Annotated in this window: 54 protein-coding genes and 1 tRNA gene; 44 read left to right on the top strand and 11 right to left on the bottom strand. The window is 43.8% G+C overall.

Going from position 1 to position 57,244, the window contains the following annotated elements; genetic code table 11:
* Window positions 1–269: 269 nt before the first annotated feature.
* Genes ABIL00_02960 through ABIL00_02945 form a run of 4 tightly spaced genes read right to left on the bottom strand, consistent with a single transcriptional unit; the run spans window position 270 to window position 4,114 of the window.
* Window positions 270–1,244, bottom strand: coding sequence for an ArsA family ATPase (locus ABIL00_02960; GenBank protein MEO0109729.1), 975 nt, complete (start codon window positions 1,242–1,244; stop codon window positions 270–272).
* Window positions 1,237–2,166, bottom strand: a complete 930-nt coding sequence (locus ABIL00_02955) for a TRC40/GET3/ArsA family transport-energizing ATPase (protein MEO0109728.1) — start codon at window positions 2,164–2,166, stop codon at window positions 1,237–1,239. The genes ABIL00_02960 and ABIL00_02955 overlap by 8 nt, the downstream gene beginning before the upstream one ends.
* Window positions 2,167–2,214: 48 nt before the next feature.
* Complete coding sequence (locus ABIL00_02950; protein ID MEO0109727.1) at window positions 2,215–2,475, bottom strand: hypothetical protein; 261 nt, start codon at window positions 2,473–2,475, stop codon at window positions 2,215–2,217.
* Window positions 2,450–4,114, bottom strand: a complete 1,665-nt coding sequence (locus ABIL00_02945) for a carbon starvation CstA family protein (protein MEO0109726.1) — start codon at window positions 4,112–4,114, stop codon at window positions 2,450–2,452. Before ABIL00_02945 ends, ABIL00_02950 begins: the two co-directional genes overlap by 26 nt.
* A 221-nt stretch (window positions 4,115–4,335) precedes the next feature.
* Between ABIL00_02945 and ABIL00_02940 the strand changes: the two genes are divergently transcribed.
* The 11 genes from ABIL00_02940 to ABIL00_02890 all read left to right on the top strand — a co-directional run bounded on the left by ABIL00_02940 (window position 4,336) and on the right by ABIL00_02890 (window position 14,956).
* Complete coding sequence (locus tag ABIL00_02940) at window positions 4,336–4,752, top strand: hypothetical protein (GenBank protein MEO0109725.1); 417 nt, start codon at window positions 4,336–4,338, stop codon at window positions 4,750–4,752.
* 246 nt (window positions 4,753–4,998) lie between these two features.
* On the top strand, window positions 4,999–5,625 hold the full coding sequence (locus ABIL00_02935) for a hypothetical protein (protein MEO0109724.1): 627 nt from the start codon (window positions 4,999–5,001) through the stop codon (window positions 5,623–5,625).
* Window positions 5,626–6,299: 674 nt separating this feature from the next.
* Window positions 6,300–6,375 (top strand) — tRNA-Asp (locus ABIL00_02930).
* Window positions 6,376–6,423: 48 nt separating this feature from the next.
* Entirely contained in the window at window positions 6,424–7,719 is a 1,296-nt protein-coding gene (locus ABIL00_02925) for a folylpolyglutamate synthase/dihydrofolate synthase family protein (protein MEO0109723.1), read from the top strand.
* A gap of 1 nt (window position 7,720) precedes the next feature.
* Window positions 7,721–8,404 (top strand): 16S rRNA (cytidine(1402)-2'-O)-methyltransferase, encoded by a 684-nt coding sequence (rsmI, locus tag ABIL00_02920; protein MEO0109722.1) that lies wholly within the window; start codon window positions 7,721–7,723, stop codon window positions 8,402–8,404.
* Entirely contained in the window at window positions 8,401–8,973 is a 573-nt protein-coding gene (locus tag ABIL00_02915) for a CDP-alcohol phosphatidyltransferase family protein (protein ID MEO0109721.1), read from the top strand. The genes rsmI and ABIL00_02915 overlap by 4 nt, the downstream gene beginning before the upstream one ends.
* Window position 8,974: 1 nt before the next feature.
* Window positions 8,975–10,252: a GTPase HflX gene (gene hflX / locus ABIL00_02910; GenBank protein ID MEO0109720.1), complete on the top strand. Its 1,278-nt coding sequence runs from the start codon at window positions 8,975–8,977 to the stop codon at window positions 10,250–10,252.
* Window positions 10,253–10,288: 36 nt separating this feature from the next.
* Complete coding sequence (locus tag ABIL00_02905; protein ID MEO0109719.1) at window positions 10,289–11,071, top strand: DUF4412 domain-containing protein; 783 nt, start codon at window positions 10,289–10,291, stop codon at window positions 11,069–11,071.
* Between the two features lie 64 nt (window positions 11,072–11,135).
* Window positions 11,136–11,933 carry a peptidylprolyl isomerase gene (locus ABIL00_02900; protein ID MEO0109718.1) on the top strand — a complete coding sequence of 266 codons (798 nt, stop codon included), beginning with the start codon at window positions 11,136–11,138 and terminating at the stop codon, window positions 11,931–11,933.
* On the top strand, window positions 11,930–13,225 hold the full coding sequence (locus ABIL00_02895) for a peptidylprolyl isomerase (protein MEO0109717.1): 1,296 nt from the start codon (window positions 11,930–11,932) through the stop codon (window positions 13,223–13,225). Before ABIL00_02900 ends, ABIL00_02895 begins: the two co-directional genes overlap by 4 nt.
* A 375-nt stretch (window positions 13,226–13,600) precedes the next feature.
* A complete protein-coding gene (locus ABIL00_02890) occupies window positions 13,601–14,956 on the top strand; it encodes a kelch repeat-containing protein (GenBank protein MEO0109716.1) in 1,356 nt (451 codons plus the stop codon).
* A gap of 10 nt (window positions 14,957–14,966) precedes the next feature.
* Here ABIL00_02890 and ABIL00_02885 read toward each other — a convergent pair whose 3' ends face one another.
* Window positions 14,967–15,824, bottom strand: coding sequence for a hypothetical protein (locus ABIL00_02885; protein ID MEO0109715.1), 858 nt, complete (start codon window positions 15,822–15,824; stop codon window positions 14,967–14,969).
* Between the two features lie 37 nt (window positions 15,825–15,861).
* Entirely contained in the window at window positions 15,862–16,965 is a 1,104-nt protein-coding gene (locus ABIL00_02880; GenBank protein ID MEO0109714.1) for an aminopeptidase, read from the bottom strand.
* Window positions 16,966–17,062: 97 nt separating this feature from the next.
* On the opposite strand from ABIL00_02880, the gene ABIL00_02875 reads away from it, so the two are divergent.
* The 6 genes from ABIL00_02875 to ABIL00_02850 are packed head-to-tail and all read left to right on the top strand — an operon-like array spanning window position 17,063 to window position 22,468.
* Window positions 17,063–18,832 (top strand): FG-GAP-like repeat-containing protein, encoded by a 1,770-nt coding sequence (locus ABIL00_02875; GenBank protein MEO0109713.1) that lies wholly within the window; start codon window positions 17,063–17,065, stop codon window positions 18,830–18,832.
* A 7-nt stretch (window positions 18,833–18,839) separates the two neighbouring features.
* Window positions 18,840–19,181, top strand: coding sequence for a hypothetical protein (locus ABIL00_02870; protein MEO0109712.1), 342 nt, complete (start codon window positions 18,840–18,842; stop codon window positions 19,179–19,181).
* On the top strand, window positions 19,174–19,962 hold the full coding sequence (locus ABIL00_02865; GenBank protein ID MEO0109711.1) for a tRNA (adenine-N1)-methyltransferase: 789 nt from the start codon (window positions 19,174–19,176) through the stop codon (window positions 19,960–19,962). The genes ABIL00_02870 and ABIL00_02865 overlap by 8 nt, the downstream gene beginning before the upstream one ends.
* A complete protein-coding gene (locus ABIL00_02860; GenBank protein MEO0109710.1) occupies window positions 19,949–20,770 on the top strand; it encodes a helical backbone metal receptor in 822 nt (273 codons plus the stop codon). The genes ABIL00_02865 and ABIL00_02860 overlap by 14 nt, the downstream gene beginning before the upstream one ends.
* 7 nt (window positions 20,771–20,777) lie before the next feature.
* Complete coding sequence (locus tag ABIL00_02855) at window positions 20,778–21,692, top strand: iron ABC transporter permease (protein MEO0109709.1); 915 nt, start codon at window positions 20,778–20,780, stop codon at window positions 21,690–21,692.
* Window positions 21,689–22,468, top strand: coding sequence for an ABC transporter ATP-binding protein (locus ABIL00_02850; GenBank protein MEO0109708.1), 780 nt, complete (start codon window positions 21,689–21,691; stop codon window positions 22,466–22,468). Before ABIL00_02855 ends, ABIL00_02850 begins: the two co-directional genes overlap by 4 nt.
* 9 nt (window positions 22,469–22,477) lie before the next feature.
* On the opposite strand, the gene ABIL00_02845 is transcribed toward ABIL00_02850, so the two are convergent.
* Window positions 22,478–23,797 (bottom strand): kelch repeat-containing protein, encoded by a 1,320-nt coding sequence (locus tag ABIL00_02845; GenBank protein ID MEO0109707.1) that lies wholly within the window; start codon window positions 23,795–23,797, stop codon window positions 22,478–22,480.
* Window positions 23,798–23,899: 102 nt separating this feature from the next.
* Here ABIL00_02845 and ABIL00_02840 point away from each other — a divergent pair, with 102 nt between their 5' ends.
* The 16 genes from ABIL00_02840 (at window position 23,900) to ABIL00_02765 (ending at window position 43,159) form a co-directional block, all read left to right on the top strand.
* Entirely contained in the window at window positions 23,900–25,063 is a 1,164-nt protein-coding gene (locus ABIL00_02840; GenBank protein ID MEO0109706.1) for a glycosyltransferase family 4 protein, read from the top strand.
* 25 nt (window positions 25,064–25,088) lie between these two features.
* Window positions 25,089–25,991, top strand: coding sequence for a lysylphosphatidylglycerol synthase domain-containing protein (locus ABIL00_02835; GenBank protein MEO0109705.1), 903 nt, complete (start codon window positions 25,089–25,091; stop codon window positions 25,989–25,991).
* Complete coding sequence (locus ABIL00_02830) at window positions 25,960–28,383, top strand: YfhO family protein (protein MEO0109704.1); 2,424 nt, start codon at window positions 25,960–25,962, stop codon at window positions 28,381–28,383. Before ABIL00_02835 ends, ABIL00_02830 begins: the two co-directional genes overlap by 32 nt.
* Window positions 28,383–29,903 (top strand): AAA family ATPase, encoded by a 1,521-nt coding sequence (locus ABIL00_02825; protein ID MEO0109703.1) that lies wholly within the window; start codon window positions 28,383–28,385, stop codon window positions 29,901–29,903. Before ABIL00_02830 ends, ABIL00_02825 begins: the two co-directional genes overlap by 1 nt.
* The gene (locus ABIL00_02820; GenBank protein ID MEO0109702.1) at window positions 29,896–30,603 is read left to right on the top strand and encodes a UDP-2,3-diacylglucosamine diphosphatase; all 708 of its coding nucleotides are present in this window, start codon (window positions 29,896–29,898) and stop codon (window positions 30,601–30,603) included. Before ABIL00_02825 ends, ABIL00_02820 begins: the two co-directional genes overlap by 8 nt.
* A 242-nt stretch (window positions 30,604–30,845) precedes the next feature.
* Window positions 30,846–30,992 carry a hypothetical protein gene (locus tag ABIL00_02815; protein MEO0109701.1) on the top strand — a complete coding sequence of 49 codons (147 nt, stop codon included), beginning with the start codon at window positions 30,846–30,848 and terminating at the stop codon, window positions 30,990–30,992.
* Between the two features lie 13 nt (window positions 30,993–31,005).
* Entirely contained in the window at window positions 31,006–32,796 is a 1,791-nt protein-coding gene (locus tag ABIL00_02810) for an ABC transporter ATP-binding protein (GenBank protein ID MEO0109700.1), read from the top strand.
* Window positions 32,793–34,526 carry an ABC transporter ATP-binding protein gene (locus ABIL00_02805; protein ID MEO0109699.1) on the top strand — a complete coding sequence of 578 codons (1,734 nt, stop codon included), beginning with the start codon at window positions 32,793–32,795 and terminating at the stop codon, window positions 34,524–34,526. The genes ABIL00_02810 and ABIL00_02805 overlap by 4 nt, the downstream gene beginning before the upstream one ends.
* Entirely contained in the window at window positions 34,513–35,196 is a 684-nt protein-coding gene (locus tag ABIL00_02800) for a coenzyme F420-0:L-glutamate ligase (GenBank protein ID MEO0109698.1), read from the top strand. The genes ABIL00_02805 and ABIL00_02800 overlap by 14 nt, the downstream gene beginning before the upstream one ends.
* Window positions 35,180–35,536 carry a MazG nucleotide pyrophosphohydrolase domain-containing protein gene (locus tag ABIL00_02795; GenBank protein MEO0109697.1) on the top strand — a complete coding sequence of 119 codons (357 nt, stop codon included), beginning with the start codon at window positions 35,180–35,182 and terminating at the stop codon, window positions 35,534–35,536. Before ABIL00_02800 ends, ABIL00_02795 begins: the two co-directional genes overlap by 17 nt.
* Before the next feature lie 56 nt (window positions 35,537–35,592).
* Entirely contained in the window at window positions 35,593–37,737 is a 2,145-nt protein-coding gene (locus tag ABIL00_02790) for a hypothetical protein (protein MEO0109696.1), read from the top strand.
* Window positions 37,730–38,239, top strand: a complete 510-nt coding sequence (locus ABIL00_02785; protein ID MEO0109695.1) for a T9SS type A sorting domain-containing protein — start codon at window positions 37,730–37,732, stop codon at window positions 38,237–38,239. The genes ABIL00_02790 and ABIL00_02785 overlap by 8 nt, the downstream gene beginning before the upstream one ends.
* 125 nt (window positions 38,240–38,364) lie before the next feature.
* Complete coding sequence (locus ABIL00_02780; protein MEO0109694.1) at window positions 38,365–39,555, top strand: hypothetical protein; 1,191 nt, start codon at window positions 38,365–38,367, stop codon at window positions 39,553–39,555.
* A complete protein-coding gene (locus tag ABIL00_02775; protein ID MEO0109693.1) occupies window positions 39,548–40,153 on the top strand; it encodes a site-2 protease family protein in 606 nt (201 codons plus the stop codon). Before ABIL00_02780 ends, ABIL00_02775 begins: the two co-directional genes overlap by 8 nt.
* A gap of 7 nt (window positions 40,154–40,160) precedes the next feature.
* Window positions 40,161–42,512: a DNA translocase FtsK 4TM domain-containing protein gene (locus tag ABIL00_02770; GenBank protein ID MEO0109692.1), complete on the top strand. Its 2,352-nt coding sequence runs from the start codon at window positions 40,161–40,163 to the stop codon at window positions 42,510–42,512.
* Entirely contained in the window at window positions 42,509–43,159 is a 651-nt protein-coding gene (locus tag ABIL00_02765; GenBank protein MEO0109691.1) for a GNAT family N-acetyltransferase, read from the top strand. Before ABIL00_02770 ends, ABIL00_02765 begins: the two co-directional genes overlap by 4 nt.
* Before the next feature lie 57 nt (window positions 43,160–43,216).
* Here ABIL00_02765 and ABIL00_02760 read toward each other — a convergent pair whose 3' ends face one another.
* Window positions 43,217–45,121 carry an OmpA family protein gene (locus tag ABIL00_02760; GenBank protein MEO0109690.1) on the bottom strand — a complete coding sequence of 635 codons (1,905 nt, stop codon included), beginning with the start codon at window positions 45,119–45,121 and terminating at the stop codon, window positions 43,217–43,219.
* Window positions 45,122–45,243: 122 nt separating this feature from the next.
* On the opposite strand from ABIL00_02760, the gene ABIL00_02755 reads away from it, so the two are divergent.
* The 4 genes from ABIL00_02755 to ABIL00_02740 are packed head-to-tail and all read left to right on the top strand — an operon-like array spanning window position 45,244 to window position 48,876.
* The gene (locus ABIL00_02755; GenBank protein ID MEO0109689.1) at window positions 45,244–46,236 is read left to right on the top strand and encodes a sugar phosphate nucleotidyltransferase; all 993 of its coding nucleotides are present in this window, start codon (window positions 45,244–45,246) and stop codon (window positions 46,234–46,236) included.
* The gene (gene tgt, locus ABIL00_02750; protein MEO0109688.1) at window positions 46,227–47,330 is read left to right on the top strand and encodes a tRNA guanosine(34) transglycosylase Tgt; all 1,104 of its coding nucleotides are present in this window, start codon (window positions 46,227–46,229) and stop codon (window positions 47,328–47,330) included. Before ABIL00_02755 ends, tgt begins: the two co-directional genes overlap by 10 nt.
* On the top strand, window positions 47,327–47,773 hold the full coding sequence (locus ABIL00_02745; GenBank protein MEO0109687.1) for a PEGA domain-containing protein: 447 nt from the start codon (window positions 47,327–47,329) through the stop codon (window positions 47,771–47,773). Before tgt ends, ABIL00_02745 begins: the two co-directional genes overlap by 4 nt.
* 20 nt (window positions 47,774–47,793) lie before the next feature.
* Entirely contained in the window at window positions 47,794–48,876 is a 1,083-nt protein-coding gene (locus tag ABIL00_02740; GenBank protein MEO0109686.1) for a hypothetical protein, read from the top strand.
* On the opposite strand, the gene ABIL00_02735 is transcribed toward ABIL00_02740, so the two are convergent.
* Window positions 48,848–49,801, bottom strand: coding sequence for a hypothetical protein (locus ABIL00_02735; protein MEO0109685.1), 954 nt, complete (start codon window positions 49,799–49,801; stop codon window positions 48,848–48,850). The two genes, ABIL00_02740 and ABIL00_02735, sit on opposite strands and share 29 nt — an antisense overlap.
* 166 nt (window positions 49,802–49,967) lie before the next feature.
* Between ABIL00_02735 and ABIL00_02730 the strand changes: the two genes are divergently transcribed.
* The 6 genes from ABIL00_02730 to ABIL00_02705 all read left to right on the top strand — a co-directional run bounded on the left by ABIL00_02730 (window position 49,968) and on the right by ABIL00_02705 (window position 54,598).
* Entirely contained in the window at window positions 49,968–50,117 is a 150-nt protein-coding gene (locus tag ABIL00_02730) for a hypothetical protein (protein ID MEO0109684.1), read from the top strand.
* A gap of 96 nt (window positions 50,118–50,213) precedes the next feature.
* Entirely contained in the window at window positions 50,214–51,341 is a 1,128-nt protein-coding gene (locus ABIL00_02725; GenBank protein ID MEO0109683.1) for an ABC transporter substrate-binding protein, read from the top strand.
* Window positions 51,341–52,225: a branched-chain amino acid ABC transporter permease gene (locus tag ABIL00_02720; GenBank protein ID MEO0109682.1), complete on the top strand. Its 885-nt coding sequence runs from the start codon at window positions 51,341–51,343 to the stop codon at window positions 52,223–52,225. Before ABIL00_02725 ends, ABIL00_02720 begins: the two co-directional genes overlap by 1 nt.
* Window positions 52,222–53,139, top strand: coding sequence for a branched-chain amino acid ABC transporter permease (locus tag ABIL00_02715; protein ID MEO0109681.1), 918 nt, complete (start codon window positions 52,222–52,224; stop codon window positions 53,137–53,139). Before ABIL00_02720 ends, ABIL00_02715 begins: the two co-directional genes overlap by 4 nt.
* Complete coding sequence (locus ABIL00_02710) at window positions 53,136–53,897, top strand: ABC transporter ATP-binding protein (protein ID MEO0109680.1); 762 nt, start codon at window positions 53,136–53,138, stop codon at window positions 53,895–53,897. The genes ABIL00_02715 and ABIL00_02710 overlap by 4 nt, the downstream gene beginning before the upstream one ends.
* Window positions 53,897–54,598 (top strand): ABC transporter ATP-binding protein, encoded by a 702-nt coding sequence (locus tag ABIL00_02705; GenBank protein ID MEO0109679.1) that lies wholly within the window; start codon window positions 53,897–53,899, stop codon window positions 54,596–54,598. Before ABIL00_02710 ends, ABIL00_02705 begins: the two co-directional genes overlap by 1 nt.
* A 527-nt stretch (window positions 54,599–55,125) precedes the next feature.
* Here ABIL00_02705 and ABIL00_02700 read toward each other — a convergent pair.
* Both ABIL00_02700 and ABIL00_02695 read right to left on the bottom strand, forming a co-directional pair.
* On the bottom strand, window positions 55,126–55,899 hold the full coding sequence (locus ABIL00_02700; GenBank protein MEO0109678.1) for a hypothetical protein: 774 nt from the start codon (window positions 55,897–55,899) through the stop codon (window positions 55,126–55,128).
* Entirely contained in the window at window positions 55,892–56,833 is a 942-nt protein-coding gene (locus ABIL00_02695; GenBank protein ID MEO0109677.1) for a DNA adenine methylase, read from the bottom strand. The genes ABIL00_02700 and ABIL00_02695 overlap by 8 nt, the downstream gene beginning before the upstream one ends.
* A gap of 218 nt (window positions 56,834–57,051) precedes the next feature.
* On the opposite strand from ABIL00_02695, the gene ABIL00_02690 reads away from it, so the two are divergent.
* On the top strand, window positions 57,052–57,244 hold a 193-nt coding region (locus ABIL00_02690), incomplete at its 3' end, for a hypothetical protein (protein ID MEO0109676.1).

Below are 57,244 nucleotides of genomic sequence, written 5' to 3'. Positions count from 1 at the left end.
TATCATTTCTGCCACCTGAGACATTTCCGAGAAGGGCAAAAATGACTGTATCATAACCCGGTTTGAAACCTTTCGTAAGCGCACCACCTTCATTCACCGGATGAGGAGAATTTGCTTTTTGGACCCAGCCCATTTGCCCAAGGGCTATCGTGCTAATTAAAAGAAAGATATATAGATAGATAGATAGATACCCTTTTATTAAACCACATAACCCCTCCTTTAGGGTTTTCACCCTATTACATAGTAGTATACATTAAAAAAATAATTTGTCAATGGGAAAAGAGATAAGTCATCGCCTCCTTTAACTTATCAACCCCCCGAATCTCATTTGCCATCTCTGGTAAAATACCTAAGACATTTTCAAAGGAAGAGTTTATCTCATTAAGGTATCTCTCTTGCATTGTTATCCGGTTCAAGACAAATTCCGGTGCATCCTCTTTAACTTGCTTCTTATCAATCACCCGATTGACAATCACCCCCCCAACCGGAATGCCAAAATCCTTAAACCAACCGATAAAACGCCTAATCACGGCAATCGGTAATGCCTCAGGTAGAGTGACAAAGAAGAAGGCGGTGAGAGAAGGATTGGTTAAAAGTTGGTGGACCCGTTCGATCCGCTCCTTAAAGGAAAGGAGATAGGTCAAAAGTGGGTCTTTCTCTTCCTTTTTGGTAAATGTCAATTTCTTTCGCAACTCCTCCGCTTCCTTTCGACTTGCCAGCATCTTCTCCACCCATAAGGTATAGACCTTTGACATCCCAAGTAGTCTTCTCGCATTAGCGGTCGGTGCGGTATCAAAGACATAGATTTCGTATTTATCCTCAAACATCAAATCAACCATCTTCTCAAACATCGCGGACTCTTCAAATGCCGGATTCATCGTTGCCGATTCAATAAAATCTTCAGTCTTCTGCCCGGTGATATCGGCAAAGCGCAAAAACCATTCAATCTTCTCCTTGATCTCATTCTTCTTTTTCAAGATCACATCCTTGGTGTCAATCTCTAAGGCAAAGAGGTTGGTCTGCGAAACCTTTTTCTCCCGGCCGAAGACATCTTCGTTTAAAAGACCCGAGAGGCTATGAACCGGATTGGTGGAAACCAAAAGGACCCTCTTCCCCTTTTCCGAGAGGTAAAGGGCGGTAATTCCTGCCAGGACTGTTTTCCCAACACCCCCTTTTCCACCAAAAAAGAGGTATTTCAAATTGGGATTTTGATTAAAGAAATCACTCAGACCTTTTTTAATCATCGCCAAACATTATTCTTGCCATCCTTTCAATCATCTCTAAGCCGGTAATGTCCCGCTCCAATTCTGGAATCCAACCCAAGACCTCTTTCCCGAATTTCTCTCTTATTTTCGCTAAAGGTCTCTCTTGGGCAATAATGCGGTTTTTCAAATATTCTGGAATATTACCTTTTTTTAATTCCTGTGGTAAGACCCGATTGACGATAAAACCGGTTATCGGCACGCCGTAACGGGAGAATAAATTGGCTGCTTTTTCCGTATCAATAATACTCATCTCCTCCGGGGTGAGAACAAAGAAGAAGGCGGTCTTCTCTTTATCGGTAAAGATCTTGGAGGCGAGATTGATTCGTCTCTTAATGTATTCTAACTCCTGTAAAATCTCATCTTCTTCCTTCACCTCTTCGCTTTTCATCTTCGCAATAACCTTCTCGTATCTTTGCATCTCCTCCCTTAAAGAGGTAATCTTATTTATCCATTGGTCATAGATAGAACTCATCGCCAGATAATATAGGGCATGACCTAAGGGAACTAAATCGTAGATGTAGTAATCAAAATCGGTGGTGTTAACGATATCCACCACCGCATCAAAGATGGCACTCTCCTCCATCGCCGGTTCCGCGGATGCCGCCTGAATATAACTTTCAATCTCTTCGGGAATTTCCTCCAAACCGTACTTCTCCCGAATCTTATTCCTTATCTCATCTTGATACTCCTTAATCCTTCTATCGGCATCAATCTCCTGGGCAAAGAGATTGGGGATAATCTCTTGGGCATCCTTACCAAAGATATCCCTTTGGAAGATATCGGAAAGGGATGCCTGGGGATCAACCGAAAAGATTAAGACCTTAAAACCCCTCTTTGCCAACCAGAAGGCAGTCGCCGCGGAGAAGGTTGTCTTACCCAAACCGCCCTTACCCCCAAACATAATATACTTGCGATTCGGATTATTTAGAAAAGACTCCTTTAAGGTCATTTAAGCCAAGGTATCGGTGAAATCCTTTTCCCGAAGCATCCTTCGTTTCCAAGTGGCAATCTGGGGGATGCAATAGGGAAGAAGCCTTAAAGAATAATAAGGAGGTAAAATCGGAACGCCCAGCATATCCCCCATCGTGATTAAGATAAAGAGATGCTCCATACTGCCTCTGGTCTTTAAGGCAAAACGGGCGGTATCGTGAGCCGCCATCCCATAAATAAACTCCTTTAAGGACTTAAAAATTCCCTTCTTCTTTTCCATTTCCCCTCCCATATCTTATATAAGCCTTTAAGCCATCATAAGCCAAAATGAGGGCGGCAAAAAATAAGATTAAACCGATAAGGCCAGCAAAATAGTTGCCAATCACTGAACTTGTGGGCAGTGGTTTACCGGTTAAATCCAAGCCGGTTATCGCCTGCCTCAGAACCGAAATGCTCGTATAGATTAAAGCGCTCATCGTCGTCAGATACATAAAGACCATTGGATAAAATGTGAAAGCGGTTGGTTTTCTTTGGGAGACAAGCCAGACCGAAGCGATTAAAAGGGCTAAACTGGCCATCAACTGATTGGCAGAACCGAATAAAACCCAGATGTAATTGAAACTACCGGTATAAACTAAGACGAAAGAGAAGATGATGGCAATCACTGTTCCTAAGACTGGGTCTTTAAGAGCAGGAATTTTCTTACCCAAAAGTTCATTGGTGGCAATCCGCATAAAGCGAATTACCAAATGGAGAATGGTGATGGCTAAGATAACAATCATCACCGGTCCGTAAGATTTCCCCCAACCCTTCGGCAATCCGAGATAAGAGAAGACCAAATCTAACCCCTCACCGAATAAGGAATCCCAACTCCCCCGGGCCTTAGTAATACTGACGATAATCAAGGCGATTAAAGCCAAAATCATCTCTAAAAACATCGCCCCAGCGGTCACGGCTCGGGTATCGGTCTCCTTTTCCAATTGCCTTGATGTTCCGGTGGAGGAGACATTGGAGTGCCAACCAGAAATGGCACCGCAGGCGATGGTGACAAAAAGCATAGGCCAGAGGGGTAAACCTTCTGCCTGAAAATTGGTAAAGGGTGGAGCAGAAAAATTGGGACGACCGATAAAAATCCCCAAAACCGCTCCCACCATCCCAAAGAGGATGATATAAAAACTTAAATAATTGATTGGTTGGACAAAGACCCAAATGGGTAAGACCGAACCGAAAAAAGAAAAGATTAAGGCAAAGGCTAACCAGAGCATCTTATTGGCAAAGGGGTTATTTAAAGCCAAGGGGATTTTTGCTCCCAGAAAAAGCGAAAGGTAAAAGATGAAAAGGCCAACAATTGTCACAAGAATCAGGTTTAACCGACCATAATAGATGAGAAAGCCAACTAAAATACCCGCGAAAGCCAAAAAGATAATTGACAAAGGGATATTCGGATTCTTAGAAAGAAAGACCGCAACGACATTGGTGAAGGCACTGGCGATAAGCAAAAGATAGAAGTAGATAAAAGATAGTAAAATCACCCTTGCCCGGGAAGAGATCAAAGAATAAGAGATACCGCCAAAGGTCATCCCATCGGAGCGCATTGAGACAATCGCTGAGGTGTAATCCTGAATCCAACCGATAAAGAATGTACCCAAAAGAATCCATAAAAGAGCAGGCAGCCAACCCCACTTGATAGCGATGATTGGACCTAAAACTGGTGCCGCGCCGGCGATTGACTTAAACTGATAGCCAAAGAGGATATTTCTGGATGTTGGTAAAAAGTCAACCCCGTCCGCATAGAGCCGGGCGGGAGTTGCCCTTTTCGGGTCGGTCTTGATTACCTTTTGGTCGTAGAATTTGGCATAGATTTGAACTCCCAGATAATAAACAATTATCCCCAAAATTATCACGAATACCGAGTTCATCTTTTTATGATAATAATAAGGTAAACAATTGTCAATATAAAATAAGTCCTTAAAAAAATTTAATGTCCATTTTTGGCATAATCTTACCGGAGGAGATATGAGAAAAAAATCGGGTGAAAAATTGGAGGTCTAATTAAAAGTGAAATCTTAAAGAAAAGACTGGGCCTCGCCCTCCCCCTATTGAAGACTTGACATTCCCCTTTTTTCCTTTAATATGAATGATGGTTATCTTAATTATTCAACTTATCCTTTTGATCAGTGCGGCGGTGATTGGTATCTATAACGCCTGGCTCGGAATGAGCCGGGCCGGGATGTGGACCTTTCCCCGCAAAAGGCATCAGATCCTCGGCATCATCTTCTTCTCCCTCATCTTAGTCGTCTTCTTAATCGGCCTCTTATCTTTCCCCTCCCTCCGGCGCCTCCGGATAAAAATTCCCGGCTATTTGGGTCTCTCCTGGTTAATCTTTTTACTCTCTTTAATCGGTGCGGTCTTGGGAATAATAAGAAGTCAAAAGAAGACAATTATCTCCCGCTACAAGAGGGTTGAATCCACTACCGCCACCCTCCATCCCTGGCCTATAATTTTAGCGATTGGCCTCTCCTTCACCCAAATTTTTAACCTATTAGGTCGGTTTTAGGAGAAGAAAATTCCCTCTTTATCCCGAAACGCTCAGCGCCTTTCATCAAAATAGAATCTTATCCGCTGCCCGCAAAATCCGACTAAAATTTCATATTCCTCTTCGGTATCATACCGCCGATAACCAACATAAGACCGAACCATTGTCCAATGTGACTTTCCACATAAGGGGCATTAAACAAAAGCATTATTAATAAACTCACCGCTATTATCAACATCCCGGATGAAAACCGTAGGGTTGACATAGGTGATATTAGTATGCCGTTTGGCAAAGGAAAATGGTTTAATACAAAGAAGGGTTTTGGTTTACTTCTCTCTCACCTTTGCCAGTATGTTTGCTGACTCGCTAAACTGCCGGGAGATTGGTTCCCGGCCCTTTGGCTCTTCTTATGCGGTGGCACTTGACCCGAACCGGAATTTAGCATTTTTGGGTTCTGGTTGTGGGACCTATCTCATCAATCTCTCCAATCCATCTCAACCGAGAAAAAGATCTGTGGCGATTCACACTCGGGGATTTGTCCAGGGTATCTGGTATCAATCCAACAGGCTCTTCATCGCCGCGGGACAGGCAGGTCTTGAAATCCGGGATGCTGGAAACCCTGCAACACTAGCCTTTCTGAGTCGCTACAATACCCCAGGTTATGCTTTTGGTGTGGCGGTTGTTGGAAAATATGCCTATGTCGCAAACTACGATGCTCGTCTGCGAGTGATTGAGTTCTATGGGGGATTGAGGAAGGCGCAACGCCAAACACCTTCAGCCACGATTTTCCGCAACATCCTGTTCCTGCCCGCGGTTAGCGGCAAGGTGTCAGGGACCAGTATTTGCCTCCTTTCTCTCTGCTTTTCTTCCATTCTTTATTGGGCTCCCATTTAGACTTCGGATTAAACCCTTAATTAGGCTTGGGATTATACCCTAATTTAGGCTTCTATTTATCCCTCTCTTTATACCATCTTTTAGACTATTTATTAAATTTTTAATTAAACCCTTTATTAAATCTCCGATTAAATCCAAAATTAAGCCTTTTCTTAGAACTTCTATTATCTCTTCTGTTAAATCCCCGATACCATCCCCTGTATGCTACACCCCTTTTTATAAAGATAAACCCCTCCTTTCTGATAAAGATCTCACGCTTAATGCCATTTTCGTTAAGGACTAATTACCCGATAACACCTCCTCAATCTCTCTTCTGATAATTATAAATCCGCCCCAGGCGGATAACTCTGAAAAGGCAAAATCTTTAATTAACTTCTTCATAGCCCTCTATAATAAATACGGAAATATCCTTCAAAATTGGACACTAAATTTCTCCCCTTTTTATAAGCCCTTGATTTATAATAACTTATTTATTTTAGGAGGGTTTGGTCCCATCTTTTAGACTAATTCATTAAGGATTTCTGTTTTCTCTTTTTGATGCGGAATGATAATTTTGGGTATTAACTTTAATTATTGACCGTTTAATTTTCATCTTGTATACTTCTTTTGGCATTGTTATAACCGAGTGAACGCTAAGTTGACTTTTTTAATTTAATTGGTAAAATAGAAGAATCGGGCCCGTAGTGTAGCCTGGTTTAACACGTCGCCCTGTCACGGCGAAGAGCGCCGGTTCAAATCCGGTCGGGCCCGTATTTTATAGAGGAAAGGCGAAAATTAGAGAGAAAATGCCTGTGGGAAATGAACTACCGTGAGGCGGAACGCCTTCTCTATTCCTTAATCAGTTATGAAAGGGATAAGGCGAAATATCAAGATTTTAAGTTGGAGAGGTTTAAGAGTTTCCTAAGGGAAATCTCTTCTCCCCAAGAGAAATTAAGTAATGTGGTCTTAATCGCCGGCACCAAAGGCAAAGGTTCCACCGCCACGATGCTCGCCAGTGCTTTGAGTGCCTGCGGGATAAAGACCGGTCTCTTCACTTCTCCCCATCTCCTCTCCTGGCGGGAACGGATCCGAATTTCGGGTCAGATGATTTCCAAGAAGGATTTCTGTCAAATCCTCTCTTCCCTCCTCCCGAAGGTGAAAAAATATCGCCTCACCTTTTTTGAGACATTAACCGCTATCGCCTTTTTGTATTTTTTAAGAGAAAAGGTAGAATGGACAGTCTTGGAGGTGGGCTTGGGTGGCCGGTTAGATGCGACGAATGTCGTCTCCCCCCGTCTCGCCATCATCACCCGGATTGGTTTTGACCACACCGAACTCTTAGGAGAAGATCTCCTCTCCATTGCCAAAGAGAAGGCAGGCATCATCCATCCCAATTCCTTAGTTATCACCTTCCAGCAAAAACCGGAGGTCTTGGCGGTGATAAAAAAAACCGCTCGGGAAAAGGAGAGTGAGGTGATAACGGAAAATTTGATAAGTCTAAAAAGTTTACGCCTCACCAAAGCGGGGAGTCAATTTAAGATAAAAAAGAACCCCCATCCCTTCTTTTTACCCCTTTTGGGCAGGCACCAGGTTGAAAATTTAGAATTGGTCTTATCGGCATTGGCGCGGATAAAAGTTGGTGATGAGAGAATAACCTGGGAAAAGATTGGGGATGGTCTGGCTAATGTCTATGTGCCAGCGCGTTGCGAGTTAATCTCCCAACACCCAGAGATTATGGTTGATTGTGCCCATAATCCCGACTCCTGTTTGGCTTTAAGGGATGTGCTTAAAGATATCTTTAAGAAGAAGGCGATTTTCGTCTTCGGTGTCGCCCGGGATAAAAAAGTGGAGGAGATGTTAAAAATCCTTTCCGATGTCGGCTCCTCTTTTGTGTTTACCCAGGCAAGGCATCCCCGGGCATTAAACCGGGAGATCCTTGCCTCCTATGGGGAGAAACTCAATATCAAATTCACCACCGAGAAGAGTGTGGGGCAAGCAATTAAAACCGCCCTCGCCCAACAGAAAAGAGAGATTGTTGTTATCACAGGTTCTTTCTATGTGGTGGGAGAAGGGATGAATTCATTAGGCTATCGCCCCGCCGGTATCTTATCTTAGAATGGAACCCGGTCTTTATATCGTCGCCACCCCGATTGGTAACCTTTCCGACATCACCCTGAGGGCATTGGCGGTACTAAAAGAATCGGACCTTATCGTCTGTGAAGATACCCGAAGGACCTTAATTCTTCTTAACCACTACCAGATTAAAAATAAGAGACTCTTATCCTATCACGATCACAATAAAAGGGAGAGGACACCAGAGATCGTCTCCTTCTTAAAAAGAGGGAAGAAGGTGAGTCTCGTTTCCGATTCCGGTACCCCTGGTATTTCTGATCCCGGATTCTATCTAATTCGGGAGTGTGTGCGGGAGGGGATTAGAGTGATCCCCCTTCCCGGACCTTCCGCCATCATCACCGCGCTCGTTGTCTCCGGTTTGCCCTGCGACCGATTTGTTTATGAAGGCTTCCTCTCCCATCGGGAGGGGAAAAAGAGAAAGAGATTGCTGGCTTTAAAGGATGAGGAGCGAACTATGGTCTTCTATGAGGCACCGACCCGCCTCTTGAAGACCTTAAAGGCGATGGCGGAGATATTTGGGGAGAGGGAATGTGTGATCGCCCGGGAACTGACTAAAAAGTTTGAAGAAATCCTCCGGGGTAAAATCTCGGAAATAATTCAAGTTTTAGAGAGTCGAGAAAAAATTAAGGGAGAAATTGTGATCGTCCTGGCGGGGAAGAAGGAATGAGGGAGGAGACAAAGAGAAAATTAAAAAGACCCCTCACTCCCTTGGTAAAAATTCTTGTCCTCCTCTCCGTCCCTCCCAACCTTCTCACCTTTCTTTCGCTCCTTTTTGCGGCCCCTGCTTTATTCTTTTTTGCCCGGGGTAATTTCCTCCTTGGGGGCATCTCCCTCATCATAATTAGTCTCCTTGACACCTTAGATGGGGAAGTGGCAAGAGAGAGACATCTCGTCTCTTCTCGGGGAGCCTTTTTGGATTCGGTGGTTGACCGCTTCAGTGAATTCTTAATCTTTTTTGGCCTCTTTCTCCACTACCAAGAAGATTATCTGAAAGGTCTTGTTTTCCTCACCCTCTCTCTCTCTTTCTTTGTCAGTTACATCCGAGCCCGAGCCGAAGGAATTGGGAAAAGTTGTCGGATTGGTTTATTTGAGAGACCAGTCCGCTTTTTCTTCCTCATCATCGGCTCCTTATTTTTCCCCCGTTATTTCCCCTACTTTCTCTTCTTCCTCTCCTTAGGCTCTTTTTTCACCATCTTGGAGAGGATAATCTATATCTGGAAAGATAAAGTCAAATAATATGGAAAGGGTCATTCTGGTCGGTTTAGCCAAAAGTCCAAGGGAGCGCTGGCGGAAGATTGATTCCCTTTCTGAATTGGAGGCTTTAACCAAAACCGCGGGCGGGGAGGTGGTGGGGAAATTTCTCCAGATAAGGGAAAAACCTTCTCCCCGAACCTTACTGGGTAAAGGGAAGATTGAGGAGTTGAAACAATTATGCCAGCAGTACCAGTGTCACCTCTTAATTTTTGATGAGGAGTTGACCCCATCCCAAATGAGAAATATCCGTCAGGAGACGGGAGTGGATGTGATTGACCGGCGGGCATTAATTCTTGACATCTTTGCCCTCCACGCCCGAAGCGCCGAGTCCGCTTTACAAGTGGAGATGGCGCAACTCCAATATCGTTTATCCCACCTCACCGGAAAGGGAGTTGCCCTCTCCCGCCTCGGTGGGGGAATTGGCACCAGAGGACCGGGGGAGAAGAAATTGGAGGAGGATAAAAGAAGGATAAAGGCGCGCATCGCCATCTTAAAAAAGTCCTTAAAAGAGATTGATAAAGAGAGACATATTCAAAGGGAGAGTCGGGAAAAATTCTTTCGCATCGCCCTCTGCGGCTACACCAATGCCGGAAAGTCAACCTTACTTAACAGATTAACCAACGCCGGGGTAAAAGTTTCTCCGGAACTCTTCTCCACCCTTGACCCCAAGACGAAGACCTTAGAGATTGAGAAAAGGATTAAGGTCTTAATTACCGATACCATCGGCTTCATTCGTGATTTACCCCCGCAACTTTTAGCCTCCTTCAAGGCAACCTTGGACGAAATTAGAGAGGCGGACTTAATTTTGCACATCATTGATGCCACAAACGAGGATTTGGTCGAGAAGATTCAGGTGGTGGAGAAGACCTTAGAAGAGATTGGTGCCTGGAGCCCATCTTCGGGAGGGGCAGGCAAATCGGAGAGGCACCTCGTTCGGGTATTCAATAAGATTGACATCCTCTTTGAGCGCTATTTATTAGAACGGCTGAAGAAGAATTATCCAGAGGCGGTCTTCATCTCCGCCCTCACGGGGGAAGGGATGGAAGAGCTATTTGATAAAATTAAAGAGAAGATGAAGCCCTTCTTGAAAGTTCAGCAATTCACCATCCCCATCGCTCGGGGCGATCTCCTCTCTAAAATTTATGAGTCCGGGAATGTGTTGGAGATGAAGGAACTTAACGGCAAATACCGGGTAAGGGTGAAAGGCTATCTTCACTTCCTAAATCACCTCCGGAAAGAGATTAAATCTTCCCTTGACTAAATCTTTTAGCCCCTTATAATCAAATTGAGGTGTTAAATGAAAAAGATAGAAGGTTTAATTTTGATACTTTTTCTTACCTTTCTTACGGTTGAGGCTGGCGTGCGGATGGTAGTGGAATATGAAGATGCGGAAGGGAAGGAGAGGATCACTCATACCACTTACATTGAGAAAGACCGAATGCGCGCGGATGTGAAGGGTAAAGAGGAGGAGATGACTTTTATCTTCCGGAGTGATAAAGAGGTGTTCTGGTCAATTGACCAGAAAAAGAAATCCTATTTTGAGATTACCAAAGGGGATCGGGCACAGATGAAAAGGCGGATGGAAGAGGTAATGAAGATGATGGAAGAAAATTTAAAGAATTTACCCCCAGAAGAAAGAAAAAGGGTTGAAGAGATGTGGAAAGGGAAGAGCGCACCTGAGGGACCAAAGAGGCTTTATAAAAAAGTGAAAAGCGGCGAGAAGGTAAACCAATGGCTCTGCGATAAATACGAAGTCTACGAGGGGAATAAGAAGGTAGAAGAGGTCTGGGCGACTGACGGCAAAAAGATTGGATTGAAACCAGAAGAGTTGAAGGTGATGGAAGACATGGGAGATTTCTTTTCGGAGATAGCAAAAGATTTCTCTTCCCGTTTCTATCAAGTGAGAAGAGAAGAGAAGGAGGGATTTTCCGGTATTCCGGTAAAGATAATTGGCTACGAGAAGGGAAAAAGGACATTTGCTATGGAATTAAAAGAAGTGAAAAGGGAAGAGATGAAGGCAAACCTTTTTGAATTGCCGAAAGGTTATAAAAAAGAGAAGTTTGAGATTGAGGAGGAATAGTAATCCCAAGGGAAAGGCAATTCTTGTGTTAATCGGGTTAAAAATTAAGAAGAGAGGAGAAAAAATGAAAAAGATCATCCTTTTGGTCCTTTTTGCCTTTTTAATTTTATTCTGCGAAAAAGGGGATTATATCGCCCGGGTTGGTAACTCCTATCTCACAAAGAAGGCACTTGATGCCCAACTCCCCAGCGGAGTGGAATTGCCAAAAGAGAACCTGTCCCAGGTCTTAGAAAAATGGGTCTCCGCCGAACTCTTATATCAGGAGGCAAAGAGAAAAGGACTGGATAAGAGAGAGGATATTAAATACCGATTGGAGCAATTAGTTAAGGACTATCTGGTGAACGAATTTGTGGAAGAAGAAGTTGGAAAAATCACCGTCAGCCCGGCGGAAGCCCTTGACTATTTTAATAAACATAAGGAAGAGTTTCTCTATGAGGTAAAAATTTCTCGGATTGTGGTTGCCGATGAGAATTTAGCCAATTCTTTACTGGCGGCGATTAAATCGGGTAAGGACTTTAAGGCATTGGCCCAAGAGTTCTCCCAGGATTTAGTCCTAAAAGGAGGAGAGGAGTCGCTCTACATTCCCCGGGGAAGTTTAAATGACCCAACCTTAGAGGAGATAATCTTCTCCTTGGCACCAAATTCCATCTCCGAGGTGATTAAGACCCAAGAGGGTTATCAGATCATTAAACTTATTGATAAGAAGAAAGTAAAGAAGGATATTTCTTTTAAGGATGTTTCGGAATATATCAATAATGTCCTAAAATACCGAAAGAGTCGGGAGCATCTTGATAACCTTCTTGCCGCCCTTCGCTCCAAAACCAAAGTGGAAATCCGACCGGAGGCTTATTTTCAGAAGTGAAAAGCAAAAGCGGTATTCTAAAACTATTCCTATCCTTTGCTTTCCTCAATTCCCTCCTTGCCTCTTCTTTGGTAGAGAGAATAGTGGCGGTGGTGGGGGAAGAGATCGTTCTCCAATCGGAATTATTAACGGCGATAGAGTTTTTGAAGGCGTTGGGCACAGATCTTCCAGATAGTATTTTAAGGAAGGAAGCACTCTCCCGGATGATTCAAGGAAAACTCATTCTCCTGGAGGCGGAAAGGGAAACGATCCAAGTCTCCCGAGCGGAAATAGAAAAAGAACTGGAAAAGGTCTGGGAAAATATCCGCGCCCGCTTTCCCAGTGAGGAGGCTTTCCAAAAGGCGTTGCAGGAGGAAGGTCTGACCGAAAGGGAGGTGAAGATTCGTTACGGAGAAGAGATTCGGAAAAAAATCTTGGGGCAAAAATTATTGCAGAAGAAAGGACTCTTCCAGGTCTTTGTCTCCCCCTTGGAAGTGAAGAAATTTTACGAAGAGAATAAAGATTCTCTGGCCAAAAGACCGGGGATAGTCTCCTTAGCCCATATCTTCCGTCTCATCACCCCCGGGGAGGAGAACGAAAAGAAGGCGCAAAAGAAAATTCTTGAGGTCTATAATATCCTTTTGTGGGGTGGCGATTTTGAAGAAGTGGCAAAGTCCTTTTCCGAAGACGAGAAGACAAAGGAATCGGGTGGTTATTTAGGTTGGGTAAGGAAAGGGACCCTCGCCCCGGAGATTGAGGAGCGCCTCTTCTCTCTGAAAGAAGGAGAAGTTTCCGAACCCTTTCGCTCTTCCCTCGGCTACCAAATTTTACGATGCGAAAAGAGAAGCGACAATAAAGTTGCCGCGCGCCATATCTTAGTGAAAGTTATTCCAACCCGGGAGGATACGCTCAGGGAGAAAAATTTCCTCCTCCGGCTCCGGCAGAGGATTTTAGCCGGTGAGAGTTTTGATTCCTTAGCCCAGGAATACTCGCAGGATCTCCAAACAAAAGATAAAGGCGGTTATTTGGGTGAGACCTACATCGCCCTACTTCCCCCAGCCTTCCAAGAGATAGTGAATAAGTTAAAGGAAGGGGAAATCTCCGAACCCTTCTTTTGGGTGAATGAGACCGCAGAAGGAACTCTTGGTGGTTTCCATCTCTTGAAAGTCTTAAAAAAGGAAGAGGAGCGGATCATTCCCTTTGAGGAGTTGCAAGATGAGATTAGGAACTACCTCTGGGAGAAGAAGATTAGTGAAAAATCTGAGGAATACTTAAAGAAGGTGGCGGAGAGGACCTACATCAAAGAGTATTAAAAACCGTCGCTTTTCCTATCCCTAATAATGCCCCTCCTTATAAATTCGGTTAAGCTGAGATTTAGGCTTTCGGTTAAATTAACAATTTTTGGTTAGTTCCACAATTAGACCTTCTATTAGATTTATTCCTCCTTTCAGACCCTCAATTAGAATTGCAAGTAGACCCAATTTTAGACCGGTTATTAAGCCACTATTTAGGTTTTCTATCAGACCCCTGATCCCCTCCCCTGTATGGGACACCCCTTTTTATTTTTTATTTCTTCATAACTTATTTTTAGGTTAAAGCCTTCTTAAACTTGAATGAATCCCTAAATAAACCCTTGACAAAGATTATCTTTTTCTTATCATTAATTATGAAAGCCAACGGAGGTGTTTATGAAGGGTAAGTATCTTCTCTTTTTAACCCTATCTTTATCCCTTCTTGCAGCCCAGACCTGGCAGTATGGACCACCGACGACTGGTTTCCGCTTCACTCGGTTTGATGGCGAATACTTCCCAAAGACCGGCAAGGTCTATTTCTTAGGCGGTAGGTTGAGCGACAATTCAACGAGTGGCGCAGTCTGGTGCTTCATTCCGGATTCCGGAATCTATCGCAGTATGGGGGTGTCAATGCCGATTCCGGTCTCTAACTATAACATCTGCATCTTAAAAGATAACTATTCCGAGATTGATACCTATGGTCTCTACATTGTGGGTGGCCGAACCGCTGGTGGACCAAAGACGGCGGCAGTTCAAGTTTATTATCCAATGAGCAATACCGTACGGACGATTGATACCGATCCTCTACCGATGCGAATTGGTGGTGTCCGGATTCCCATTCCGGGTGCCAATGTCGTTTACAATAATAAGATGTATGTCTTCGGCGGCTTTAATGAGTCCCTCTCCCCTTATGTTTCTAGTGAGACCTGGGTCTTTGACCCATTGGCACCGGCCGGTTCCCGGTGGTCAAGGATTACCGAAGCCAATTTGAATCTTGCCCGGACTTATATCACAACCGCCGTAGTTAATAATAAGATATATGCTATCGGGGGAGACATCTTTAACGGCACCTACCTTTATGCCCAAAAGATTGTTGAGGTCTTTGACCCAGAAAATCCTTCCGCGGGTTGGGTAAGAGTTGCGGATTTGCCCGATTCTTCTGGTGAGACCCGCGCCTTCGGCTTTGATTCCACATCTCCCTATGGTTTCGCCAATAAAATCATCGTTGCTGGTAATGGCAAATGGCCCAACGAAACTAACCAGTGTTTCATCTATGATGTGACAAATAACACCTGGTCAACATTCACCTATCTCAATCAGGCGAGGAGAAATCATGCGGGTGTCTTTATCCCCGGTGACCGCAATACTGGTGGCATCCCGGGAATTTGGGTCTTTGGCGGTCGGGCGACAGCGGATACCCATGTCCTCTCCTCCGTGGAGTACTACCAATTAAATGTTGTCGGAATGAAAGAGGGAAAAGAGAAGAAGATGGAGGAAGAGATTTTAAGGGTTTCGCCCAATATCTTCTCCCATACGGCGACGGTCAATTATTTCCTAAAAGAAGCCGCTGCGGTGGACCTTGCCCTTTATTCGGTTGACGGGAAACTCCTTAAAGTTTTGGCAAACAAACACTCCCTCCCGGGTAATTACCAAGTTTCCTTAGACGGTGAGAGACTCACACCCGGGGTTTATTTTCTCCGCCTGCGGACGGAAAAGTTGAATCTCGTCCGGAGGGTGACAAAAGTGAAATAAGAATAATTACTTAAACTAAGGCAAGGAGTTGCTCCTCAATCTTTTGAAACTTTTCTCTTAATTTTTCATCCTTCATTAATCTTTCGCGCATCCGGTAGCGGAGATGGCTGACGGCGGAATAGCCGATGCCACCCAAAAGTTGACCAATCTCATTCTGGGTCAATTGGGAGAATTTGAGGAGAAATTCCGCAGCGATACCCCTTATCTTCCCCTTCATATGGGTGAGGAGTAATTCTTCTTTCTTTAAGCCGAAGGCTTGGGCAACAATTCTCATCACGATTTCCGGCTTGATCCTTTTCCCTTCCCCCTTTTTAGGAACCGCCGGTTTCATCCGGTGAAAGAGTTGGTCAAGTGCCTCTTGGGGATTTATCTTTTTTGCTAAAATCTTCAACTTTCTCTCGTAGCCCTTTCGCCCACCAGCCGCTTTCAGGATTGTTTCGTAGGTAATAAACTTTATTGCCTTTCTCTCATTCAGATAACCGGGAAGCGAAGACCAGGGATAGACGAGAGGGGAATTAGGATTTTGAGCAAGGTGGAGGAGGTGGAGATATTGGGAAACCGGCAGGAGATAATTTTTATTAGTAAAGGGATAGGCGGTATACCTTCCGGAGAAGAGTGGTCCTTGATGATTGCGTTGTAATTTTAAGACCATAGCGAAGGAAACATTGAGATGCTGCATAAATCTGTCAATCTTTGGCTCGCGGCTTTCTAAGAGGAGGTGGAAACGGGGAGGCAGAAAAGAGAAGGCATAGAGGGTAGCGTTATTAACATAGAGGGATTCTTCCAGTTTGGCTAAAAATATCTTAAAATCTTCCTCTTGAAAGTTTCTCCGTTGTTTCGCGGAGGCGATATAGTAGTAGTTACTCATAGAGAAGTATAACTGAGATTTTGGTCAATGTCAAGATTTAAATGAGGAACTTGCCATTTTTGTAAATGAGTTCCCCATCGGCATAGACTTCGCCTTCTTTTCGCAGGTCGCAAATCATATCCCAGTGGAGCCCGGATTTATTAACGCCACCGGTTTCCGGGTAAGAAGAACCGAGCGCCAGATGGATTGTCCCCCCAATCTTTTCGTCAAAGAGGATATTCTTGATGAATTTCTTTATACCGTAGTTAGTACCGAAGGAAAATTCACCAACCCTTTTTGCGCCCGGGTCCATATTAATCATCGCCTTTAAGTATTCTTCACCTTTTTCCGCTTTCGCTTCCTTCACCTCACCATTTTTGAAGACAAGTTTAACACCCGCTACTTCCTTGCCGGCATAGACCGCCGGGAAAGAGTAGGTTATCTCACCTTGAATTGAGTCTTCGACCGGGGCGGTAAAGATTTCACCATCCGGGAAGTTTTCCTTACCGTCGCAATTTATCCATCTCCGCCCTTTAACCGAAAGTTTTAGGTCGGTTCCGGGTGCCTTAATCGTGATTGTCTCTTTTCTTTGAAGAATTTTAATTGTCTGTTTTTGGCTTTCGGAGAACTTTCGCCATTTTTTAATCGGGTCGGGGTTATTGAGCCAACCGGCGTTAAAGATAAACTCGGCAAACTCTTCTAAGGACATCTCGGCATCCTGCGCTTGGGCATAATCCGGATAGGCGGTAAGACACCACCGAAGTTCTCCTTTCGCCGCTCGGGTTAAAAAACGCTCAAAGATTGGGCTTCGCGCCTTCCGTGCCAAAGCCAATCTTTTCGGATCAATATTGGTTAAGGATTTTCTATTCCATTCGGCAATGATTCTTAAAGAGGCATCAATCTTTTCCACTTCCAACTTCTCCATCGGCGAGATGTATTTAAGTTGCTCTTCGTTTGCCTCTTGGTAGAAGATTTCCGTTGTTCCTTCGCCGGTCAGTTTCACATAGGGAAAGGCTCTTCTTTTCAGAGCTTGACGATAGACCTCATTGATTAAGGGCATGGCTAAGGGTGTTCCCTGGATAAGGAAGAGTTGTTTTGGTTCTATCCCTAAGGAGTAGTCTAATAAAAGGGAAGCCCATCTTTCAATCCTCTTGTCTTTCATATTTTCTCCTTAATACCTTACCTATCTTATAACTATTAACCATTTTTCTTAAAAAGTCAACTCTTGATTTTTTACCCATTTTCCCTATAATCCAATTATGAAGAGAGAATTAATCTTTCTTAATTTACTTTTTTTCACTATTGCTTACCCTCTTCAATATATTGAATCATCTTCGGGTCTAATCCCGCCGACTTTGGAAGGGGGAAGAACCGAGTTGGAAATGGTGGACATCAATAATGATGGCAAATTGGATTTACTCTCCATTGGCGACCACGGTTCTCCTTATGTCAATACCGATGAGCACGGGATAATGGTCTGGTTTGGTGATGGACGAGGTAACTGGTCGGTTTATATGAATGGTGATTTTGGTTACGGAGGCATAGCAATTGGCGATGTCAATAATGATGGTTATTTGGATTGTGGTTACGGGATGCATCACAACTACTCCGGTAATGATTTTGGGGATCAGGTGATGGAGGTCGCTTTGGGGGATGGCACCGGAAGGAACTGGATTCCCTGGGATGATAGTTTGGGAACTCACGGTCAGGATTGGGGGATGTTTGGCACCGATTTTGCTGACATTGATAACGATGGTTACTTAGATGTGGGAGCGGTCTCCTTCGGGGCTGATGATGGGATTCATATCTATCTCAACCTAAGGAATGGGACCTGGCGAAGAAGTTTTGGTTTCTTGGGTGGGAATTCTTATGACGAATTCTCCTTCGGCGATGTCAATCGGGATGGTAAGGTTGACTTTTGCGCGACGCACCAATCCGGCAGTGTCTACTTTGGGGATGGCCAAGGAAACTTTATCTTGGCCCATCGGAATCTACCCTCCCCAGGTTCTATTGCTTACCGGAGTGTTGCCTTTGGTGATGTTGATAATGATGGCGGAAAGGATTTAGGTTTTATCAATCCGCAGGGTGGGGTTATGGTCTTTAAGTTTAATGTTGTAGGTGATACTTGGGTAAACCTTTCGGGAAATTTACCGGCAACCGGCAATTTCTATCGGATTGACCTTTTTGATATGAATGTTGACGGTTTCTGCGATATTGTGGCGCAGGGAAATTGCACCTTAAAAATCTGGTTGGGCACGGGTGGTGGTACTTGGCAGGAGACGGTTCGGATTATTACCCCACCTGAGGGCTATGGTCAGGCATTGAGAGTTGGCGGTGATTGTGATAATAATGGCTATCCGGATATCGCCTTAGTTTTGAGGGAAGGTTCTTGGCCTAACGCACGCAACCGGTTCCGTTTTTTTAAGGAGACATCGGAACCGAGCCAACTGGTGATTAACCCAATCTTTCCCAAGGGGGGCGAAAGGTTTTATGCTGGTTCGGCAAACTTCATCCGCTGGCTCAGTGCCGTGCCCAATTACCAAAATTCTACGGTAAAGATTGAGTTCTCTTCTACGGGTCGGAATGGCCCCTGGCTCACAATTTTTGATAACCTGCCCAATAATGGCTTTAAGCAATGGCAAATTCCCAACTTTCCTTCGGAGAGTTGTTATCTCCGTTTCTGGGTCTTCACCTCTTCGGAGACCGTCTCCGTCATCACTCCCCGACCTTTTACCATTCTCGGTTCGGTTGGTATCTTGACATCGCCCTTATCTCGGTTATTAAGAGAAACCCCGCCTGTAATTTTCCTTCGGAAAAAAGAGAACCTCCGAATTTCCCTCCCCCAATTTTTCTCGGGCAAGGTGAAGGTGGAAATCTATACCAGAGAGGGTCGGATGATTTCTTCTGAGGAAAAGAAAATAGAAGGAAAAGAATTCGTTTTGAATGATCGCCTCGGGGCTGGGTTATATTTCTTCTCCCTTTCTTCGCCTTCCTTACAGAGAAAAGGGAAGATAATAATTACTCCTTAATATCTTTATGATTCTATTTTTGTCCTTCTTTTTTCTCTATTCGGATACCATCTGCCCGCCGGACTCTCTTTCCCAAATTACCCTTCAAGACAAATGGTTTGGTGAAGATAAGTTCTGGCATTTTGGTATGAGCCTTGCCTTAGTTGGTTCTTCTTATCATCTCCTTAAATGTCGGTTAAAGGAAGAAAAGAGCATCGCCACTTCTTTTTCTCTCGGTGGTACCTTCTCCTTGGGGATTCTTAAAGAGTTATGGGATAGAAAAAAACCGAAGGGGTATTTTAGTTATCGGGATCTGCTCTATAACCTCTTAGGGATTGGCATCGGCTACTTCCTATTCATTTATGATTGAAGAAGGGGAACTTATCCTTTTATACCATTCGGAGAATACCCAATACCTAATCACTTTACCGAAGGAAGGGAGTTTTTCCACTCATAAGGGGATGATTTCTCTTTCTGAGATAAAGAATAAAAATTTTGGGGATAAAATCCTATCCCATACCCAATACCCATTTTACATTTTAAGACCGACCCTAAAAGATTTAGCGATGAAGGCGAAGAGGAAGACGACGATAATCTATCCGAAGGATGCCGGTTTTATGCTCTTACATTCAATAATTTTTCCCGGGGCAAAGGTCTTAGAAGTGGGCACTGGTTCTGGTGCCTTCACCATTATCCTTGCCAATTTCGTCCGACCAATGGGAAGGGTCTATTCTTATGAGATAAGGGAAGAGTTTATAGAATTGGCGAAAGAAAACCTTAAACGCGCCCACCTTATAGAATTTGTCCAGTTTATTCAGCGCGATGTGGCAAAGGATGGCTTTTCGGAAAAGGATGCGGATTGTCTTTTCATTGATGTCGCGGAACCCTGGCAACTGGTTAGGGCTTCTCATTCTGCCCTTAAGGGTGGGGGGACATTTGCCTCTATTTCTCCAAATATGGAGCAGGTACAAAAGACTGTAAGAAGTTTGGAACTGGAAGGTTTTGTCCGGATAAAGGTCTTTGAGATTTTAGAAAGGGAGATTATGGTGCGCCTCACCGGAACAAGACCGAAGGAAAGGGGGATTACCCATACCGCTTATTTGGTCTTCGCCCAGAAGGTGAATCGGGAAACCGAGAATGAGAGGGATTAGGGTAATTAAAATATTTTGCCTTTTATCTTTTCTCTGCTCTTGTGCCCGGGCACCGAAGAAAAGAGAAACTTTGCGGGTCATCTCTTTAGTGCCGAGTATCACCGAGATTATTTATGCCTTGGGGAAAGAATCTTACTTGGTGGGTAACACGGTCTATTGCGACTATCCCGAAGCGGCAAAGAAGGTTTATAAGGTTGGGGATTTTGCTAACCCTTCCTTAGAAAAGATTTATGCCCTAAAACCGGACTTGGTCTTCTTAACCTTACCAACCCAAAAGATTATTCAAGATAAATTGACAGGGTTGGGGATTAAGACCTTTGCCTCTTGCCCGAAGGATTTACTTTCCTTCCTAAAAGAGATAAAAGAGATCGGGAAGTTCTTAGGGGCGGAGAAAGAAGCCGATTCCTTAAGCCAATATCTAAAATCGGGAATAGAAAGAATTCACTTTCCACCATTAAAAATCTATGTTGAGATTTCGCCCCAACCATTAATCACCATTGGCAAAGATTCTTTTCTTTCCGACCTCTTAACCCACTGCGGATTGGAGAATATCTTTTCTGATTTAATTGAGGAATACCCAATGGTGAAGATAGAAGATGTGATAAAAAGAGATCCGGATGTTATCCTTATCCTCCATCCCTTAGCCGAAAAGGAAGATATGGCAAAGAGAATCGGTTTTGACAAGATAAAGGCGGTAAAAGAAGGGAAGATAATTTCTTCCTTCAATCCTGACCTTTTGCTCCGTCCGGGTCCGAGAATTGTTATCGGCTTGGATAGCCTAAAGAAAATCCTTGCGGCTAATCCCTAAGGGCTAAATGAAATACGGCATATTTATTCTCTTAATTTTCATTTCCTTCCTTTCCTTAATTGTTGGTCCGGGAGGGATGGATAAAGAGATAATAGTGAAAATCCGCTTGCCGCGAGTCCTTTTGGGCATTTTTGCCGGTGGGGTGCTCTCTTTTGTGGGCGGTTTCTTACAAGGCTTATTACAGAATCCCCTTTGCGATCCTTATATTTTGGGAATCTCTTCGGGTGCTGGATTCGGTGTTGCCCTGGCATTTCTCTTGGGAAAGGTTTCCTATTTTACCCTTCCTTTTTTCGCCTTTCTCTTTTCTCTGCTCTCTCTTTTCTTCGTCTATCTTATCGCCCAAATCTCCGGTCGGATTCAGAAATTATCCCTCCTTCTATCTGGGGTTTTAGTAAGTTTTCTCTTCTCCTCCCTCACCATTTTGGTGATGGTTCTTAATAGGAAACCCCTCTCTTCTATAATTTATTTAATTATGGGCAACCTTTCGGTCATCTTTACCCCTCTCACCTTAAAGATATTCGCCATCATCTTAGGAATTAGCCTCTTTCTCCTCTTTTTCCTCTTCTCCTATGCCCGCGAGTTAGATATCCTCACCACGGGTGAGGAACCGGCAAAGAGTCTGGGGGTTAACACGGAAAAGATGATGAAACTGACCTTTATCACCTCTTCCTTTTTGGTCGCTTTTGTTGTCTCTTATGTGGGCAGTATCAGTTTTGTCGGTTTGGTTGTCCCCCATCTCGCCCGCTCTTTATTCGGATTTCATCATAAGCGTCTCCTTCCTACTTCCTTCCTTTTGGGTGGTTCTCTTCTTTTAATTTCTGACCTTTTTGCCCGGACCATTGCCCCAGTGGAATTACCACTTTCGGTCGTCACCGCTATTTTTGGGGTCCCGTTTTTCTTATATCTCCTGCGAAAGGTATGAATGCCCTTTGCCTGAAAGATATCAAATTTGGATATGAAGATAATGAAGAGATATTCTCTGGGTTTTCTCTTGAAATCTCTGAAGGGGACTTTTTGGCAATCATCGGACCGAATGGCAGTGGCAAGACGACTTTATTGAAACTTGCCGCGGGCTTATTAAAACCTCTCTCGGGAAAGATAGAAGTCTTTGACCAGAACCTCTTTTCTTTAAGGCCAAAGGAGAGGGGGAAACTGATTGGCTATATGCCCCAGGAGAGCCATTTTCTTTATAACTTCCAGGTCAAAGAGATTGTCTTAATGGGTAGATATCCTTACCAGAAGCGGTGGGAAAAAGAAAAGAGAGAAGACATCTCAATTGCCGAGATGGCGATGAAAATGACCAATACCTACCAATTTCGGGAGAAAGGGATAGAGGAACTTTCCAGTGGCGAGAGACAGAGGGTGGTTTTGGCTAGGGTTTTGGCGCAGAAGCCAAGGATTTTACTACTAGACGAAGTGACCTCCCATCTTGACATTGGACAAACGATGGAAATTTTAAGGATACTTTTAGATTTGAATAGGAGAGAAAAAATTACCTTTCTCTTGGCAGTCCATGATATCAACATCGCTCTTTTGGTCGCCCAAAGAATTTTGGTTTTGCATAAGGGAAAGATTGTGATTTGTGATACACCGGAGAAAGCAATCTCTCCGGAGTTATTGAAAGAAATTTATGGCTATAAGCCCACACTCGGCATTCATCCGGAATTGAAAATCCCTTGGGTCTTCTTTAACCTATAAGATATTTAACTAAGGCAAAAAGATAAATCTCTTCCTTAAAATCTCGGTTTCCGTTTCTAACTCGCAGAAATAGGAACCAGAACCAACCTTTTTATTCCTTTTATCCGTCCCATCCCAGAATAAGCATTCGCTTAGAGATTTCCCGGAATAGATTTCCTTAATCAAGCGTCCGGTCAAATCAAGAATTCTTATCTTCACTCCTTCTAAGTTGGGCAAGAGAAAACGGATTTGGCAAGATTTATTTGCCGGCGATTGAACCGAAAGGTAGGGAGTAGATAAATTTGATGTCATTTTCCATTCCCCGATTCCAGAAGGAAGTTGGAGGTAGTAGGTTTCAAAGAGGTAATAAGAACCTCCCATATCACCGCCGAAGACGAAAAAGTTATCATTAAAGTAGTCATATACCCCAACAATGTTTCGCCTCTCTTCTGGGATTTCGCCCGCAGGGAAAAGTTGGGTCCAGGTGAGACTGGATAAGTCAAGAACATAGGTATCATTAAATAACCGGCCCAAGTTATAATTCCAGCCGCAAAAGATATAAAATCTATTCCGGTTTTTATCATAGCCGTAGGAAAAATCAGACCGAGGAGTTGGGAGAGGACCGGTGGGATAAAGTTGACTCCACTGTTCGTTCCCTGGGGTTAAATCTAATGCCCAGACCTCATTATACCAGGTGCTATAAGCACTGCCTCCGAAAATAATCATTCGGTTATTAGTCCGGTCAAAAAACTCACCGCCCCCACCCCGTGGTGTTGGTCTTTCTCCGGAAACGTTGATCTCCCGCCAGACCAGACTGTCTAACTTTAATTCCCATAAGTCATTATACCAAACATAATCACCGGTTCCACCGAAGATGATTAAAGAATTCCTCCTCGGGTGATAAATGGTATAAGCATCATAGCGGGGGACCGGTGGTGTGCCAGAAGGGTTTAGCCTTTCCCATCTTTCTTGACCGAGAGTCAAGTCTAATGACCAGACATCATTAGTTAAACCTTCTTCTACCCAGCCTCCAAAGATAAGCATTCTCTGATGTCTTTGGTCATAAACTGCCGAGTGATCGCACCGGGGCAGAGGTAGGTTACCAGCGGCACTCAAAGGAAACCAGGCGTAGCGGCCAGGGTTATTTAATGGCATCTCCCAGAGGTCATTGTACCATCGGTTATTAAGGTAATAAGAAGTGCCGCCGAATAAAATTATCCTTTGGTTGAGGCTATCAACGATCATCGTTGCGGAACGACGGGCTGAAGGATAAATACTTTTCCACTCCAGACCAAAAGCGCTAATAAAGATAGAAAGAACTAAAATTTTAATGAGTAAGTTAGCCTTCATAATTCCTCCTCATGAAGTAATTATAGTTAAAAATTGGTAAAAGTCAAGGGGTCAATTTTTACTTGACTTCGGGAGAAGTTGCCTTAAACTCAAAGTTAATTTATGCACATCTGCCACATCTTTCCCCAATTTCGGAGTTTAGCGGGTGGAGAGAGGTTGGTGATTAAGATTTGTAACCTTTTATTACATAAAGGATTTAAGGTCACCCTTTTGACCTTAGGGATAAAAGAGGAATGCGAAAGGGAATTAGAGAAGGGAGTTTCTCTTTTGGTCATTGCCCCTTTTTTAGATAAGATAAAGAACCATTACCAGAAGGTATTTTTAGAACATCTCTTCGTGTACCGTTTAGCCAATTTTATTCCCAAGGATACCGACTTCTTATATTTTCATAAATCTTCCAGTCTGCCCGCCCTTTTCTATTTTAAGAGATTTTTGAAAGGAAAAATTCCTACTTTCTATTTCTGCTATGAACCACCCCGCTTCCTTTACGACTTAAAAGAGGAGACACTTGCCCGGTTGGGAATTTGGAAATACTTCATTCGTCCCTTCTATCCCTTATTCCGATTTTTGGATAAAAAATTTATTGGAGACTCTGGTACGATTCTTACTTTTAGTAGATTTATGGAAGGAGAAATAGAAAGGATTTACGCCAAAAGGGCGAAGATGATTGGTCCCTTAGGGGTTGATTTTCCGGAAAGAGAGAGAAAAGAGAGAAATGGGGATAAGATTTTACTCACCGTGAACCGGCTGCAACCAAGGAAGCGGGTTGATATTTTAATTACTGCTCTTCCCTTGGTCTTAAAAGAATACCCCAAAATAAAGGTCTTTATTGTGGGCACCGGGCCGGAGGAAGAGAAACTGAAAAGTTTAGTAGTTAGTTTGGGTTTAGAAAAAGTGGTAGAGTTTTGCGGTTATGTGAGAGAGGAGAATTTGCCTGATTTTTATTCACAAGCGGATATTTATATCCATCTGGCGAAAAATGAGCCTTTCGGTTTGAGCGTCCTGGAGGCACTTTCCTTTGGTTTGCCGGTGGTAAGTGTGAAGGAAGGAGGAGTGGCGGAATTAGTTGAAGAAGGGGAGACCGGCCTCTTCTGCGAGCCGGAGAAAGAGGATTTGGCAAAGAAAATCCTCTTTCTCTTGCGGGAAGAAGATAAAAGAGAGGAGATGGGAAAAAAGGCGGGACTCTTCGTCCGGGAAAAGTTCCGCTGGGAAGATTTCATTGAGCGGTTCATTAAAGTACTTAAAGAGAAAAAGGATGTCGTTTAAGATTTTACCATTAGGGAGAAGGATTTTGATATTAGCTTTTGTTCTAATAATCTTTTACTTTCTCATCCGTTCCATTGTTACCAATTGGCAAAAGATTGACTTTTCCCTCATCCGCTTCTCCTTCAAGGTTTTAGCCCTTTCCCTTTCCTTTTTAATCGCCAGTTCCCTTTTCGGAATTTTCTCCTGGTTAAAGAACCTTTCGGTTTTAGGGAAAAAGATTTCTTATCCCGCAGCTCTGAGGACGGTTGCCATTTCGCAGATGGGCAAGTATATTCCGGGGAAGGTCTGGTCGGTTGGCGGGAGGATTGTCTTGGCAAAGGGCTACGGGGTTCCAGAGGTTTTGACCGCCGCCGGGCTTTTAATTGAGACGATTGCCCTTTCCCTCTCCGCTTTCGTCTTGTTTCTAGTCGCTCTCCCTTTTTTCGGTCAATCTTTACCCCAAAAGTTTTTCTTCTCTTTCCTCTTTATCCCTTTAAGTATTATCTTTCTCCATCCCAAAATCTTAAAATGGTTAATCAATCTTGGGGGAAAAATCTTAAAGAGGGAAGTTTCTCTTCCGGAATTAAAATTAAGAAGTATCATCTTTATCTATCTTCTCTATTTTCTCTCTTGGTTTATCCACGCCACCGGTTTTTTCTTTTTGGTCCGTTCTATCTATCCGGTTCCTTTCCGGAGTTTCTTGGGGGTCTTGGGTGCCTTCTCTTTTGCTTGGGTTTTCAGTATGGGAATCATCTTTCTCCCCGGTGGTTTCGGTGTTCGGGAAGGGGTCTTAGCCTTTCTTTTGAAATTATTTCTGCCATTACCAATCGCCAGTTTGATGTCCCTCTTGGCTCGGTTATGGACAACCTTGGGAGAATTGGTTATACTCTTGGTGGCGATTTTATTAAGGGGTGACTATGGGAAAGAAAGAAAAGAAGAAAGAAGTTAAACCTCCGGCAAGACATCTGTCTTCTCTAAAACTTCTTCGTTTTGCTTTCCTCCTTTTTCTTTTTCTGGCGGTTATCTATCTCTTTGAATATCTCTCACCGAATCGGATGCTGGCGGGAAGTGATTGGCTGATGGGTAGTTTTCCCTCCTGGCGCTTTATGGCGGAGTTTATTAAGAAATATGGGAATATCGCCTTCTGGCATCCTCACATCTTTGGTGGGGTGCCGACCGTGGCTGCCTTCTTTGGTGATTTATTCTCTCCGGCAACCCTTTTCCGGCTCTTCATCTCTCCCCATCTGGTCTTTGTCTATGTCTTTGTCGTCTTTATCTTTTTAGCCGGTTTCGGCACCTATCTCTATCTTAAAGAACTGAACTTGGGTTATTTAGAAAGTATTCTCGGGGGGATTCTTTATATGTTCGCTGGGAGTTTGGTAACTACGACTTATGCCGGTCACGCCGGAAGATTGGGCTCGGCTGCTGCCTTTCCTTGGATACTTCTCCTTTTACATAGGGGCTTAAAGGAGAAGAAGGTCTTCTATTTTATCTTAATGGGCGCTCTCTTTGCCTTCTGTTTCTTAGCCTGCCACTTCCAATTGATTTATTATGGCATTTTAGCCTCTGGTTTCTATTTTTTAATTCACCTAATCGCCGAGCGCAAGGAGAACGGCGCCAAAGGAACATTAAAACTTATCATCTTTTACCTCATTGGTATTTTTATAATGGGTCTTTTGATTGCCATTCAGTATCTACCGGTCTATTCCAATTTGCCTCTTGCGGCTCGGGGACAGGAGAAGGGTTTTGCCTTTGCCACCTCCTGGGCTTTGCCTCCCTTAGAGATTTTTGACCTCTTAGTGCCCAACTTCTCCGGGATTTTGGATTCCTATTGGGGGGAAAATTATTTTAAGTTGCATAGTGAATACCTTGGGGTCTTACCAATTTTAGTTTCCGGAATTGCCCTCCTCTTTCTCTTTGGCAATCGCTATGTGAAATACTTTGTCTTCTTAGGTTTAATTGCCCTCCTCTTTTCATTGGGCGCCAAGACACCAGTTTTTCGCCTCTTTTATTATCTACCGGGAGTGAGTAAATTCCGTGCCCCTTCCCAGGCATTCTATTTGGTCGCCTTCAGTTTAGTTACCTTAACTGGATTTGGCTTAAAGGAAGTTTTACAAATTGGCGGTGATAAAGAGAAGTTGCGCCGTCTGCAAAAATATCTCATCTACTTCTTAATTATTATCTCTCTTCTCTTTCTCTTAACCCTTCTCTTTAAGGAAAATATCCTTAATGCCTTAAAGGGTTATATTGAGAGGGGGAGCCATCCGGGAGAAGATAAAATAAGGAACCTCTTTAATAACTATCCATCTTTTCAGGGAAGGTTTTTATTAAATATCTCCCTCCTTATTATCTATTCCCTTCTTCTCTTTCTTTTGGGAAAGAAGAAAAGAGGCTCCCTTTTAACTTTTGGTATTATCTTTGGGATATTGGCAATCTTTGATTCCTGGTCAATTGGGAAAAGGTTTATGAAATCAACTGTCCCCCCAGAAGAATACTACGCCCCGGATGAGGTGGTCAATTTTTTAAGCCAGGATAAAGGTTTTTATCGGGTCTATCCCTTACATTACGAACGTTCTAATGATGGTATCCTAATGTATTACGATATCCATTCGGTTGGGGGCTACCACCCCAATCCCCTCCAAAGTTATCAGGAATTTATTGGTGCCGAGCAGACCGTAATGTTTCAACCAACCAATCTCTTTCATAAGAACTTCTTAGACTTATTGAATGTGAAATACATAATCACTATTCCCTTGCCGGAAGATTTATCCCGATACGACCCGAATACCCAGAATTTAATTAAGACCTTAAAGGATTTCTTCTCTTCGCCCGATTTTTCCTTAGTCTTTCAAGGAAGAAGGTATTTAATCTATGAGAATAAGACATTTCTCCCCCGGGCATTTTTGGTCGGTGATTATGAGGTTTTAAGGAATAAAGATGAGGTCTTAAACCGCCTGAAGGGAGATTTCAATCCCCGAGAGAAGGTCCTGCTTTCAGAAACGGTTCCCTCTTTCCAATCAGAGAAGGCCTTCTTTGCCCCGGCGGAGATTTTAGAATACAATCCGAACCAAATCAAAATTTCGGCTAAGAGCGACCGACCTTGCTTTTTGGTCCTTTTGGAGAATTACCACCCGGATTGGCAGGCAAAGGTTGACGGAAAAAAAGTTAAGGTCTATCGTGCCGATCACACCTTCCGGGCGATCCCCTTACCCGAAGGGGAGCACGAGGTGATCTTCTTTTACGATTCAAAATATTATCGTCTGGGCTCTTTACTTTCCCTACTGGGTCTTGCCCTCGTTTTCATCTCCCTCTTCTTTTGGTGGAAAGGGAAAAGGTTTTGATGACCAAAGAAGAGATTGAAACCCTTGCCCAAAACCTCCGAGCAAAAAAGGTCTGTGAGACCCATACCTCCTGGGTAATTTTAACGGGAGAGTTTGCCTATAAGATTAAAAAACCGGTTGACTTCGGTTTTTTAGACTATACGACAAGAGAGAAGAGGAAGAGATACTGTTTGGCGGAATTGAAGTTGAATCGGCGGCTTGCCCCGGAGATTTACCTTGGGGTATTGGGGATTGATAAAAATTATCGCTTCACCGAGATAAATTCTCCTGCGGTTATTGACTATGCGGTGAAGATGAAGGAGTTACCCCAAGAGGCACTTATGACTTCTCTATTAAAGAGAAAGAAGGTAAATTTCTCCCAAGTGAAGGAGATTGCCCAAATCGTTGCTAATTTCCACAACGGGTTATCCCAAACCAAAAATAGTGAGCGATACGGCCGTTTGGATATAATTAGATACAATTGGGAAGAAAACTTCAACCAGACAGAAAATTTTGTTGGCAAGACAATCTCCCGGAAAAGATACGAAGAGATTAAAAGGAAAATCTATTCTTTTATGGAAGAGAACAAAGAGCTCTTTGCCCAGAGGATAAGAGAGAAGAAGATAAAGTTTTGCCATGGCGACCTCCATTCCCAAAACATCTTCCTTTTAGATAAACCCTATATCTTTGACTGTATTGAGTTCAACCCCCGATTCTCTTGTTCCGATACCGCTTCGGAAGTGGCCTTCTTCTTAATGGATTTGGAGTTTGCTAACTCTCACCATCTGGCTGACTATTTCTTAGACCATTATCTCCAACTGACTAAGGATTTTAGCCTCTTGCGCCTTCTCACCTTTTATAAAGCCTATCGCGCCTATGTCCGGGGAAAGGTGATAAGTTTTCGGTTAAAAGAGAAAGGGATTGGCAAAGGGGAGAGGTTAAAAATAAGAAATCTTGCCCGGAGATATTTTCGCGAAAGCGAAAGGTATACCTTATCTTTATTTAAGAAGCCAAAGGTCTTGGTCTTTTTTGGTCCCCCGGCTTCGGGCAAGACAACCTTAGCAGAAGAAATAAGAAAAAGGGAAGAGGGGATTCTCCTTTCTACTGATATTCTAAGAAAGGATTTATTAAATCTGCCGATAGAAGAGCACCTCCCGGCCCCTTTCGGCAAAGGGATCTACCAAAAAGAGATTACCCAAAAGACCTATGAAGAGTTGATAAAGAGGGCAAAAGAATATTATCTCCAGAAGAGAAGTGTCTTTTTAGATGGGACATTTTCCAACCCTTATTACCGGGATTTATTAAGGAAAGAGATTGGTTCTTCTTCAATCTTTTGGCTTCTCTCTCGGGCACCGAAAAGGTTAATCTTAAAACGCCTAAGAAGGGAAAGAAAATATTCCGATGCCCATCCGGAGATTTATTTGAAAATGGTAAAAGCCTATCAATCCCTTGCCTCCTTAAAACCAATCTTTCTTAATACAAAAAGGAAATTGAGAGAGAATATCAGAAAGATTTTATCCCGGATTAAAAATTGTGAATAGAAAGCATTACTTCATCTCCGATGTCCATTTGGGGAGGAAAGGGAAAGAAGAGCGGGAGAAGAAAATCCTCTCCTTTTTAGAGTTCATAAAGAGAGATGCCTCATCCCTTTTCATCCTCGGCGACCTCTTTGACTTCTGGTGGGAATATAAAACAGTAATCCCGAAGGATAACTTAGAATTTTTCTTTCGGATTAGGGAATTGATTGCCCAAGGGGTGAAGATTTATTACCTCCCCGGCAATCACGACTGGACAGCGGGTAGGTTTTTTTCCGGCTTGGGGGTAGTTGTGGCAAGGGAGATGGAGATTCTTCTCTTTGAGAAACCGGTCTTTTTAATCCACGGTGATTTTCTTGATGATTCCCTCTTAACTAATTTTTCCCGGTTTGCCTACCGCTTCCCCATCTCCCGTTTTCTCTTCTCCCTTCTCCATCCTAATCTTGGGATACCTCTGGCAAGGAACTTCATCGGCATTTCCGGGGGTACAGCCTGGGTGAAGCACTTAGAAAAGAAGTTTCTTAAATTTGCCGAAGAGAAGATAAGAGAAGGATTTTTCTTGGTGGGACTTGGCCATATCCATACACCCTCCTTAGAAAAGATTGGGGATGGCTATTACCTAAATCCTGGTGATTGGCTTTTCCATTTCACCTATGGGGTTTTAGATGATAAGGAAGGGGTGAAATTGGAAAAGTGGGAGGGTTAAAAGTTTAATGAGGGTAATCTTTTTTAACGCCCTTTCTTTCTTATAAATTATTGATTTACAATAATTTATTTGATTTTTCCTGAAAAATGGGGGGCAGTATAGGGGATGGTATCGGAGATTTAATAAAAAGTCTAACAATAGTTATAATAGAAGGTCTAACCTTTGGGATAAAGGAAGGTTTAACTTGTAGTCTAATCTTGGCTCTAAGGAGGGGCTTAAAGGGAGGTTTCATAAAGGAGGTAATGGAAAGCCTAATTCTTATTCCAATCGGGAAGATAATTGGATGTTTAACTGGGGGGATAAAGAGGGGTTTAAAAGGGAAAGTAATTTGGGAAGGGATTTTTAATGGTGAGATTAGTAGGCGGGCATTGAAACTTTCCAGTTTTTGATTAAGATGGAGAGATGTTCTACGGAGAAGAAGGTTTATACGCGGCGGAAGAGGTTCGGAAAAAGAAGGTGAAAACGAGTAAACTCTTCCGTTTCCTTTTACCCTATTTCCTCAAATACCGGAGTAGGATAATTCTGGGGGGAAGTCTTCTCCTCTTCTCCACCCTCCTCTCTCTGGTTGGTCCCATTCTTTTGCGGCGGGCGATTGATGTCTCTATTAAAAATGGCGATATCCGGGGTCTTATCCATACCGCAACCTTCTACCTCTTCCTTTCCTTTTTTGCCTTTTTTGTCTCCTATTACCAACAGATTCAACTTGCCACTGTCGGTGAGAAGGCGACTGCGGATGTGAAAAAGGACCTTTTCACCCACATCCTCTCCCTTCCCCTTTCCTTTTTTGACCAGAACCCAACCGGAAAACTCTTAACCCGGATTGAATCGGATACCGAGTCCTTAAAGATGCTCTTCACCGTCACCGGTGCCACCTTAGTGACGGATTTCGTGATGCTTTTGGGAATGAGCGCGGTAATGATTAAGATTAACTATAAACTATACCTCTTAATTTTTATCCTCCTTCCCCCTTTCTCTTATGCCTTCTATTGGTTTCAGAAAAAGGTCCGACCAGTTTTCCTTGATATAAGGAAGAAGGTGGCGGAGATTAATAACTTCTTAAATGAAAATCTTAACGCCCTTTCCGTAGTTCAGGCTTTTAATCGGGAAGGATATGCCACCCAGAAGGCGGATAACCTGAACCGGGAGAAGTATAAAAAGGAGGTGGAAGGGATGGGTTTATGGTATCGCATCTGGTTTTTAGTTGACTTCGGAGAAGTCTTGGCGATGGTTTTAATTTTAGGTATCGGTTCCCTCTGGGCATTAAAGGGAGAAATGACCATCGGCACCCTCTTTCTCTTCTTTAATTATATCATCCGGCTCTTCGCCCCTTTAAGAGGACTTTCCGACCAATTGAATGTCATCCAACGCTCCTTAGCCAGTGCCGAAAGGATTTACGAAATCCTCTCCTTAAAAGGAGAAGGTCTGGAGAAAGGAGAGAAGAAACTCTCCCCAACCTCTTACCCCCTCATCTTGAAGAATGTCAACTTCTCTTATGAAGGGGATAATCTCGTCCTGAAAGAGATTAATCTCACCATCGGAGAGGGGGAAAAGGTCGCCTTGGTGGGTGAGACCGGGAGCGGTAAGACCTCCCTCATCTCCCTCCTTCTCCGTTTTTACGAACCAAAGAGCGGGGAGATTTATCTCGGTCCCTACGAAAGGAAGGACTTCCCCATTAGGGAATGGCGAAAATTTTTTGGTCTCGTTCCCCAGGATATCATTCTCTTCCCTGGTTCAATCTTAGATAACCTTCGCCTCTTTGACGAGAGAATTAAGGAAGAGGAAGTGATCGGGGCTACCAAGAGACTAAAAATTCACGAAAGGATTCTTTCTTTTCCCGAAGGTTACAAGACGAACTTGATTGAGCGGGGGATAAACCTTTCACTTGGCGAAAGACAACTCCTCTCCTTTGCCCGGGCTTTAATCTTTAACCCCCCAATTCTCATTCTTGATGAAGCCACCTCCTCGGTTGATCCGGAAACTGAGCGGCTCTTACAGGAAGGCTTAAAAGAGATTTTGCAAGGGAGGACTGCTATTATCATCGCTCATCGCTTAGCGACCATCCAGATGTGCGACCGGATTATCTTCCTCCATAAAGGGAGGATTGCCGAAGAGGGAAATCACGAGGAACTGCTCCAAAAGAGAGGACTCTACTATAAACTCTACCGGTTGCAGTTTGTTGAGGTGGGAGTATGAAATTGGTGATTGATTTCTGGAAGAAGAATAAACTTTGGCTTGGCTTTTTAATTCTCTTAACCATTCTCGCCACTACTGCCAACCTTTCCTTTCCTTATCTCTTAAAGATGATTGTTGATGGTATCCAAAAGAATTTCTCCCGGGAGAGGATTTTGCAATATGTCGCCTTGCTCTTTCTCCTCGGTCTCGGTCGCTCCTTCCTTACTACCCTCTTACCTTTTTTACGGGGAAGGACTAATGAAAAGTTTGGTTGGCTCTGCCGGACCGAGGTATTCTCCGCAATTCTGAAAAAGGGACATAAATTCTTAAATCAATTCCCCCCGGGAGATGTGATGGAAAGGCTGGACCACGACTTAAACGATTTATCCTGGTTCAGTTGTTCGGGAATTTTCCGACCGATTGAAGGTCTTCTCACCTTGACCATCGCCCTCATCATTCTTATCAAGATTAACCCCCTCCTCACCCTTCTCTCCCTCCTCCCTTTAGCCAGCGCCGCTCTCTTCTGGTCAAAATTTGGCAATCTGGTCCACCGCACCTATCAGAGATGGCGGGAGAGGATCTCGGCGGTCTGTAACTACATTGAGTCTTCCCTTGCCGGAATAAAACTCTTAAAGGCTTTTCTCCGGGAAAAAAGCACCGGGGAAAAATTCTCTCCCCTCTTAAAAGAGAGAATCTCCCGGGCCGTGGAATTCATCAAATCGGAAGTGAAAGTGGGGATTGTCTTTCGGAGCAACGCGGAGATTGCCATCCTATTAATCCTCCTCTTTGGTGGCATCTGGGTGATAAAGGGGAAATTGACCTTAGGGGAATTTGTCGCCTTTATGGCTTATATCGTTTTACTCATCCAACCCTTCTGGGACTTGGGTAACTTCTTCGTCGCCTACCGAAGGGGGAAGGTTGCCGGAAAAAGGATTCACGAGTTAGCCCTCTTTCCAGAAGAGATAGAGAGAAAAGGAGAAGAGAGAGTATCTTCTCTTAGAGGAATTATCTTTGATCGGGTAAATTTCGCCTATGATGGGAAGATGGTTTTAACGGATCTCAATCTGACAATAAAGGAAGGGGAAAAGATTGGCATCGCCGGACCAATTGGCTGTGGTAAAACCACCATCGTCAAATTAATTTTAAGACTCTTAGAACCGACGAGCGGAGAGATTCGGGTGATAACCGAAAAAGGGATTTTACCCTTGAAAGAACTTCACCTAAAATCTTTTCGCCAATTCTTCGGCTATTGCCCCCAAGAAGCCTCTCTCTTTTCCGAAACCATCAGAAATAATATCCTCTTTGGCCGGGAGGAATATCGGGAAAACTTAGAGAAGGTGATTAACCTCTCCGGCTTAAAGGAAGAGATAAAAACGCTGCCCGAAGGGATTGACTCTTTAATTGGAGAAAGGGGAATAAAACTTTCCGGGGGACAGAGGGAAAGGGTGGCAATTGCCCGGGCTTTATTAACCTCCCCCAAAATTTTAATTCTGGATGATGCCACCGCTTCCTTAGATGCGGAGATTGAGAAGAGAATCGTCGCCAACATCTTAAAAGAGGTGAAAAGTGTCATCATCATTAGCCACCGGTTATCCTTACTCAGCCTCTGCGATTTCGTCTATGTTCTATCCGATGGAAAAATAGTGGAGGAAGGGAATCCGGAAGAACTTTTGAACCGGAAAGGACTCTACTGGCAACTCTATGAGAGGCAATTACTGAAAGAAGAGTTGGAGAGGGATGAAAAAATTTGAACCGGTAAGGGAAGTCTCGGGTAAGAGATTCTTAAGAATCCCAATCAAAACCCATATCCTCTCCGAAAAGGATGATATAGCGGAGGTGGTGAAGAGATACACCTCCCAGATATTAAAACCCAATGACATCATCACCATCTCGGAAAGTGCGGTGGCGATTACCCAAGGGAGGGCAATCCCCACCGCAAGGTTAAAGCCCAGGTTTTTAGCCCGTCTCCTCTGGCGGTTTGTGCGAAAGGTTCCTTATGGGGTTGGTCTCAGAAATCCTTACAGTATGGAATGCGCCATTCGGGAGGTTGGTGAGATAAGAATCCTTTTTGCCTCCTTCATCTCCGCCCTCACCAAACTCTTAGGACGCCGGGGGGATTTCTACCGCATCGCCGGGAAACAGGCGGCAATGATTGATGCCCCCCACACCTCCGGGGTGAAAGAATATTACGAGTGCGTAATTATGGGACCAAAGGAACCAGAGAGGGTGAGCCAAAAGATAAAGGAAGTGACCGGTTGCGAATGCGCGATTATGGATGTGAACGACATCGGTGGGAGTTGGGTCGTCGGCGCTTCCTCCGGTGTTCCGAAAAAACTCTTAGAAGAGATTATGCGCGACAATCCCGCGGGTCAGGGAGATAATTTAACTCCCATCATCATCGTCCGTGAAATCAAAGAATAGAGATTTTTTCTTGGAGGCATTAAAAATTCAAAAAAACGCCAAAAGAATTGGCTTTGATTGGCAGAAGAAGGAAGAGATCTTTAAAAAAATTAGAGAAGAGATCAGGGAGTTAAAAAGGGCAATCAAAAAAGGTGACCAGAAAATGGTAGAAGAAGAGTTTGGCGATTTACTCTTCTCTTTGATTAACCTCTCCCGACATTTAAGAATTAACCCAAAAATCGCTTTGAGAAAAGCGAATCAGAAATTCTTAAAAAGGTTTCGGGAGATGAAGAAAAAGATAAGTAAAAATGCCACCCTCCAAGAGATGGACCGCGTCTGGGAGATGATAAAGAGAAGATAAATTGCTTACTTGACTTCCTAATAATTTCCCCGTATAATCCAAATACGGAGGTAATCATGAAGTGGTATCTTTCTTTATTTTTTCTATCTTTTCTTACTTTCGCTTCCCAAAATAATAACCTTTTACCGAGTGCGGAAAAGATAGAGACATCGCTTCCTGAGACCGACCAAATCTCTATTCCCCTCCTCTTAAACTATCAGGGTAAACTTACGGATAATATCGGCAATCCAGTTCGGGACTCCTCTTATTCTGTCACCTTCCGTTTATTTAATGTACCCTCGGGGGGTAGTCCTTTCTGGAATGAAACCCAAACCATTCAAACCCGAGCCGGTCTCTTCCATACCCTTTTGGGAAGTGTCAACCCAATTACTTCTTTACCCCTTGATGGCAACTTATATTTAGAGATGCAGGTCAATCCCAATCCACCAATGACCCCCCGGGTGAGGATAGTGAGTGCTGCTTATTCCTATCTCGCGAGAAGGGCGGATAGCGCCAATTACGCCCAAAGTGCTCCTTTAACAAGACCAATCACCCCACCCATCGCCAACAATGAGATTGCCGATAATGCGGTAACGACCGGAAAGATTCTCAACGGCACAATTTTAATGGAAGACCTATCTTTCACCCCGGCGGTGAGGCCTTTAACTCCACCCCTAACTTCGGATGAGATCTCAGACAATGCGATAAATTCCGCCAAGATTTTAGATTTGAGTATTACCGGTAGCGATATCGCTAATAATACGATTGGACAAGAGAAGTTAAACTTCACCGCGGGTGATATTACCGGAGTTTATGCGGGAACCGGGCTCAGTGGCGGTGGTTCTAGTGGGGAAGTGACGCTTTCTTTCAATCGCGCCTATACCGATACCGCCTACATCCGAAATCAAAACCTCTCCCCCCAAGCCGGAAATTTCTGGATTGCCGGTAGGGGTCGGGCACAGCAATTTTACGGTGTCTCCGCTACCAGTGGCGTTCCGGGAATTTACGGTGAAGGTGGGAGTTTTAGTCACGGAACAGTAGGAGTCTGTTCCACCTCTTCTGCCTTTGGTGGTATCTTCCTCAATCGGCACGCCTCCGGTACTGGACTCGTGGTCGCGGGAAATGGTCTTAATGCCTTCTACTTCGCAGATGGTGGCGGTGGTACCTTTACTGGGAATACAGGCCTTTTTGTCAAAGGGATAACCGGCAGTGGCGTGGTAGCCATCTGTAGCGCCCAGGCATCAGGAGGCTTTGCCAATTATGCGGCTAACCACCATCCTTTAGGAACCGCCTTAGTGGCTGCGGGAAGTAACCGTTCCGGTTATTATTTTACTAATGGTGGTGGCGGCACTTTCAGCGGTACCACTGGCCTCTTCGCTTTGGGAAAGACCGCAGACGGGATGATCGGGATTTCGGAATCGGCTGGTATTGGTTATGCCGGAGTTTGGGGTGAAGGTCCAATTTATACCACAGGTGCCTTTGGTGTTTTTGGTGGGGCGCAGAATGTTGGTGTCTATGGATTCTCTACCGCCTCTCCGGGAATTTATGGCCGTTCTCAAGCGAATAACGGCATCTTAGGGGTCTGCAGCACTTCCGCCTATGCTGGTGTTTTAGGTGCCCATCTCCTTTCCGGTCAATTTGGAGTTTATGCCTCCGGCAATTTGGGTGCCTCGGGTACAAAATCGGCACTGGTTAGAACCTCAAAAGGCCCAACTGCCCTCTACTGCTTAGAAACCCCTGAGGTCTGGTTTGAAGATATCGGCCGGGGAGAACTGATTAACGGTGAGGCTTATATCCAATTAGACCCCCTCTTCTTAGAGACAGTAACCATTGATGAAGAAAACCCAATGGAGGTCTTTGTCCAACTCTACGGCAATTGTCAAGGTGTCTATGTGGAGAGGGGAGAGAGAGGATTTAGGGTGGTTGAATTGAATAATGGAAGAAGTAATGCGCCATTCGCCTATCGGGTTTTGGCAAAAAGAAAGGGATTTGAGAATTTAAGAATGGAAAAAGAACCAATTGGCTACACCGACCAAAATCTCTATCCTGACCCCAACGACCCAGAGATTCCTTTTGAGATTCGGGCAAAGCGTTTGGCAGAAAAGAATCTGCGGATTGATCCGAAGGACCTAATTAAGAAGAGAAGCGAAATCAGAGAGGTCTCCCCTCAGGAATTAAATTCGGTAAAGATAGAAACCAATTTGCGGGGGAAAGATGAATAGATTATTATTTATCTTATCTCTTCTCCTTTCTCTAACCTATGCCCAATACCAATGCGATTGGTATTCCGTAAATTCCGGTGGCACAAGGATTAATATCGGTAATCTCTCTGCCCAGGTCTCAGTTTCCCAAACCGCAGTTGGTATTATCCAAAGCACTAATCAAATTGCCCAAATTGGTTTCTGGATTATTGATACTACCCTCGTGGGGATAAAGGAAATATCTATTCAAAAACCCTCTTTAAAGACCGAACTTTTCCCTCCCCGGCCGAACCCTTTCTCCCAAAATACTATCCTCTCCTATTCCCTAGCAAAAGAGAGCAATGTCTCAATTAACATCTATAATACCGGTGGTGGATTAGTGAAACGTTTCTCCTTCCCCGAGCAAAAACCTGGGATTTATTCCTTCCCCTTATCTTCGGAGAGAATGAGAGAAGGCGTTTATTTCTTACACTTCTCCGCTGACGGATATAAAAAGGTGAAGAAAATTATCTTTTTAAGATAGGAGGAATAAAAGAGATTTATTTCCACGTAATTTAAATATATCTCTTCTTAGCCTTCGGATTAAGTTCTTCATCAGAAATGAATTTTTTAGTTGACAAAGAATAAATTTTTTCTATGATGGAAGAGGTGACACTAGAATTATCCTCTCTTCTCTTTTCCCCTTTAATCAATAAGGCGAAGGAAGTGGCCGCGCGTTTCAACTTCCCTCTCTATTTGGTTGGTGGTCCTTTGCGGGATATCCTCTTAAAAAGGGAGGTTAAGGATATTGATCTGGTGATTGATGGTGACATTTTTCTCTTTGCAAAGGAGTTGGCGAAGTCGTTAAACGGGAAGGTGGTCTTTTATCCCCAATTTCTCACTGCCAAGATTGAAGGGGAGGGAATGGTGATTGATCTGGCCCGGACAAGGAGCGAGATTTATGAACGACCCGCCCAATTACCGAAGGTCTCTCCCGCACGGATTGAAGACGATTTGCGCCGCCGGGATTTTACAATTAACGCCATCGCCTATGACTTGAGGAAAAGAGAGTTCTTTGACCCCTTTAATGGGAAAGAAGACTTAAAAAGGGGAATGATCCGTGTTCTCCATCCGAGAAGTTTTATTGACGATCCCACCCGCATCCTCCGGGGAATAAGGTTTGCCAAGAGATTTGGTTTTAGGATGGAGAAAGATACTCGCCGCTGGCTGGAGGAGGCGATAAAATCCTCTTATCTCTCCCTCCTCTCCGGCGAGCGCTTTCTGCAAGAGTTGAGACTGGTAATGAAAGAAAAGAATTGGCTGGCGATGATTAAAGAGATAAACCGCTTAGGAATCTTCAAGGCTTACTTCGGAAAGAATTTGCCCCGAAGGATAGTAAAGAGTTTGAGCCGGATAAGAAAGGGGAGAGATGTTAACCCCGATTCTTCTCTATTTTATCTCTTGGCTTCTTTCCCCACCGCCAAGTTACCTCTCAACCGCGAAGAGAAGAGAGAAATTATCTCTTTTCAAAAAATTCCTCTCCTCAAAAAGAGGTTGGCGAGAATAAAAAGACCTTCTACCATCTATCAACTCCTGAAAGATTTATCAACCTCCGCCTTGGGGCTCATTAAAGAATTGGTGAGCAAGGAGAGTAGAAAAAAGATTGAAGAATTTCTAAAAAGAAGCAAGGAGGTGAAAACGATTTTGACGGGTAAGGAATTGAAAAAACTCGGGATTAAACCGGAGGTTAAATACGGTGAGTTTTTAACGAAAATTCTCTACCAGAGATTAGATGGGAAGATTAAAACGAAAGAGGAGGAGTTAGGATATCTGAGGAAACTTTTGAAAAGATATGGATAAGAATTTTCTTTTGAGTCTACCCGCCATCTTATTCGGCTTAACCATCCACGAATACGCTCACGGCTATGTCGCCGCCAGACTGGGTGATCCAACGGCAAAATTCTCTGGCCGCTTAACCCTTAATCCCTTAAAACACCTTGACCCGATCGGCATCATTTCCGCCCTCCTCTTCCGCATCGGCTGGGCAAAACCGGTGCCGATTGATCCCTTTAACTTTCCGGACCCAAAAAAGGGGATTTTATTGGTAAGCCTCGCCGGACCATCCGCCAATTTCCTTATCGCCTTCCTCTCTGGCATTCTCACCCGGGTATTTAAATTTCTTCCTTCCCCCTTTCTCTTCCAGTTATTTTCCTTATCGGTTATCTATAACCTCATCTTCGCCTCCTTTAATTTAATCCCCATCCCGCCCCTTGACGGTTCAAAAATTTTAAGTTATTTCTTACCAGAAAGGCTAAATTTTTATTACATGGAATTGGAGCGCTACGGTTTTTATTTACTTTTAATGATCATCGTGATTGGGAATCTTGTGGGAATTCCCATCCTCTTTTGGCTCATAAATCCTTTTGTCAGTTTCTTCTATCGCTTATTTATTGGTTAACGGACGGATGGGTAGTAGAAAGAATGCAAAAGATAAACCCCCGAGAGAGAAACAGAAAATCTCCGGTCTCCTTCTCCTCCTTTTTGCCCTCCTCCTCCTCCTCAGTCTCTTCTCTTATCATCTGGGCAATCGGACAAAGGAGACGAACCATTGTGGGGCGGTTGGCTTATTTTTAAGCCGCCTCTTCGCTCCCCTCTTCGGCTTCTTCTCTTACCTCTTCGTCCTCTTCTTCTTTCTTTTCGCCTTCTCTTTAATTTTAAAGAAAAACTTAAAAGGGGCGACAAAGTTCTCTCTGAAACTCTTCACCTACGCTCTCTTTCTCAATTCCTTCTTGGGATACATAAATTTGAATAAAGAGATCGTTGGGGAATCGGGTATCTTTCTCGGCGAAATTTTTCACACCCTCTTAGGATCTTTTGGTGGCTATATCGTCCTCCCTTTCCTTTTAACCATCCTCTTCCTTCTCTTTACCGGCATTCAAATTCCCATCCTCCAATCCCTTTCCCTTCTCTTTCGGCTTTTCCTTCTCCTTTTTCGGGGATTAAAAGCTCTTCTTCTCCTTCTCTTTCGTCTGGGAAAAAGAATCCCTCTCCCGAAAATGGTAAAGGACAATGCCGTTAAGGAAAAGGAGGTAATAAGAAATAGGAAAGAAGATACCCCGGCCGAAGAGGAAAAATTGAAAGAAGAAGAGGAGGTGATGCCACCGCCGACAGAGGAAGTTGAGGAAGATTTTCCCGAAGAGTTTATCTCCGCCTTAGAGAAAGAGAGAGAAGAGGAAATCTCCAAAAATGATAAAGAATTAAAGGAAGAAGCAGAGATTCTTTTGAGAAAATTGAAGGAGTTTGCTATTGAAGGGGAGATTACGGGAATTCTCACCGGTCCTGTAATTACCCGTTTTGAGTTCCAACCGGCACCGGGAATAAAGATCCAGCAAATTGAGAGTTTAGCTGATGATCTCGCCCTCTCCTTGAGGGCTGAAAGGATAAGAATCTTGGCTCCGATCCCCGGAAAGGCGGCCGTAGGTATTGAAATTCCTAATAAGAAACGGAAGATTGTCCGCCTCCGGCCCATCTTGGAAAGTGGAGTCTTAGATTCTTCGCCTTCCCCTTTATCCTTTGTTCTGGGCGATACCATCACAGGTGAACCCTATATCGCCGACTTGAGGCAGATGCCCCATATCTTAATTGCCGGAACAACTGGTTCGGGAAAGTCAGTTTGTATAAATTGCATCCTCTCCTCCATTATCTACCGCTCTTCCTACCAAGATGTTCGATTTTTAACCATTGACCCGAAACAATTGGAATTGCCGATTTATGACCCCCTCCCCCATCTCTTAGGCTTAACCACCACCGACCCGCAGAGTGCCCCGAAGGAATTGGACCGAATAATCCAAGTGATGGAGATGCGTTATTCCGAATTCGCCCGGGTTGGGGTAAGGGATATTGAAACTTATAATTCCCAATGCGAAAAAATCGGAAAGAAAAGGAAGCCTTACATTGTAATTATTGTGGACGAACTGGCGGATTTGATGAAGACGGTGAAAGACCCCGGAGAGATGGAGAGAAGAATAACCCGCTTAGCCCAAATGTCCCGAGCGGTGGGCATCCATCTCATTTTAGCCACCCAAAGACCCTCCACCGATGTGATAACCGGATTGATTAAGGCAAACTTCCCTTGCCGAATTGCCTTTCAGGTCGCCTCCAAGACCGATTCCCGCATCATCCTTGATATGAACGGCGCGGAAAGTCTCTTAGGGAGAGGTGATATGCTCTTTTTGCCTCCGGGGAAAGGTGAGCCGATAAGATTGCACGGGGCATTCATTTCGGTGGAAGAAGCAAAACGTTTGGTTAATCTTTGGGCAAAACGCTATCTGAAAGAAATCCTTAAAGGATTAATACCAAATCCTAAAAAGAAGGCAGAAGAGATCGTAAAAACCGGCGTGATTGACATTCTGATTAATAAAGAGAAGGCGAGTATTGAAGAGGAGCGAAGGCGTCTGGCAGAGATTTTGAGTGAAGAGATTGCCGAAAGGTTACTCGCCGTAGAATATCATACCCCCTTAGAAGAAGAAGCGGAAGTCCGTCGTTTGAAGAAAGAGGAGATTGCCCTCAGCGATGAGATTGACGAATATTTCGCTACCGCCGCCCGTTATGTCTTTCAAAATAAAGAGGCATCCGTTTCCATGCTCCAGAGGAAGTTAGATGTCGGTTGGGCGAGGGCGGGGAGAATCATTGACCAGTTAGAAAAAGCGGGTATCGTTGGTCCCTATGCCGGCTCAAAATCAAGAAGAGTCTTAATAGAGAGTGAAGAAGAATTGGAAGCAATTTTGAGGAAGATAATGGGAGAAAGGAAGAGATGACCAAAGAATTAGAGAGGAGGATTGTGGAAGAGATCGTGCGGCTCGTCCCAGCCGAGAATCAGGAAAAACTCAATTCTTTCATTAGGAGTCGCCCCCTCGCCAAAACCGGAGAAGAGACCATAAACTTTACGATTGAAGGTTACAAAGTTGCCTTTTACCAATACGAGGATTTAATCACCAAAGAAAAACTCTTAGAGATTTGGCTTTATGATGTCAACGAGCCGATTGGCTACGTGCGCCTTGACCCGGAATGGAAAAATCCGAATGACGACGGCAAGAAAAGATGGGAAATTACCCGGGCTTACATTCGTCCCAAATACCGAGGTCGTAAACTCTCCCCTTTATTTATTAAAATCGCCTTGGGCCTAGCAAAAAAAGCCAATGCCTTTTCGGTAACTGCCTATCCCCGGCATGTCGCGATGCTTGTTTCCTTGATTGAAGAAGGGTTTACTACTCAAGAAGGTAACTACGATTACACCTTAAGGCGTATCTTTCGTCAGGGAAGGCGCTGGTATAATAAAAACACCAGTGCCCGAAGATTATATTATGCTCAGGAATTCCGACCATTCATTCAGGAAGGAAGTTTCATAATGGAAAAACGGGTAAAGAGAAAAACCTTTTGGGATTTCTTACTGGAGAAGATTTAACAAAAATAAAAAGGGAGGGAGGAATTTCCCCCCTCCCTTCCTTATTAGGGTATTTTCTTATCTGAGAATCACAAAATCAACCCTTCGGTTGAGTTGTCTTCCTTCCTCGGTTTCATTAGAAGCGATTGGTCTTTTTTCTCCGTAGCCCTTTGCGGTAAGTCTTTGGGGAGCGATGCCACCATACTGAACAAGGAAATTAACGACCGCCTGGGCGCGTCTTTCGGAAAGTCTCTGGTTGAAGGCATCGGAACCAATATTGTCGGTATGACCTTGAATCTCAACTTGAATATCGGGATTATCTTTGAGAATCTGAATTGCCTCCATCAGAGCCGGATAAGATTCGGTTCTTAAAGTCGCCTTGGCGAAGTCAAAGTAAACCCCTTTCAAGGTTAAGACCATTCCCTTACTCACCAACTCAAATTTCCTTTCGGTCACTTCTCCTTTATTGATTGAGAAAGTGCTCGTCTGGGTAACATAACCTGGGGCTTCAACCTTTACTTGGTAAGAGCCAACTGGTAGTTCCGTAGTGAATTGTCCAGTTAAAGTATCAGTTAAAATAACCGGTCTTTGAGTTTCCATAAAGGTAATCGTTGCCGCAACCGGTTTACCGGATTGCTTATCAACAACTTTGCCCTGGAAGGTCCCTTTCATATCTAAGGGGGCAAGCCCAATCTCTAACTTAGAGATGCCACCATCTTCCACTTCCACCATTCTGGTTTCGGTGAAGTAACCATCTTTTTCCGCCACGAGATAGACCAAACCAGCAGGGACATTATTAATCTGGAAGAACCCGGTTGTGGGATTGGACATCGTTGGTGCCAGATTGAGGTCGGTGAAGGTGATCTTTGCCTCTAAGGGCTTTTTGGTATAGATATCGTAAATCCGTCCGGCTACTGTCCCATACGGAACGAGAGGCTTGAGGTTAAAGGTATAATTGGCAAAACCGCCATCGGTAATCACCACCGGAATCGCTTCTGGAATATAACCTTCTTTTTCCGCCTGGACAACAATCACGCCCACTGGTGCCCGCTGCAAGAAGAAGATACCGGTTTTGGGGTCAGTTTTCATAGAACGAATCTTCTGATTGGGAAAGGTAATAATTGCCTCCAAGGGCATACCGGTTCGGGCATCTTGCACCTTGCCCGCTAAACGACCCCAGGGTCTGCGGGGTGGTTTGGGGAAGGGTGAGATGAAGGCAAAGCCTAAAATCGCCTCGTAATCCGGAACCACATCCGTCAAACCGAGTTCTACCCCACCGGTAAGATGAAAATAAGGAATGCGCACCCTCACACCGGGAGTAATTCTCGCTTTGGCTTCTTTGGTAAAGAACCCAACACCTTCTCCCTTTTCTGAACTTGCCTCAATGAATAGGTCAACGGCATTAGAGGCCATCTCTAAGCCGGCACCAAGAAAGGAATATTTTTCATCTTCACCAAAACTTGAGCCGTAGTTAAAAATAATGGTGGGCAGTGTTTTATAGAGTTCCCAGAGGCGGAAAGACCCGATTGCTCGCCAGGATTTACCCTTCGGGAAAAGACCTTCCATAAACTCTAATTGGTGGTCAGATTTCTCCATCAACCAGTTTCCGGCAACCGCCAGTTTGATTACTGGTAAGTAGGGATAGGAAAGTTTCGCCCCTAAATTTTGCCCCTGCCAATCATAATACAGATGGAAGGGACCAGTTTTCGCATCAACCAGGCCGATAAGGCTGCCGAATACTTCAAAAAATGGGAATGGGGCATAGTTCATCTCCAGACCGAAAAGGGGACCGTGGTAGCGAACACTATAAGGGTCTAGTCTTTCCCGATTAAATACCCAACGGCTGGCAAAGACTAAGGCACCGTCTTCTTCCACTCGGGCATCCTGAATCCGAAAGAGGCCTCGTCCGCCGCCTAATGCCGGGTCAGCAAGCGTTAAAGAGAAAAAGAGGATTAAAGAAAATACAAAGATTAAACTTCGCATATCTCCTCCTTCACTTATTTCTTAAAAACCACATCTTATAACTATTTATTATAATTAAATAATTACATTTGTCAATAACACCGTTTTCTTGACACTCTCCCCTTTTGGTATATAATTGAATTATGAAGAAGAGAAAGTTGCATATTATCATCCCCGCAGCGGGAGAGGGAAGACGTCTTAAACCCCTTACCCACACCACACCAAAATCACTTTTAGCGGTGGCGGGAAAACCAATCATCGGCCATATCATTGAAAGGATCACCGACTTAAATCCGGAGAGGGTGGTCGTCGTCATCGGGAGTAACCAAGGAGGTCTGGTAGAAAAGTACCTCACCGAAACCTTCCACCTTCCTTTCTTTTTTGCTAAGCAAGAGAACCCATTGGGCTTGGGGGATGCGGTCTATCGGGCAAAGGATTATGTGGCAGAAGATGCCAGTTGTCTCATCATCCTGGGAGACACCATCCTGGATATGAATTTTTCTGAATTTATTAAAGAAGAGAATTTGGTGGGGGTAAAGCGAGTGGAAAATCCCCGCCGTTTTGGTATCGTAGAATTGAGAGACGGGGTAATCGCCCGCATTGTGGAGAAACCCCAAGAACCAAAGAGCGATTTGGCAATTGTTGGCGTCTATTACTTTACCGAAAGTGCTCCTCTTTTCCGCGCCCTGCAGACGATTATTGAGAAGAATATAAAGACGAAAGGAGAGTACCAACTCTCCGATGCCTTAGAATTATTGATTGAAGAAGGGTTAATTCTTAAAGCCCAGCCGGTGGAATACTGGTTAGATTGTGGAACGCCGGAGGCATTGATTGAGACGAACCGCTATCTCCTACAAAGTAATAACTACTATCAGGAACGGAAGGGAAGCGTCATCATCCCTCCGGTTTATATCGCCGATTCGGCATTGATTGAAGAATCGGTAATCGGTCCTTTCGTCTCAATTTCCGAAGAGGCAGAAATCCGGCGGTCAATAATTAAAGATTCCATCATCAACCGCAACGCCACGGTAGAAAATTCCCTTTTGGCGGAGACGATTCTGGGGGAGAATGCGGTAATTAAAGAGAAACCGCTAAGATTAAATCTCGGTGACTTTTCTCTAATGGAATTCCATTGAAATTTTCCTTAGAGAAAAAATCCGGTTCTGCCCGGGTTGGCCGGTTAGAGTTGCCCCACGGGGTTGTGGAGACACCAGTCTTCATGCCGGTGGGAACACAAGGGACGGTAAAGACGATGAGCCCAAAAGAATTATCGGAGATCGGGGTGGAGATGATTGTTGCCAATACCTACCATCTCTATCTGCGACCGGGGGTGGAGGTGATAAGGTTAGCCGGTGGTCTAAATCAATTCACCGGAATTAATCTCCCAATCCTCACCGATTCCGGTGGTTTCCAAATCACCTCTCTCTCCTCTTTAGTGAAAATTAGCCGAGAGGGGATTCAATTTCAATCCCATATTGATGGTTCTTATCACTTCTTCACCCCAGAAAAGGTGATTGAAATCCAAAGTATTTTTCAGAATGATATTGCGATGTGCCTCGATTGCTGCCTGGGCTTTCCCTTACCTTACGAAAAGGCGAAAGAAGCGGTAAAGATAAATACCGAATGGGCAAAACGGTCAAAGGCGATTTCCCGAATTACCACCTTTGCTATAATTCAAGGGGGAACCTTTTCGGATTTGAGAAAAGAATCGGCGCAGACTCTGCTTGATTTAGATTTTCCTGGTTACGCGATTGGCGGTCTATTTTTAGGTGAGCCAGCCGCCGTCAGTTACGAGATGATAAAACTCCTCTCTGAGATCCTACCCGAAGAGAAACCGAGATACGTGATGGGCGCTGGGTATCCCGAAGATATAATTGAATGTGTCAATATGGGGATTGATATGTTTGATTGTGTCCTACCGACCCGCAACGGCAGAACTGGAACCGCTTTCACCTCCGAGGGGCGAATTTTGATTCGGAATGCCCGATACAGCAAAGACTTTTCCCCCTTAGATTCAAGGTGCGAATGCTATACGTGTAAAAATTTCTCTCGCGCCTATCTCCGCCACCTCTTCATCGCGGAAGAGATTTTGGGGCAGCGGCTTTTAACCTATCACAATCTCCATTTCTTCATTAATCTCCTGAAGCAGATCCGCTCGGCGATTAGAGAAGAGCGCTGGGAAAATTTTACTCGGAATTTTTTGCGGGAATACAAAAGGGAGGAGAGATGAAATTTAAAGGATGGACCATCCTCTTATTTCTTTGGAGCAAAATTTTTGCTTTCGGCTATCTTACTGTAAAAACCGAACCGGAGGGGATGGAGGTCTTTTTGGACGGTAATTCAATCGGTCGCTCGCCCATTCAATTGAAGAAACTCCAAACCGGTTCTTATACTATCTCCCTCTTTCCCAACGATTCCTTAGAAAATGCCTACTGGCGGGCGCGGGAAAAGGGAGTCTTTGAGATTATCAAGCAGCTTCCGAATTTTGCCCGCTACCATACGGCAAGCGCTCGGGTTGATATCAGGGAAGATCAAGAGACGGAAATCGTTTTGAGTTACCCGGAGGCATTGCGAGCAAAAAGGAACGCCACCTGGCTTTTATGGGGTGGTACCTCCTGCCTCTTTGCCACCGGGACAATCTTTGGGATCTTACTCACTCTATTATTTAAATAGGAGAAGAAATTATTAAGAATTTGTTAATCTTCGTATATCTTTTTACCAACTCCCTCTTTTTGGCTAAATACCTCTCGCGCCTCACCGATCTCTATCCCCACCTCATCATCCCTTATCTCATTATCCTCCTCACCCTTTTCTCCTTCTCGGAGAAGATTAATAAGAGATTTTCTACTCGCTTCCTCTATCTCTCTATCTCCTTCGCCACCAGTCTTCTCCTCTTTCTCTTAATGCACCAATTTAACCCCCGAGATTTTCGGATTGGACGCTATCCGGCGCTTTTAGAATGGTTAACAAGGTTTTTGCGGGGTATTTTCCCCTATGGCGGCCCAACCCGACCTTCTGGTTTCCCCTTCTTATTCCTCCTTGCCCTCCCCTTTTACCTCTTAGGAGATTTGGGGGTTTTACAAATCTTCGGTTTTCTCCTCTTTGCTTTTATCCTTTCCTCAAAAGAAGGGAGGTTTTTTAGCCTCCTCCTTCTTATCCTCTCTCCCTCTTTTCTCTTTGAGGTAATAACCCGCTCCGAACTTTTCACCAATATGACTTTAGTTTTAGGCTACCTCCTATTATTCCAGAAAAAAGAGTTGGCGATAAAAAAAAGGTATTCATTCCTTTATGGTCTTTTGGGGGGACTTCTCTTGGCGACGAGGGGAATTGTCCTCTTCTCTTACCTCCTTTTTTTCCCCTCTCATTTTAAGGGAGAAGAGAAGAAGGGGATTATTTTCCTTTCCGGTTTGGCTCTGGCTTTTTTGGCTGTCAATCTCCCCTTCTTCTTATGGGATGCCGATAGTTTTATAAGGAATGGTCCCTTTTCCATTCAAACTGGGTATTTACCTTCCCTTCTTCTCCCCATCTTTTTCCTAAGCGCTTTAATCTTAGGCTTAAATTGGAAGAAAGAAAAAGAGCCTTATGGAATCATCGCCCTTTTTCTCTTCCTTATTGTCTTTTTGGCCTTCCTTTTAGTAATAATTGAATCTGGCTTTTATCCGGCGCTTTGGGGAAGCCAATTTGACATCTCCTATTTTATCTTCCCTCTACCTTTTCTCCTCTATGCAATTTCGGACAAGAAAATTTTTAACCACCCATTCCCTTTACCGGCTTGAAAGATTTTTTAACGAACCAGGGAAAATTTTTATAAGTTTCCCACCACTTTTTTAACCACTCTTTAGTCGTCTTATCAGCGGAATTCCCGCTGCCAATCGTCAACCCCCCGATTTGGTATTTGGGATTTTCCTTTATCCTTTTGATTATCTTCTCCCGGAATCTTTTGGCAATAATGGAAGCCACCTTCACCTCCAAATATTTCTCGTCGGCATTGGGGGTGATTATCACCTTCCCTTCTTTCCTTTGGAGGGATTGGAGGAATTGCTGAAATTTTCCCCCAACTCCGTAATCGTCAAGGACGAGGCGGTAGCGGGCTAAATTTCCCCTTTCCTTTAATATTCCTTTAAGAAAGAGATTGATAATTTTTTTATATCCTTTATCCAGGAGGCGATTGAGGTTATTGCCCGATAATTGATCGGGAGGAATCTCTTCCACAATGTAGGAGAAACCTTCTTCCTTCAATAATGAGAGTTGGGTAAAGGTCCTCTCCCAGTAATTAAGGTTATGCCGCTTTTTGGTATTTGCCAAGCCGACGATGGCGTCAACTTTACTAAAAAGTGCCGCCGGGAATAAAACTCCGGTCAGAACTATCGGTCCGATAATCTCCCCTTTTCCTGTTTCATCAAAACCGAGAAGAAATTCCCGGTCGGGTAGTTCGTATCTCGGACCGGCAATTTTCTCAATCGCTTGATAAACAGTTAAAATATCATTCTCCGAAGAGTGGGGAGGCGAGGAATAGAGCGTGCCGTTAGGATAGTAGGTGAAGGTGGAATTGAAAAGACGAATCCGCCACCGCTCATTAGGATTTTTCACCTCTTCCTCCTCCCCTCCCTTTTTTAAGAGATAGAGTTTTATCCTTTCCGCCTGCTTCTCTTTGAGATTATGCCAGGTTCGGCCGCTTGCCATTTTGACAATTTCTATCATAGAAGAAAAAAATCTTTTGTCAACTGCCACCGCTAACAGTGATCATGACCACATTAGGCATACTTTTAGGAATGCTCCAAAAGACTTTTCAAAAAACTTTGGCAAAATCTTTAATAGACCCAATCCTCATCTTCTACTAAAGAAAAGGGGAGGTTTATTATTGACATTGGCATTTGGTAGACAAGGATTCAAAAGGGGAAGAAAGAAGAGAATGGGTAGGGAGAGAGGAGTCATCGGATGGATTAAGATAGAACTCTCCAACTTTGGGATGGTTACGATCTCTGTAAACAGGACAAGCCACATACCATTTTCCTAACTTCGTTCGGAGAAGGATCCAAGTTGACTTCTCCTTTTTTCTTAAATATAATCGCAAGGTGGTAGGAGAAATAACCCTGAATCCCAGGAGGAAAATATGAAAAAACTTTTCCCTCTCTTTCTTCTTTTAACCCTTTTCTGTCAGAAATCATCGGTGATTAAAATCGGCCTCATCGCCCCCATTACCGGTGATGTCAAAACCTTTGGCGAATCGGTAAAGAATGCCTTCTTATTGGCGATTGAGGAAGCGAACAGCCGGGGAGGTGTCTTAGGAAAGAAGATCACCTATGTCATCGCCGACGATAAAAACGACCCGACCGAAGCGGCTAACGCCGGCGCCAAATTGATAAATCAAGACCGGGTAAACTACATTATCGGTTCGGTCTCTTCCAAATGTTCCATCCCCCTTTCGGAGATTTGCCAACCGGCTGATGTCTTAATGGTAACACCCACCTCCACCAATCCCAAAGTGACGATTCGAGACGATGGCTCAAGAAAACCAAATATCTTCCGTGCCTGCTTCATTGACCCATTCCAAGGGAAGGTAGCGGCAAAATTCGCTTTGGAACAGTTAAAAGCGAAAAAGGCGGCGGTCCTTTACGATATTGGTAACGATTACACCAAAGGATTGGCGGAATTCTTCCGCGACGCCTTCCAAAAGGGTGGTGGGGTAATTACAGTTTATGAATCCTATTCCAAAGATGATGTTGACTTCTCCGCCCTTCTCACCAAAGTGAAGGGAGAAAATCCCGATATCCTCTTTTTACCCGATTATTACAATAAGGTGGCGCTCATCGCTAAACAGGCTCGGCAGATGGGTCTCCAATCAATCCTCTTGGGCGGTGACGGCTGGGATTCTCCTGATATGGTGAAGATTGCCGGCGAGGCGATTGAAGGGGGGTACTTCACCAATCATTATTCACCCGATGACCCAAGACCCGAAGTCCAGGAATGGGTAAAGAAATACGAAGAGAAATACGGCAGTAAACCTGATGCCTTGGCTACGCTCGCTTATGATGCCACCAATCTCCTCCTGGAAGCGATCCGACGGGCAAACTCCGAAGAGGTAAGTAAAGTGCGGGAGGCGCTCCAAAAAATTAGAGAATTTAAGTGCGTCTCGGGGGAGATGAGTATTGATGAAAATGGTGACCCAATAAAAGGGGCGGTAATTTTACAATATAAAGGGGGAAAACAGGTGTTCGTAGCGATGGTGAAACCCGACTGATGTCCTATCTCTGCCAGCAGTTAATTAACGGCCTCCAATTGGGAAGCGTTTACGCCTTAATCGCCTTAGGTTATACTATGGTTTACGGAATTGTCCGCCTCATCAACTTTGCCCACGGCGATATATTTATGATCGGTGCCTATGTTGGCTATTTTGCCCTGAATGTTTATAAAATCCCCCTCCCCTTCGTCTTTCCCTTAGCGATGGCGATCTGTGCTTTATTGGGAATGACCATTGAGAAATTAGCCTATAAACCTTTAAGGAATGCGCCCCGGATTAACCTCTTAATCACCGCGATGGGGGTCTCCCTTTTCTTAGAATATTTCTCTAGCCTCAAATTTATTTTCGGTCCTAATTTTTTAGCCTATCCCCGACCGTTCCGGGTGACAAACATCTGCCTTGGGGGATTGATGATTAACTCCGTCACCATCTTTGTCTTTTTAATCGTCTTCTCCCTTTTGCTCCTTTTAGAAATTATCGTCTACCGGACAAAAATCGGGATGGCGATGCGTGCCGTCTCTTATGATAAAGAGACCTCCGCCCTCATGGGTATCAATGTTGACAACATCATATCCTTCACCTTCGGTTTGGGTTCCGCCTTAGCCGCTGTTGGTGGAATTTTATACGGAATCGCCTATCCTCAAATTCATCCCTTTATGGGGATAATGCCCGGCTTGAAGGCATTTGTGGCGGCGGTCTTAGGAGGAATTGGGATAATAAAAGGGGCGGTGGTTGGGGCTTTGATTATGGGAGTCTTAGAAGTTCTCACTTCCGCCTACCTCTCCTCCACCTGGCGTGATGCCATCGCCTTCTCCTTACTTATTCTCTTCCTCATTTTTAAGCCCACTGGAATTTTTGGAAAAGAGGAAATGGAAAAGGTATGAAGAAAATTCCTTCCTTTCTCTTTATCCTCCTCCTCTACTTAATCCTCAAAATCCTATTCACCACCAATCTCCTCAACCCCTACCTCCAACAGATTATCCTTTATGTCGGCATCATTATCATTTGGACCTTAGGTCTCAATTTAATCTATGGTTTCTCCGGCCAGTTCTCCTTAGGGCAGGCGGGATTTTACGGGATCGGGGCTTATCTCGGGGCAATCCTCACCAAACTCTTTCCCCATTCTTTGGCTATCATCCCTCTCTCTCTCTTCGCTTCTTTCTTCGGAACGGGTCTGATCGCCTTTCTGATTGGGATTCCGGTTCTCCGTCTCCGTTCCGACTATTTGGCAATTGCCACCCTGGGGTTTGGGATCATCGTGAAAGTACTCTTTGATAATGCGGATGCCATCCTTCCCCAATTTGGTGGTTCCCGGGGGATGCTCGGTATCCCAAAATATACCAATTTAGAAATTACCTACCTCTTTCTCATCGCCGTCATCTTTCTGATGAGAAATTTAATCAATTCCAAATACGGTCGGGCGCTTTTAGCCTTAAAAAACGATGAGATTACCGCGGATGTGATGGGGATTAATACCTTCTGGTATAAGACCTTCGCCTTCGCCTTAGGTTCTTCCTTTGCCGGAATCGCGGGCTGGCTTTACGCCCACCTCTATACCTTCCTCCATCCCTCCAACTTTGAATTCCTAAAATCAATTGATTGCCTCCTCATCGTCATTCTGGGAGGAATGGGCAGTATTACCGGGACAATTTTAGCGGCGATCATTTGGATCTTCCTCATTGAAGGGTTAAGGGTAATCCTACCCGCCTCCCTTGTGGAATGGCGCTTCATCATCTACCCTCTACTTCTCATCATAATGATGATTAAAAGACCACAGGGGATATTGGGGAAAAGATGAGTCTTCTTGAAGTTAAGGAATTGACAAAGAATTTTGGGGGTTTGAAGGCGGTCTCCTCTTTTAACCTCTCCCTCCATCCCTTAGAATTTGTCGGCTTAATCGGACCGAATGGGGCTGGCAAGACCACAGTCTTTAATCTCTTAACCGGAATTTATAAACCAACCAGTGGTAAAATCTTTTTTGCCGGAGAGGAGATTACCGGTCTGCCTCCCCACCGCATCACCAAAATGGGGATTGCCCGAACCTTTCAGAATATTCGCCTCTTTAAGGAGATGAGCGTTCTCGATAATATCCGCACCGCCTATCACCCCCACATCCGATATCACCCCTTCTCCGCCATCTTCCGGACTAAAAGTTTTAAGAAGGAAGAAGAGGAGATTATAAATTCCATCTCCTCCCTCGCTACGGTCTTTAAGTTGGAGAGATACCTCCATCAGAATGTTAAGAACTTACCTTATGGTGAGCAGCGGAAGGTGGAGATTGTCCGCGCCCTGATCGCCAAACCGAAACTCCTCCTTCTGGACGAACCGACCTGTGGGATGAATCCTAAGGAAGTCTCGGAACTGGTAGCCCTATTAAAATTCATTAAGGAAAGGTATTCCCTAACTATCCTCCTCATTGAACACCGGATGCCGGTAGTGATGGGTATCTGCCAGAGGATTGTGGTGATGGACTTCGGAGAGGTAATTGCCGAAGGGAGTCCCGAAGAGGTGAAAGAGAATAAGAAAGTGATTGAGGCTTATTTAGGGAAGGCTTGATGTTTCTCCAAGTTGAAGAGTTAAATGTCCATTACGGCTCAATCCATGCCTTACAGGGGATCTCTTTTTACCTCCAAGAAGGGGAGATTGTCTGCTTGATTGGGGCAAACGGGGCGGGTAAGTCAACCGTCCTGAAAGCCATCTCCGGACTTATAAAACCCAGTTCCGGGAGGATAATTTTTATGGATAATGAGATCACCAACCTTCCGGCGCATAAGGTGAGTAGTCTGGGCATCTCCTATGTCCCAGAAGGGAGAAGACCCTTTGCCAACCTCACCGTCTACGAGAACCTCCGGCTTGGTGGTTATCACCTCAAAGATGAGAAGGAGTTTTCCTTAAGATTAGAGAAGGTCTTCAAATCATTTCCTCGGCTTAAAGAGCGCCTCCACCAATCTGCCGCCACCCTCTCCGGAGGTGAATTACAGATGCTCGCCTTGGGTCGGGGATTAATCTCCCAACCGAAACTTTTACTCTTAGACGAACCCTCCATGGGGCTTTCCCCAATTTTAGTCTCCGAAACCTTCTCCATCATAAAAGAGATTCAAAAGCGGGGAATTTCCATCCTCCTTGTTGAGCAGAATGCCCATATGGCACTTTCTATTGCCAATCGGGCTTATGTCTTAGAGACAGGAAAGATTGTCCTCTCCGGTGAAGCTCAAGCCCTCCTTTCCGACCCAAGATTAAAAGAGGCCTATTTGTAAAAGCCAATAAGTCTTTGAGAGATAAAGACTTAGAAAAGTAGGAAATTTAGTGTCAGAAAATGGGGGGTATTTCCGTTATTTATATGTAGGGGGTATTGGGTTCTAATCCCAACCCCGAAAGAGAAATATGAGAAAGGCAATTTTAAGCGAATACGACTCAGAGATTAGGGAGGCGCTATCGGATAAGTAATCTTAACAGATTTAATTTTTAACAATTTTATGAGAAAGGAGGGGAGTCTCTTTATAAAATTGGGTGTAGCATACAGGGGATGGTATCGGGGGCCTGATGGAAAGTCTAAGTAATGGTCTAATAATTGGTCTAACTTTAAGTCTAACTAAGATTCTAATAAAAAGAATAATTAGAAATCTAATTAAGGGTCTAATTGAAAGTTTAATTGGGGGGTTAATTATAGATTTAACCGAGAGCCTAATTGAAAGTTTAACCGGAGGTGTAATCAAAAGCCTAAAAGAAAACCAAATAGAAAGACGCCTCTCAGAAATACAGCAATTTTAAGGATATGCTCATATCACCGGGGCATTTTCATTAACTTCTTTATCGCCTTGCCGTAAAGTATTATCCGGTTGTTAAAATCTTTTGCCTCTTTTATCTGTGAGGTTAACAGGGCAAAGGTTAACTTTTTATCAAGCCAAAATTTCACCTCCCGATAATGAACTTCGCTATCATTTCTCATCTCAATCTCCCCGTGCGTTTTGCCAGAAACCTTAAAGAGCACTTTCTGGTCATCAATTTGGCCTTTTCCTTTTGCCTTAGAGTTTGCCAATTCATAATTTTTGGTCAAAATGTCCACTACTTCTCCACTCCAAAACACATGAAAGATATTTTTTTCTTTTATCACTAAAAAATTAACCTCTCCACTATTGAACATACTTTTATCAAGGAATGCCGCAAGGAGCCTCTTTTCTTTTAGCCTTTGGCATAATTCCCGCATCGGTCTTTGTAATCTTCTTTTATACCTTTCCTTGTCTTTTAAGTAATCTTTTCGCAACTCTGGAAAACTTTCTATACATTGTAAAAATAATTCACCAAGTCCGTTCATAGCCCGAAAGGTATAGTCCTGTTCAAATCTTGTCTTACCGTAAAGAAAAATCTGCCACTTCTTTTCTCCACTCTTTACCGAATAAGAGTGTCCTTCTAAATCAATCACATCCTTTTTCGCTTGGGGTTCACTTTTGTATTCTTTACCAATTCCTAATAAGAGAGCAAATTCTTTAGCATCTGCATGTCCTTTTCTCTTTACATAACTTGCCTTTTCTGAGGTCATCGCCTTCTTTTTAGGCATATTTAATAATCAATAACTCTTTTGTTTTTTTAATGTGATTGCTATTTTTCATCCTCCGATTTAAGCCGATTCTTGTTTCTCCTTGTCCTAAGGTATAATGGGTGGGTAGTTCAACAATTTCAAAGTCTTTATACCATTTTCTTATGGTGGGGGCATCATTGTAAGACAAAATAAATCCCCCTTCATGTTGTAATAAAAGGTCTCGCAATAATTCGTGATTAAAATTATTATGGTGAATGGGGAAATTTCTTTGCGGGTAGAGTCCGCGGAAAAGGGTGCTGTCTTTTCCCAAATAATAAGGTGGGTCGCAATAGAGAAAATCATCTTTGAATTTTGGAATAACCTCCTCAAAGGAGGCGCATTCAATTTTGATATTTTTGACATTAAAGTTTTTCACCCTTTCTAAAAGGCGCTGATACATTTCTTCGTTGGCATAAACACTTGACATCCAACCTAAAAAGCCGGGACCATAGGAAAGATTGTGATTAAAATAATAATAGGCGGCTAATTTTAAGGGGGGTAGTTTTATTTCTTTTTGCCAATGTCTTTTTAATTCCTCTTTCACCCAATTATAAGTCTCCTTCGTCGGCTTTAATTTCACCAAAACTTGGTATAAATCATAGGGTTTTGCAATTTGGACCTGCCAGTAATTGACAAGGATATCAAATATCTCAAAACCAACTACCTCAATTCCCAATTCTTTTGCCACCGCGACTTCAATGGAACCGCCACCAAAAAATGGGGAAACTAATCTTTTGATCTGATCGGGCAATTTTTCTATCACATAACCAACTGCCCAACTCTTTCCCCCGGCATATCTTAAAGGGGAACCCAGGTATCTTTTATACTTCCTACCTTTACCCCTTAGCCGGCATAAGAATTCTTCTTTTGGACTTTGGGGAAATAATTCTAAAACTGAATATCTCTGGGCAATCTCTCTAACTTTTAATGGGTAATTGAAAGATAGAGTCCCCCAGATTTTTCTTTTTAATTCTTTCACATCTGTATTATACCAGCTAAAAGTTTTCCTGTCAATTAGCCGGTTTTCATCAAAAATAATCTTACCGAAAATGGGTTATTTAATCAAAAATATCTTACCATTGAAAAAATTTAGGCTCCCTCCCATATTAAAAAGTAATAGGGGGAGCCTTTATGGTTATAACGATGCCAAAGGAAATATATAAAATGAAAATTAAACGGTCAATAATTAAAGCTAACGCCAAAAATTATCATTCCGCATCAAAAAAGAAGAAAACAGAAATTCTTAATGAATTAGTTCAAATAACTAATCTCCATCGAAAGTATCTTATAACCCTCCTCAATGGCACCGGTAAGGTAATTTATA

The organism is candidate division WOR-3 bacterium (assembly GCA_039801905.1).
In the GTDB taxonomy this organism is placed as follows: Bacteria; Hydrothermota; Tepidihabitantia; order Tepidihabitantales; family JBDRVQ01; genus JBDRVQ01.
This window is presented reverse-complemented; position numbering and strand designations above follow the sequence as displayed.

Coding starts and splice junctions, on each gene's coding strand:
- ABIL00_02890 (MEO0109716.1), top strand. CDS start 13,601: ATGAAGGGTAAGTATCTTCTCTTTTTAACCCTATCTTTATCCCTTCTT.
- ABIL00_02710 (MEO0109680.1), top strand. CDS start 53,136: ATGAGTCTTCTTGAAGTTAAGGAATTGACAAAGAATTTTGGGGGTTTG.
- ABIL00_02955 (MEO0109728.1), bottom strand. CDS start 2,166: ATGTTTGGGGGTAAGGGCGGTTTGGGTAAGACAACCTTCTCCGCGGCG.
- ABIL00_02815 (MEO0109701.1), top strand. CDS start 30,846: ATGGAAAGCCTAATTCTTATTCCAATCGGGAAGATAATTGGATGTTTA.
- ABIL00_02720 (MEO0109682.1), top strand. CDS start 51,341: ATGTCCTATCTCTGCCAGCAGTTAATTAACGGCCTCCAATTGGGAAGC.
- ABIL00_02800 (MEO0109698.1), top strand. CDS start 34,513: ATGAAAAAATTTGAACCGGTAAGGGAAGTCTCGGGTAAGAGATTCTTA.
- ABIL00_02770 (MEO0109692.1), top strand. CDS start 40,161: ATGGGTAGTAGAAAGAATGCAAAAGATAAACCCCCGAGAGAGAAACAG.
- ABIL00_02885 (MEO0109715.1), bottom strand. CDS start 15,824: ATGAGTAACTACTACTATATCGCCTCCGCGAAACAACGGAGAAACTTT.
- ABIL00_02880 (MEO0109714.1), bottom strand. CDS start 16,965: ATGAAAGACAAGAGGATTGAAAGATGGGCTTCCCTTTTATTAGACTAC.
- ABIL00_02950 (MEO0109727.1), bottom strand. CDS start 2,475: ATGGAAAAGAAGAAGGGAATTTTTAAGTCCTTAAAGGAGTTTATTTAT.
- ABIL00_02825 (MEO0109703.1), top strand. CDS start 28,383: ATGACCAAAGAAGAGATTGAAACCCTTGCCCAAAACCTCCGAGCAAAA.
- ABIL00_02960 (MEO0109729.1), bottom strand. CDS start 1,244: ATGATTAAAAAAGGTCTGAGTGATTTCTTTAATCAAAATCCCAATTTG.
- ABIL00_02760 (MEO0109690.1), bottom strand. CDS start 45,121: ATGCGAAGTTTAATCTTTGTATTTTCTTTAATCCTCTTTTTCTCTTTA.
- ABIL00_02940 (MEO0109725.1), top strand. CDS start 4,336: ATGGTTATCTTAATTATTCAACTTATCCTTTTGATCAGTGCGGCGGTG.
- ABIL00_02725 (MEO0109683.1), top strand. CDS start 50,214: ATGAAAAAACTTTTCCCTCTCTTTCTTCTTTTAACCCTTTTCTGTCAG.
- ABIL00_02900 (MEO0109718.1), top strand. CDS start 11,136: ATGAAAAAGATCATCCTTTTGGTCCTTTTTGCCTTTTTAATTTTATTC.
- ABIL00_02735 (MEO0109685.1), bottom strand. CDS start 49,801: ATGATAGAAATTGTCAAAATGGCAAGCGGCCGAACCTGGCATAATCTC.
- ABIL00_02855 (MEO0109709.1), top strand. CDS start 20,778: ATGAAATACGGCATATTTATTCTCTTAATTTTCATTTCCTTCCTTTCC.
- ABIL00_02745 (MEO0109687.1), top strand. CDS start 47,327: ATGAAATTTAAAGGATGGACCATCCTCTTATTTCTTTGGAGCAAAATT.
- rsmI (MEO0109722.1), top strand. CDS start 7,721: ATGGAACCCGGTCTTTATATCGTCGCCACCCCGATTGGTAACCTTTCC.
- ABIL00_02755 (MEO0109689.1), top strand. CDS start 45,244: ATGAAGAAGAGAAAGTTGCATATTATCATCCCCGCAGCGGGAGAGGGA.
- ABIL00_02830 (MEO0109704.1), top strand. CDS start 25,960: ATGGGAAAGAAAGAAAAGAAGAAAGAAGTTAAACCTCCGGCAAGACAT.
- ABIL00_02840 (MEO0109706.1), top strand. CDS start 23,900: ATGCACATCTGCCACATCTTTCCCCAATTTCGGAGTTTAGCGGGTGGA.
- ABIL00_02925 (MEO0109723.1), top strand. CDS start 6,424: ATGAACTACCGTGAGGCGGAACGCCTTCTCTATTCCTTAATCAGTTAT.
- ABIL00_02860 (MEO0109710.1), top strand. CDS start 19,949: ATGAGAGGGATTAGGGTAATTAAAATATTTTGCCTTTTATCTTTTCTC.
- ABIL00_02875 (MEO0109713.1), top strand. CDS start 17,063: ATGAAGAGAGAATTAATCTTTCTTAATTTACTTTTTTTCACTATTGCT.
- ABIL00_02945 (MEO0109726.1), bottom strand. CDS start 4,114: ATGAACTCGGTATTCGTGATAATTTTGGGGATAATTGTTTATTATCTG.
- ABIL00_02700 (MEO0109678.1), bottom strand. CDS start 55,899: ATGCCTAAAAAGAAGGCGATGACCTCAGAAAAGGCAAGTTATGTAAAG.
- ABIL00_02810 (MEO0109700.1), top strand. CDS start 31,006: ATGTTCTACGGAGAAGAAGGTTTATACGCGGCGGAAGAGGTTCGGAAA.
- ABIL00_02845 (MEO0109707.1), bottom strand. CDS start 23,797: ATGAAGGCTAACTTACTCATTAAAATTTTAGTTCTTTCTATCTTTATT.
- ABIL00_02715 (MEO0109681.1), top strand. CDS start 52,222: ATGAAGAAAATTCCTTCCTTTCTCTTTATCCTCCTCCTCTACTTAATC.
- ABIL00_02785 (MEO0109695.1), top strand. CDS start 37,730: ATGAATAGATTATTATTTATCTTATCTCTTCTCCTTTCTCTAACCTAT.
- ABIL00_02850 (MEO0109708.1), top strand. CDS start 21,689: ATGAATGCCCTTTGCCTGAAAGATATCAAATTTGGATATGAAGATAAT.
- ABIL00_02805 (MEO0109699.1), top strand. CDS start 32,793: ATGAAATTGGTGATTGATTTCTGGAAGAAGAATAAACTTTGGCTTGGC.
- ABIL00_02905 (MEO0109719.1), top strand. CDS start 10,289: ATGAAAAAGATAGAAGGTTTAATTTTGATACTTTTTCTTACCTTTCTT.
- ABIL00_02915 (MEO0109721.1), top strand. CDS start 8,401: ATGAGGGAGGAGACAAAGAGAAAATTAAAAAGACCCCTCACTCCCTTG.
- ABIL00_02790 (MEO0109696.1), top strand. CDS start 35,593: ATGAAGTGGTATCTTTCTTTATTTTTTCTATCTTTTCTTACTTTCGCT.
- ABIL00_02865 (MEO0109711.1), top strand. CDS start 19,174: ATGATTGAAGAAGGGGAACTTATCCTTTTATACCATTCGGAGAATACC.
- ABIL00_02870 (MEO0109712.1), top strand. CDS start 18,840: ATGATTCTATTTTTGTCCTTCTTTTTTCTCTATTCGGATACCATCTGC.
- ABIL00_02765 (MEO0109691.1), top strand. CDS start 42,509: ATGACCAAAGAATTAGAGAGGAGGATTGTGGAAGAGATCGTGCGGCTC.
- ABIL00_02775 (MEO0109693.1), top strand. CDS start 39,548: ATGGATAAGAATTTTCTTTTGAGTCTACCCGCCATCTTATTCGGCTTA.
- ABIL00_02705 (MEO0109679.1), top strand. CDS start 53,897: ATGTTTCTCCAAGTTGAAGAGTTAAATGTCCATTACGGCTCAATCCAT.
- hflX (MEO0109720.1), top strand. CDS start 8,975: ATGGAAAGGGTCATTCTGGTCGGTTTAGCCAAAAGTCCAAGGGAGCGC.